This is a genomic window from Burkholderia sp. Bp9004 (assembly GCF_003858025.1).
Lineage (GTDB): Bacteria > Pseudomonadota > Gammaproteobacteria > Burkholderiales > Burkholderiaceae > Burkholderia > Burkholderia diffusa.
This window is the reverse complement of sequence record NZ_QTQD01000004.1, coordinates 112,608-168,876: the sequence shown is the minus strand read 5'-3', so window position 1 is coordinate 168,876 and position 56,269 is coordinate 112,608. Positions and strand designations below refer to the sequence as shown.

At 66.5% G+C, this 56,269-nt stretch carries 51 protein-coding genes and 1 pseudogene; 35 read left to right on the top strand and 17 right to left on the bottom strand.

What is annotated here, in order from left to right:
- Positions 1 to 382 precede the first annotated feature (382 nt).
- Positions 383 to 541 carry a hypothetical protein gene (locus DIE08_RS36055; protein ID WP_260436469.1) on the top strand — a complete coding sequence of 53 codons (159 nt, stop codon included), beginning with the start codon at positions 383 to 385 and terminating at the stop codon, positions 539 to 541.
- A gap of 204 nt (positions 542 to 745) precedes the next feature.
- Here the strand turns inward: DIE08_RS36055 and DIE08_RS06820 are convergent.
- Positions 746 to 1,036 (bottom strand): annotated as a pseudogene (locus tag DIE08_RS06820) (porin); the annotation flags it as partial.
- 99 nt (positions 1,037 to 1,135) lie between these two features.
- Between DIE08_RS06820 and DIE08_RS06815 the strand changes: the two are divergent.
- Both DIE08_RS06815 and DIE08_RS06810 read left to right on the top strand, forming a co-directional pair.
- Complete coding sequence (locus DIE08_RS06815) at positions 1,136 to 1,480, top strand: DUF4148 domain-containing protein (protein ID WP_260436474.1); 345 nt, start codon at positions 1,136 to 1,138, stop codon at positions 1,478 to 1,480.
- A gap of 34 nt (positions 1,481 to 1,514) precedes the next feature.
- Positions 1,515 to 2,012, top strand: a complete 498-nt coding sequence (locus tag DIE08_RS06810) for a hypothetical protein (protein WP_260436468.1) — start codon at positions 1,515 to 1,517, stop codon at positions 2,010 to 2,012.
- A 10-nt stretch (positions 2,013 to 2,022) separates the two neighbouring features.
- Here DIE08_RS06810 and DIE08_RS06805 read toward each other — a convergent pair whose 3' ends face one another.
- Together DIE08_RS06805 and DIE08_RS06800 are read right to left on the bottom strand one after the other, a co-directional pair.
- Positions 2,023 to 2,748, bottom strand: coding sequence for a ZIP family metal transporter (locus DIE08_RS06805; RefSeq protein WP_124901386.1), 726 nt, complete (start codon positions 2,746 to 2,748; stop codon positions 2,023 to 2,025).
- 154 nt (positions 2,749 to 2,902) lie between these two features.
- Positions 2,903 to 4,198 (bottom strand): O-acetylhomoserine aminocarboxypropyltransferase/cysteine synthase family protein, encoded by a 1,296-nt coding sequence (locus DIE08_RS06800; RefSeq protein ID WP_059450495.1) that lies wholly within the window; start codon positions 4,196 to 4,198, stop codon positions 2,903 to 2,905.
- Positions 4,199 to 4,331: 133 nt separating this feature from the next.
- Here DIE08_RS06800 and DIE08_RS06795 point away from each other — a divergent pair, with 133 nt between their 5' ends.
- Complete coding sequence (locus DIE08_RS06795) at positions 4,332 to 5,000, top strand: O-methyltransferase (RefSeq protein WP_124901385.1); 669 nt, start codon at positions 4,332 to 4,334, stop codon at positions 4,998 to 5,000.
- A gap of 108 nt (positions 5,001 to 5,108) precedes the next feature.
- Here DIE08_RS06795 and DIE08_RS06790 read toward each other — a convergent pair whose 3' ends face one another.
- The 3 genes from DIE08_RS06790 to DIE08_RS06780 all read right to left on the bottom strand — a co-directional run bounded on the left by DIE08_RS06790 (position 5,109) and on the right by DIE08_RS06780 (position 8,406).
- On the bottom strand, positions 5,109 to 5,924 hold the full coding sequence (locus tag DIE08_RS06790; RefSeq protein WP_124901384.1) for a nucleotidyltransferase domain-containing protein: 816 nt from the start codon (positions 5,922 to 5,924) through the stop codon (positions 5,109 to 5,111).
- Positions 5,925 to 5,980: 56 nt separating this feature from the next.
- Entirely contained in the window at positions 5,981 to 7,204 is a 1,224-nt protein-coding gene (locus DIE08_RS06785; RefSeq protein ID WP_124901383.1) for an RtcB family protein, read from the bottom strand.
- Positions 7,205 to 7,266: 62 nt separating this feature from the next.
- A complete protein-coding gene (locus DIE08_RS06780) occupies positions 7,267 to 8,406 on the bottom strand; it encodes a slipin family protein (RefSeq protein WP_124901382.1) in 1,140 nt (379 codons plus the stop codon).
- Positions 8,407 to 9,074: 668 nt separating this feature from the next.
- Between DIE08_RS06780 and rtcR the strand changes: the two genes are divergently transcribed.
- Positions 9,075 to 10,691 carry an RNA repair transcriptional activator RtcR gene (gene rtcR / locus DIE08_RS06775; RefSeq protein WP_124901381.1) on the top strand — a complete coding sequence of 539 codons (1,617 nt, stop codon included), beginning with the start codon at positions 9,075 to 9,077 and terminating at the stop codon, positions 10,689 to 10,691.
- An 84-nt stretch (positions 10,692 to 10,775) separates the two neighbouring features.
- Here rtcR and DIE08_RS06770 read toward each other — a convergent pair whose 3' ends face one another.
- Positions 10,776 to 11,402: a LysE family translocator gene (locus tag DIE08_RS06770; protein ID WP_059531846.1), complete on the bottom strand. Its 627-nt coding sequence runs from the start codon at positions 11,400 to 11,402 to the stop codon at positions 10,776 to 10,778.
- A gap of 128 nt (positions 11,403 to 11,530) precedes the next feature.
- Entirely contained in the window at positions 11,531 to 12,439 is a 909-nt protein-coding gene (locus DIE08_RS06765; protein WP_124620967.1) for a LysR substrate-binding domain-containing protein, read from the bottom strand.
- A gap of 108 nt (positions 12,440 to 12,547) precedes the next feature.
- On the opposite strand from DIE08_RS06765, the gene DIE08_RS06760 reads away from it, so the two are divergent.
- The 3 genes from DIE08_RS06760 to DIE08_RS06750 all read left to right on the top strand — a co-directional run bounded on the left by DIE08_RS06760 (position 12,548) and on the right by DIE08_RS06750 (position 15,611).
- Positions 12,548 to 13,630, top strand: a complete 1,083-nt coding sequence (locus DIE08_RS06760) for a tartrate dehydrogenase (RefSeq protein WP_124901380.1) — start codon at positions 12,548 to 12,550, stop codon at positions 13,628 to 13,630.
- 195 nt (positions 13,631 to 13,825) lie between these two features.
- Positions 13,826 to 15,136, top strand: coding sequence for an MFS transporter (locus DIE08_RS06755; protein WP_124901379.1), 1,311 nt, complete (start codon positions 13,826 to 13,828; stop codon positions 15,134 to 15,136).
- A 109-nt stretch (positions 15,137 to 15,245) separates the two neighbouring features.
- Positions 15,246 to 15,611: a nuclear transport factor 2 family protein gene (locus tag DIE08_RS06750; RefSeq protein ID WP_059601423.1), complete on the top strand. Its 366-nt coding sequence runs from the start codon at positions 15,246 to 15,248 to the stop codon at positions 15,609 to 15,611.
- Between the two features lie 36 nt (positions 15,612 to 15,647).
- On the opposite strand, the gene DIE08_RS06745 is transcribed toward DIE08_RS06750, so the two are convergent.
- Positions 15,648 to 16,160: a shikimate kinase gene (locus tag DIE08_RS06745; protein ID WP_124901378.1), complete on the bottom strand. Its 513-nt coding sequence runs from the start codon at positions 16,158 to 16,160 to the stop codon at positions 15,648 to 15,650.
- A 325-nt stretch (positions 16,161 to 16,485) separates the two neighbouring features.
- On the opposite strand from DIE08_RS06745, the gene DIE08_RS06740 reads away from it, so the two are divergent.
- Entirely contained in the window at positions 16,486 to 17,280 is a 795-nt protein-coding gene (locus DIE08_RS06740) for a hypothetical protein (RefSeq protein WP_124901377.1), read from the top strand.
- 131 nt (positions 17,281 to 17,411) lie between these two features.
- Here the strand turns inward: DIE08_RS06740 and argG are convergent, their stop codons facing one another.
- The 3 genes from argG to DIE08_RS06725 all read right to left on the bottom strand — a co-directional run bounded on the left by argG (position 17,412) and on the right by DIE08_RS06725 (position 21,833).
- Positions 17,412 to 18,749: an argininosuccinate synthase gene (gene argG / locus DIE08_RS06735; RefSeq protein WP_059601426.1), complete on the bottom strand. Its 1,338-nt coding sequence runs from the start codon at positions 18,747 to 18,749 to the stop codon at positions 17,412 to 17,414.
- A gap of 329 nt (positions 18,750 to 19,078) precedes the next feature.
- Positions 19,079 to 20,149, bottom strand: a complete 1,071-nt coding sequence (locus DIE08_RS06730; RefSeq protein ID WP_124901376.1) for an FUSC family protein — start codon at positions 20,147 to 20,149, stop codon at positions 19,079 to 19,081.
- A 151-nt stretch (positions 20,150 to 20,300) separates the two neighbouring features.
- The gene (locus DIE08_RS06725) at positions 20,301 to 21,833 is read right to left on the bottom strand and encodes a sensor domain-containing diguanylate cyclase (protein ID WP_124901375.1); all 1,533 of its coding nucleotides are present in this window, start codon (positions 21,831 to 21,833) and stop codon (positions 20,301 to 20,303) included.
- A 597-nt stretch (positions 21,834 to 22,430) separates the two neighbouring features.
- Here DIE08_RS06725 and DIE08_RS06720 point away from each other — a divergent pair.
- The 4 genes from DIE08_RS06720 to DIE08_RS06705 all read left to right on the top strand — a co-directional run bounded on the left by DIE08_RS06720 (position 22,431) and on the right by DIE08_RS06705 (position 26,604).
- The gene (locus tag DIE08_RS06720) at positions 22,431 to 23,966 is read left to right on the top strand and encodes an amino acid permease (RefSeq protein WP_059601434.1); all 1,536 of its coding nucleotides are present in this window, start codon (positions 22,431 to 22,433) and stop codon (positions 23,964 to 23,966) included.
- Between the two features lie 264 nt (positions 23,967 to 24,230).
- The gene (locus tag DIE08_RS06715) at positions 24,231 to 24,476 is read left to right on the top strand and encodes a DUF3717 domain-containing protein (RefSeq protein WP_006761486.1); all 246 of its coding nucleotides are present in this window, start codon (positions 24,231 to 24,233) and stop codon (positions 24,474 to 24,476) included.
- A 240-nt stretch (positions 24,477 to 24,716) separates the two neighbouring features.
- Entirely contained in the window at positions 24,717 to 25,634 is a 918-nt protein-coding gene (locus DIE08_RS06710; RefSeq protein ID WP_124901374.1) for a LysR family transcriptional regulator, read from the top strand.
- A gap of 112 nt (positions 25,635 to 25,746) precedes the next feature.
- A complete protein-coding gene (locus tag DIE08_RS06705; RefSeq protein WP_124901373.1) occupies positions 25,747 to 26,604 on the top strand; it encodes an alpha/beta fold hydrolase in 858 nt (285 codons plus the stop codon).
- Between the two features lie 51 nt (positions 26,605 to 26,655).
- Here the strand turns inward: DIE08_RS06705 and DIE08_RS06700 are convergent, their stop codons facing one another.
- Positions 26,656 to 27,009, bottom strand: coding sequence for a hypothetical protein (locus DIE08_RS06700; RefSeq protein WP_059601439.1), 354 nt, complete (start codon positions 27,007 to 27,009; stop codon positions 26,656 to 26,658).
- A gap of 321 nt (positions 27,010 to 27,330) precedes the next feature.
- Positions 27,331 to 27,951, bottom strand: a complete 621-nt coding sequence (locus DIE08_RS06695; protein WP_124901372.1) for a TetR/AcrR family transcriptional regulator — start codon at positions 27,949 to 27,951, stop codon at positions 27,331 to 27,333.
- A 94-nt stretch (positions 27,952 to 28,045) separates the two neighbouring features.
- Here DIE08_RS06695 and DIE08_RS06690 point away from each other — a divergent pair, with 94 nt between their 5' ends.
- Positions 28,046 to 29,287, top strand: a complete 1,242-nt coding sequence (locus tag DIE08_RS06690) for a glycosyltransferase (protein WP_124901371.1) — start codon at positions 28,046 to 28,048, stop codon at positions 29,285 to 29,287.
- 16 nt (positions 29,288 to 29,303) lie between these two features.
- Here the strand turns inward: DIE08_RS06690 and hutC are convergent, their stop codons facing one another.
- Positions 29,304 to 29,999: a histidine utilization repressor gene (hutC, locus tag DIE08_RS06685; RefSeq protein ID WP_059466626.1), complete on the bottom strand. Its 696-nt coding sequence runs from the start codon at positions 29,997 to 29,999 to the stop codon at positions 29,304 to 29,306.
- A 496-nt stretch (positions 30,000 to 30,495) separates the two neighbouring features.
- Here hutC and DIE08_RS06680 point away from each other — a divergent pair, with 496 nt between their 5' ends.
- The 7 genes from DIE08_RS06680 (at position 30,496) to DIE08_RS06655 (ending at position 35,154) form a co-directional block, all read left to right on the top strand.
- Positions 30,496 to 31,269 (top strand): ABC transporter substrate-binding protein, encoded by a 774-nt coding sequence (locus DIE08_RS06680; RefSeq protein WP_124901370.1) that lies wholly within the window; start codon positions 30,496 to 30,498, stop codon positions 31,267 to 31,269.
- A 213-nt stretch (positions 31,270 to 31,482) separates the two neighbouring features.
- Positions 31,483 to 32,172: an ABC transporter permease gene (locus DIE08_RS06675; protein ID WP_059601448.1), complete on the top strand. Its 690-nt coding sequence runs from the start codon at positions 31,483 to 31,485 to the stop codon at positions 32,170 to 32,172.
- Positions 32,169 to 32,882 carry an ABC transporter permease gene (locus tag DIE08_RS06670; RefSeq protein ID WP_059601450.1) on the top strand — a complete coding sequence of 238 codons (714 nt, stop codon included), beginning with the start codon at positions 32,169 to 32,171 and terminating at the stop codon, positions 32,880 to 32,882. The genes DIE08_RS06675 and DIE08_RS06670 overlap by 4 nt, the downstream gene beginning before the upstream one ends.
- Before the next feature lie 33 nt (positions 32,883 to 32,915).
- On the top strand, positions 32,916 to 33,683 hold the full coding sequence (locus tag DIE08_RS06665; RefSeq protein ID WP_059511632.1) for an ABC transporter ATP-binding protein: 768 nt from the start codon (positions 32,916 to 32,918) through the stop codon (positions 33,681 to 33,683).
- 70 nt (positions 33,684 to 33,753) lie between these two features.
- Positions 33,754 to 34,188, top strand: coding sequence for a cupin domain-containing protein (locus DIE08_RS06660; protein WP_124901369.1), 435 nt, complete (start codon positions 33,754 to 33,756; stop codon positions 34,186 to 34,188).
- A 292-nt stretch (positions 34,189 to 34,480) separates the two neighbouring features.
- On the top strand, positions 34,481 to 34,618 hold the full coding sequence (locus DIE08_RS35525; protein WP_174908495.1) for an HHHH-motif protein: 138 nt from the start codon (positions 34,481 to 34,483) through the stop codon (positions 34,616 to 34,618).
- A gap of 68 nt (positions 34,619 to 34,686) precedes the next feature.
- The gene (locus DIE08_RS06655) at positions 34,687 to 35,154 is read left to right on the top strand and encodes a DUF3761 domain-containing protein (RefSeq protein ID WP_059503738.1); all 468 of its coding nucleotides are present in this window, start codon (positions 34,687 to 34,689) and stop codon (positions 35,152 to 35,154) included.
- 123 nt (positions 35,155 to 35,277) lie between these two features.
- Here the strand turns inward: DIE08_RS06655 and DIE08_RS06650 are convergent, their stop codons facing one another.
- Positions 35,278 to 36,636: a polyhydroxyalkanoate depolymerase gene (locus DIE08_RS06650; RefSeq protein ID WP_059601456.1), complete on the bottom strand. Its 1,359-nt coding sequence runs from the start codon at positions 36,634 to 36,636 to the stop codon at positions 35,278 to 35,280.
- A gap of 300 nt (positions 36,637 to 36,936) precedes the next feature.
- On the opposite strand from DIE08_RS06650, the gene DIE08_RS06645 reads away from it, so the two are divergent.
- The 6 genes from DIE08_RS06645 to DIE08_RS06620 all read left to right on the top strand — a co-directional run bounded on the left by DIE08_RS06645 (position 36,937) and on the right by DIE08_RS06620 (position 43,466).
- Entirely contained in the window at positions 36,937 to 37,599 is a 663-nt protein-coding gene (locus DIE08_RS06645) for a glutathione S-transferase family protein (protein WP_124901368.1), read from the top strand.
- A 235-nt stretch (positions 37,600 to 37,834) separates the two neighbouring features.
- Positions 37,835 to 39,082, top strand: a complete 1,248-nt coding sequence (locus DIE08_RS06640) for a Crp/Fnr family transcriptional regulator (RefSeq protein WP_124901367.1) — start codon at positions 37,835 to 37,837, stop codon at positions 39,080 to 39,082.
- 22 nt (positions 39,083 to 39,104) lie between these two features.
- Positions 39,105 to 39,869, top strand: coding sequence for a flagellar motor protein (locus tag DIE08_RS06635; protein ID WP_059531800.1), 765 nt, complete (start codon positions 39,105 to 39,107; stop codon positions 39,867 to 39,869).
- 18 nt (positions 39,870 to 39,887) lie between these two features.
- Positions 39,888 to 40,565 (top strand): OmpA family protein, encoded by a 678-nt coding sequence (locus DIE08_RS06630; protein WP_124901366.1) that lies wholly within the window; start codon positions 39,888 to 39,890, stop codon positions 40,563 to 40,565.
- A 149-nt stretch (positions 40,566 to 40,714) separates the two neighbouring features.
- A complete protein-coding gene (locus DIE08_RS06625; protein ID WP_124901365.1) occupies positions 40,715 to 42,577 on the top strand; it encodes a methyl-accepting chemotaxis protein in 1,863 nt (620 codons plus the stop codon).
- A gap of 100 nt (positions 42,578 to 42,677) precedes the next feature.
- Positions 42,678 to 43,466 (top strand): hypothetical protein, encoded by a 789-nt coding sequence (locus DIE08_RS06620; protein ID WP_124901364.1) that lies wholly within the window; start codon positions 42,678 to 42,680, stop codon positions 43,464 to 43,466.
- 126 nt (positions 43,467 to 43,592) lie between these two features.
- Here DIE08_RS06620 and wecB read toward each other — a convergent pair whose 3' ends face one another.
- Positions 43,593 to 44,810 (bottom strand): non-hydrolyzing UDP-N-acetylglucosamine 2-epimerase, encoded by a 1,218-nt coding sequence (wecB, locus tag DIE08_RS06615; RefSeq protein WP_124901363.1) that lies wholly within the window; start codon positions 44,808 to 44,810, stop codon positions 43,593 to 43,595.
- Positions 44,811 to 46,054: 1,244 nt separating this feature from the next.
- Between wecB and DIE08_RS06610 the strand changes: the two genes are divergently transcribed.
- The 8 genes from DIE08_RS06610 to DIE08_RS06575 all read left to right on the top strand — a co-directional run bounded on the left by DIE08_RS06610 (position 46,055) and on the right by DIE08_RS06575 (position 56,246).
- Positions 46,055 to 47,590: a glycosyltransferase family 2 protein gene (locus tag DIE08_RS06610; protein ID WP_124901362.1), complete on the top strand. Its 1,536-nt coding sequence runs from the start codon at positions 46,055 to 46,057 to the stop codon at positions 47,588 to 47,590.
- A 3-nt stretch (positions 47,591 to 47,593) separates the two neighbouring features.
- Positions 47,594 to 48,589, top strand: coding sequence for a polymer-forming cytoskeletal protein (locus DIE08_RS06605; RefSeq protein ID WP_124901361.1), 996 nt, complete (start codon positions 47,594 to 47,596; stop codon positions 48,587 to 48,589).
- Positions 48,590 to 48,600: 11 nt separating this feature from the next.
- Positions 48,601 to 49,617, top strand: a complete 1,017-nt coding sequence (locus tag DIE08_RS06600) for a YaiO family outer membrane beta-barrel protein (protein WP_124901360.1) — start codon at positions 48,601 to 48,603, stop codon at positions 49,615 to 49,617.
- A gap of 14 nt (positions 49,618 to 49,631) precedes the next feature.
- A complete protein-coding gene (locus DIE08_RS06595; protein ID WP_124901359.1) occupies positions 49,632 to 50,402 on the top strand; it encodes a hypothetical protein in 771 nt (256 codons plus the stop codon).
- 309 nt (positions 50,403 to 50,711) lie between these two features.
- Positions 50,712 to 52,865 carry a hypothetical protein gene (locus DIE08_RS06590; protein WP_124901358.1) on the top strand — a complete coding sequence of 718 codons (2,154 nt, stop codon included), beginning with the start codon at positions 50,712 to 50,714 and terminating at the stop codon, positions 52,863 to 52,865.
- Positions 52,866 to 52,956: 91 nt separating this feature from the next.
- A complete protein-coding gene (locus tag DIE08_RS06585; protein WP_124901357.1) occupies positions 52,957 to 54,045 on the top strand; it encodes a hypothetical protein in 1,089 nt (362 codons plus the stop codon).
- Positions 54,046 to 54,092: 47 nt separating this feature from the next.
- A complete protein-coding gene (gene glmS / locus DIE08_RS06580) occupies positions 54,093 to 55,910 on the top strand; it encodes a glutamine--fructose-6-phosphate transaminase (isomerizing) (RefSeq protein ID WP_124621016.1) in 1,818 nt (605 codons plus the stop codon).
- A 93-nt stretch (positions 55,911 to 56,003) separates the two neighbouring features.
- The gene (locus tag DIE08_RS06575; protein ID WP_124901356.1) at positions 56,004 to 56,246 is read left to right on the top strand and encodes a hypothetical protein; all 243 of its coding nucleotides are present in this window, start codon (positions 56,004 to 56,006) and stop codon (positions 56,244 to 56,246) included.
- The last annotated feature ends 23 nt before the right edge of the window (positions 56,247 to 56,269 follow it).

Here is a 56,269-nt window from a genome sequence, read left to right as displayed (position 1 = left end):
GAGTTCTCCTTGGTGGGGCCGCCGGGTGGCGATCCATGGACCCAGTATGCGAAAACAGCCGAGCGTGACCGTGATCGGCAGATGAAAAATCCGTCAGATTGCGTGGCGGCGTGTGCAACGTGCGGGCCGCGCCGACATGACGCAATCGTCATGTTCGGGTCATGCGTGCGATGAGCGGAAAGCGGAGCATGGCGCTTGCCGACGGCCGACGGTGTCGACGGCATGCGCACCGTTCGCCGCGCCGGCATGGAAGGCGGGCGGTCTCGTTTCGACTTTCGCTCCGGACCAGATCGTGGATCGCCTCGCCATTCGCCTGTCGTTGTTTGCCCTGCTGATTGCCCCGTTGGTCGCCGGTTGCGCTTCATCCCGTCCCGATACCGGAATGGCCGGATCGTCCGCACCGAAGGCCGCGCGCTATTCAGTGCCGACCGGCCTGATGCCCGGCGAGCAGATCGACTATGCGGGGCATCGCTGCGGCAATCCGAACTTCTACGTGAAGACCCATCCGTGCCTGTTCCCGAAGCGCAACGTCGCACGTTGATCCGTCACGCGTACGAAAAAAGGCCCGGCACACGCTGTGTCCGGGCCGAACGCGTAATCGTGCCGTGTGACAGCGATCCGCTTGCGTGGATTGCAACGGGCATCGCCCGTCGCGCATTCGATCGTAGCGACACGATCCATCGTGAACCTGATCGGAAGATGAAATTTTCGTCACGCGCGAGCCCGCGCGTTGCCGCTGCCCGGATCAGAAGCGATGGCGCAGCCCGAGATTGACGATCCATTGCGTGCACGTGCCGTCGTAGCCGTAGGAGCCGATCGACGCCTGCGCCGTCTGCGTGCCGTCGTCGAACGTGCGTTGCTCGACGTTCGCGCGTTGCCACGCGCCGAACGCATAGAGAGTGGCGCGTGTCGACAGCACGTAGTCCGCGCCAACCGACACCTGATGATAGGTAGCGCTCGTATCGCCACGGGCTTTCGTGTAGCTGTAGCCGATGCCGATGAGCTGGCTCGCGCTCGCCGGATAGTTGAAGATGCCGCTGTCGTCCGTGCGTCATGTGTACCGAAGCATCCCGTTGATTTGCTTCGCACTACGATCAACGGAGAAGCGCGATGACGAAATCGTCATCCTGTGTTCATGATCGCGCACCGCCGCCGGATCAATCTTGGAACTCACGTTACCCATTCCGGACAAGAAGCCAATTTCATGAACATGCGACGACCCCTGATTTCGATCGCCATTGCCACGCTGTCGATCGCCGCTTTCTCGCAGTCGGCCACCGCGCAATCCAGGACCCGGCAGGAAGTGCGCCAGGAAATGCTGCGCGCCCGCCACGACGGCATGATCCCGAGTCCGAAGCACGACTATCCGCCGAGCCCGGCCACCATCGCCCGCAATCAGGAAATCCATCGCTCGACGGTGCATCGCGGCGAATCGGCGCCGGTCGTCGATGCGCATGACGACAGCTTCGCGGTGCGTTGATATTTTTTGCGAGGAGGAATGGACGATGCGCAACATGATGAAAGCGATCCTACTGGCCGCGTGCCTGACGACGACGGGCGCGATGGCGGCCGGCTGGCCGGAACGCGCGCTGTCGCATGCGCCGGAGCACGACGTTGGCCGCCGCGCCAGCGAACGGATGCGCTGCGAGTTCGCGACCGTGCCGGCGGGCGAGTGGAGCGCGACGTTCGCGCGCGGGCAATGCGAAGTCGGGAACGGGCAGCTGACGTTGCTGCCCGCCGCTGCGGGCGCTGCGCCGGCACCGCTCGCCGAGCAGCGGATCGTGCTTCGCGAGGTCCGTACCGCGTCGCATCAGTCGCGCAAACTGAAGGAACAACTGCAACTCACCACGCGCGACGAAGTGATCGCGCTGAACGTGCTGACCGACGACGGCAGCCGCAAGTCGCGCGAACATGCGATCGACCTGTGGACCGCATTGCGCAACGAGGGCGTGACGCCCGTCAACGGCACGCGCATCGTCGATACGTATCCGACGGCCGCGACGACCTGGTGACGCTCGCGCTTCAGCCGGCCTTCACCGAACCTTCGATCAGGAAGAACACGATGAAGCCGATGAAGAATGCGGCGGTTGCAAATGGCGTCTCCGGCACTTCGTGTGCTTCGACCAGCAGTTCCTCGGTGACGAGGTAGAGCAGCGCGACCGTGCCGAGCCCGAGCAACGCCGCGTAGAGATTCGCCGGCAACCCCGCGAACACCGCATTGCCGGCGACGGCAGCGATACTCAGCAGCGCGGCCAGCGCAACGGGCACGACGATCGCGAGCAAGCGGCCGACGCCTGCCGACGCCAGCGCCGCACTGACCGACAGCGCGAGGAACAGCACTTCGAGCGTTAGCGCGATGGTCAGAATGATGCCGCTTTCGTCGCTCGCGGAGAACGCGATGCCGAGCACGAGGCCGTCGACGACGAGATCGATCGCGGTGACGAGGATCAGGCTGACCGGTAGCCGCGCGTCCTCGAATCGCGTTTCGACCGCGCCGGAAAGCGCACGGATCGCGAGCATCAGCGCGAGGCCGAACACGAAGCCGACGACGACCGGAAACAGCGCGTGCGCGCGGTCCTGCGGCAGCAACTCGAGCGCCGCCGCCGCGAACACGATGCCGCCGGTGAAATGCTGGATGACGCTCGACGTTTTCGGGCCCGGTGCGCGCCATGCGGCGGCGAGGGCGCCGAAGCAGGCCGCCAGCAGCGGCGGTAACGTGAGCAGCGCGAGCTTCGCGGTCGGTGTCATGGGGCCTCGGCAGTGGAGCGTGCCGCAGCGGGCGCTGCAGCGCACGGCGGTTTCGTGCCGGGCGTCGCCCCGGCATCAACCGGGGATTGGACACCTTGAAGCCGCTTCAAGGTCAAGACATTTGAAGCGGGCGTGTCGGCACGCCCGCGTCGGGTCACAGCTGCGCGAGCGCCTGGTCGAGATCGGCGAGCAGGTCATCGATGTGCTCGATGCCGATCGACAGCCGCACCGTTTCCTCCTTCACGCCGGCCTTCGCGAGTTCGGCCGGCGACAGTTGGCGGTGCGTCGTCGAGGCCGGATGCGTGGCGAGCGATTTCGTGTCGCCGATATTGACGAGCCGCGTGAACAGCTTCAGCGCGTCCTGGAACTTCGCGCCGCCGTCGCGGCCGCCCTTCACGCCGAACGTCAGGATGCCGGGCGCGCGGCCCGACAGGTAGCGCGCGACGAGCGGATGATCCGGATGATCGGGCAGCCCCGCGTAGTTCACCCACTCGACGTGTTCGTGGCGCGCGAGATGCTGTGCGATCTTCAGCGCGTTGTCGCTGATGCGCTCGACGCGCAGCGCGAGCGTCTCGATGCCCTGCAGGATCTGGAACGCGTTGAACGGCGAGATCGCCGCGCCCATGTTGCGCAGCGGCACGACCCGCGCGCGCCCGATATAGGCGGCCGGCCCGAACGCTTCCGTGTACACGACGCCGTGATAGCTGACGTCGGGCTCGTTGAGCCGCTTGAAGCGGTCCGCGTGCTGCGCCCACGGGAACTTGCCCGAATCGACGATCGCGCCGCCGAGGCTCGTGCCGTGGCCGCCGAGATACTTCGTCAACGAGTGCACGACGATGTCCGCACCGTGTTCGAACGGGCGCAGCAGGTACGGCGACGGCACCGTGTTGTCGACGATCAGCGGGATCCCGTGGCGATGCGCGACTTCCGCGAGCGCGGCGATATCGGTCACGTTGCCGAGCGGGTTGCCGACCGATTCCGCGAAGATCGCCTTCGTGCGCGCGTCGATCAGCGGCTCGAACGACGCCGGGTCGCGCGGATCGGCGAAGCGCGTCGTGATGCCGTATTGCGGCAGCGTATGCGCGAACAGGTTGTAGGTGCCGCCGTACAGCGAACTGGCGGACACGATGTTGTCGCCGGCTTCGGCGATCGTCTGGATCGCGTACGTGACGGCAGCCTGGCCCGACGCCAGCGCGAGCGCGCCGATGCCGCCCTCGAGCGCGGCGATCCGCTGCTCGAGCACGTCCGTCGTCGGGTTCATGATTCGCGTGTAGATGTTGCCCTGGACCTTCAGGTCGAACAGGTCCGCGCCGTGCTGCGTGTCGTCGAATGCGTACGCAACGGTCTGGTAGATCGGCACCGCGACCGCGCGCGTGGTCGGGTCGGGGCGATAGCCGCCGTGCACGGCGATGGTTTCGAGGCGCCAGTTCGAAGAGGCCTGATCGGTCATGGGTGCTCCGTCTGTTGTTGTCGTGGTCGAGCGATTATAGGAGCAGGTGCGCGGTTGCCTTTAGAACGAATGGTTGGTTGCTTATGGGGCCGTCGCGCATAGAATGCGTTTTTCCGCAGACGAAGGGTGCGCGATGGATCAGGATAAGTGGAACAGGGTGGATGCGTATTTCTCCGCGACGCTCGTGCCGTCCGACGACGTGCTCGACGCTGCGCTTGCGGCCAGCGACGCAGCCGGGCTGCCCGCGATCAACGTCGCGCCAAACCAGGGCAAGCTGCTGCAACTGCTCGCGACGATTCGCGGCGCGCGGCGCATCCTCGAAGTCGGCACGCTCGGCGGCTACAGCACGATCTGGCTCGCGCGCGCGTTGCCGCCGGGCGGCACGCTCGTGACGCTCGAACTGAACCCCGATCACGCGAAGGTCGCGACGCGGAACATCGCGCGAGCCGGGTTCGCGGACGTGGTGTCGGTGATCGTCGGCAGCGCGAAAGACAGCCTCGCGCGGCTCGTCGATGCGGGCGAGGCGCCGTTCGACTTCATCTTCATTGATGCGGACAAGGACAACAACGCCGTGTATCTCGACGCGGCGTTGAAGCTGTCGCGGCCGGGCACGGTGATCGTCGTCGACAATGTGGTGCGCGGCGGGCGCGTGGCCGATCCGGACAATCGCGAGCCCGATGCGGTCGGCGTGAGGGAAGGGTTCGCGCGTCTCGTGGCCGAGCCGAAGCTCACGACGACGGCCGTGCAGACGGTCGGGCAGAAGGGCTGGGACGGGTTCTCGATTTCGATCGTCGGCGCGTGAGGTGACGGCGGCGCGCTTGTGCGGCGCGCACATTGCTCACCGGCCGCGGCCGGGCGCGGCCCGATGCGGAAACGGCGCGATGCCTGCGGGCATCGCGCCGTTCGTTTTTCACCGACCGTCGACCACGTCGCGCAGGAACCTGTCGAGCATCGCGACGTCACCCCACGGTCGCTTGTATTCGCGATCGTGTTCGGCATCCGCGAGCATCGTCTCGACGAGCGCGTGGATCGCGGGTCGGCGTGGCCCGTATTCGCTTTCGTTCGCGCTCATCTTCAACGCGAGCAACGCATCGAGTTCCGCGCGCACCGCCGGTTCGTGCACGGTGCCGTCGACGAGCGCCGCGAAGCGCATCGGCGGCATGCCGAGCCCCATGTCGATCCAGCGCACCGCGAGCAGCGGCCGAAGCACGTACAGGTACTTCTTGTAACGCACCGTGTCGCCTTGCAGGTAGCCGCGAAAGTTCTTCTTCGCCATCGCGAGGTAGTGATGGCGCCCGCGCACCGGCGAGAAGAACGCCGACGCCAGCGACCTGAGCCGCGGCGCCCAGCGCGCGTCTTCGCGATACACGACAGGCGAGTCGAGCCATTCGAGCAGCGTCGGGTTCGACCGGCGCAGCAGTTGCAGCGCCTTGCGCAACTCCCAGCCGCTTACGTCGAGCTCGTCGTCGAGCGGCCGCTCGATCACGTCGCGTTGTGGTTCGACACTCAGGTACCAGTCGCGCCGGTGCACGTACACGAAGCGCACGTCGTAATCGCTGTCCGGCGATGCGAAGCCCCAGCCGCGGCTACCCGATTCGCATGCGAACAGCACGCTCACGTCGTGGCGGCGCTCGACTTCCGCGAGTTCCGCCATCACGCGCGCACGCACGGCCGGGTCGACCGGATGTGCGCTGCGCACGGTTGTCATTGCCTTTTCCGTTTTCATTCTTGTCGTTTCCCTTTCATTGCGCGCGGCCGCCCGGCCTTCGGCCGCGCGCCGCGCTATCCTTTCACGCACACCACCTGGCGCAGCGTGTGCACCACTTCGACGAGGCTGCGCTGTGCCGCCATCACCGCATCGATGTCCTTGTAGGCCATCGGAATCTCGTCGACGACACCCGCGTCCTTCCGGCATTCGACGCCGCGCGTCGCTCTCACCTGGTCGTCGACCGTGAAGCGGCGCTTCGCCTCGGTCCGGCTCATCGAGCGTCCGGCGCCGTGGCTGCACGAACAGAAGCTCTCCGGATTGCCGAGCCCGCGCACGATGAAGCTCTTTGCGCCCATCGAGCCCGGAATGATCCCGAGCTGCCCCTTCTGCGCGGACACCGCGCCCTTGCGGGTCACGAGCACGTCCTCGCCGAAGTGGCGTTCGCGCTGCACGTAGTTGTGGTGGCAGTTCACCGCGTGCTCGTCGACCGCGAACGGTTTCGCGATCACGCCGCGCGCCGCACCGATCACCGCTTCCATCATCGCCTGCCGGTTGCGGCGCGCGTAGTCCTGCGCCCAGCCGACCGCTTCGACGTAATCGTCGAAGTGGCGGCTGCCCTCGGTGAAATACGCGAGGTTGCGATCCGGCAGGTTCGCGACGTGCTGCCGCATGTCGGCCTGCGCGAGCTCGATGAACAGGCTGCCGATCGCGTTGCCGACGCCGCGCGAGCCGCTGTGCAGCATGAACCACACGCGATCGGCTTCGTCGATGCACACCTCGATGAAGTGATTGCCCGTGCCGAGCGTGCCCAGATGCGCATAGTGGTTCGTCTTCTCCAGCTTCGGATACTTGTCGACGATCCGCTGAAAGCCCGGCAGCAGCGACTTCCACGACTCGGTCACGGCGGCCGGCGTGCGATCGCCCCATGCACCCGGATCGCGGCGCCCCGGCACGCGGCCGTGCGGCACCGCGCGTTCGATCGCGCTGCGCAGCCCGCCGAGCGAGTCCGGCAGGTCGGACGCCGTGAGCGTCGTGCGCGCGGCCATCATCCCGCAGCCGATGTCGACGCCGACCGCGGCCGGAATGATCGCGCCTTTCGTCGGGATCACGCTGCCGATCGTCGAGCCCTTGCCGAGGTGGACGTCCGGCATCACCGCGACGTGCCTGAAGATGAACGGCATCTGCGCGGTGTTGCGCAATTGCGCGCGCGCGTCGTCCTCGACCGCGACGCCTTGCGTCCACATCTTCACCGGCTTGCCGTTCGCCAGTTCCATCACCTGATAATCCATGTCAGTCATTTGCTTCACCTGATTCATTCGTGCGGCGCGGCACCCATGCGCCGCGCCGTTTGCTTCGAGCATCACGCGCCCTTGATGCTGACGAGTCCGTTCAGCACCTGGTCGAGGCCGCCGAACACCGAGATGCGGTCGATCCGTTCCGCGACGCGCTCGAGCGTTTCCAGCTCCTTGAGCCGCAGCGCGGTCGGGTTTTCTTCCATCACCTTCGCGGTGTTCAGCAGCGAACGCGTCGCCGCCGTTTCCTCACGGCGTCGGATCACGTTCGCCTGCGCGGCCTTTTCGGCCTCGACCACCTGCGCGAGGATCGTCTTCATGTCGCCCGGCAGCACGATATCCTTCACGCCGACGCTGCGCACGTCCACGCCCGATTGCTCGAGCCGCGGGCGCACCTGGGCAATCACGATGTCGTCGATCGCCTGCTTGTCCTCCAGCAGCTCGTCGAGCGAGCGCGTGCCGACCGCCGCGCGCAGCGCGAACTGCAGTTCGCGATACAGATGTTCGACCGGCTTCTGCAACTGGCCGAACGCATGCAGCACGTCCGCATAGCGCCACGTTGCCGACAGGTTCAGCCGCAGCGCGACCTTGTCGCGCGTCAGGATTTCCTGGCCGGCGACTTCGAGCGCCTGCAGGCGCAGGTCGACGAGCTCGACCGCGACATCGCGGTTGAAGCGCCAGAACGCTGCGACACCCGCATCCAGCAGCCGCTCGATCTTGCCGTCGATCTTCAGCACACCGACGTGATACGCCGGCACCTGCGCCAGCAGCACGCCCGTCAGGCCCGCCACGCCGCGAGCACGCAGCGCCGGTTGCGCGATGCGCTTCGCGAGCGCGGCCGGCAGCATGCTGTCCTGCGCGAGGTCGACGCGCTCCAGCCGATGGGCGATGAGGCCGCGCCAGTACAGCCGGCGCGTGCCGGGCGGCATGATCTCGACGAGCACGTCGTCTTCGTAACGCAGGCCCGCTTCGTCGTCGGCCAGATCCATCGCGACGAAGTGTTGCGCGAGCACGTCCTGTGCGTCGTGACGCAGGTAGTCGGCCAATGCCGCGTCGGCGAGCGGCGCGTCGAGACGCGCGGTCTGCACCGACAGACGCTTGAACGGATCGAAGGCCTTGAACACGCCCGGTTCCAGCACCTTCACGAAATCGCCCTCATTCATCAGCAGCGCGCGTTCGTTCTTTTTCACCACATGACGCTTCCACATATTCTTGTCCTTTTCTTCAATGGCCGCCGGGCGACACGCATCGCACGGATCGGGGTGCGACGCGATCGGGCGGGCGGCGCGTGGGTCCGGCGCGGCTGCACGCGGCGACGCATCCTGCATCGCGTCGTCGAGCGCATTCGCGCGGGCCGTCCGGCCGCCCGGCCGATCGCGCGGAACCGCAACCGGTCCGACGCGCGGCGGGCCTGTCGGCCCGCACCGGCGGGTACTGCTTCTATCGACAGACCGTCCTTGCGGACGGGGTTCGGACGGGATTCGAACCCGCCACACACCGGCTCGCGCCGGCTGCTCCACCTGAATGAGCTTCCGAACAGTGGGCGCTCCGGGATTCGAACCCGGACAAGGCTGCCTCGCGCGCCCCTTTGCCTTCGTCTGTCCATGGCGGCATGCGCTGCCGCGACGAACCACGTTCGGCGGCGGCGCACCAGCAGGGCTTTGTGAACCCTGGCTCGCGGGCCAGCGGGACATCCGGCGTCTTCTATTTAGCGAGGAGCGTGCCAGCGGGCGGGGCAGGCCGCGGGGAAGGCGATCAAGCCTTTGAAGAGAAAGGACAATTCATGATTTCCGATGATTGCGGAGGGAAGGCCGCCGTATCGCGTCGTCGCTGAGTTCCGATACAATCAGATCGTTTTTTATCCCATGAGATAAACATGCGCAAGACCGTCGCCATCGGCTTTCTCGGCACCGTGCTCGACCAGGGCGGCCGTGCGCCGCGCCGCTACCGCAAGTGGCGGCCGACGGTGTCGCTCTGCATGCAGCCGGACTTCGCGATCGACCGGCTCGAGTTGCTGCATCCGCCTGGCTACGCGCGCCTCGCCAATCAGGTGCGCGACGATCTTGCGAACCTGTCGCCGCATACCGAGGTGCGGCTCACGCCGGTCACGATCCACGACCCGTGGGATTTCGAGGAGGTCTACGCGACGCTGCACGACTTTGCGCGCGCCTACCCGTTCGACCTCGACCGCGAGGACTACCTGGTCCACATCACGACCGGCACGCACGTCGCGCAGATCTGCTGGTTCCTGCTGGCGGAAGCGCGCTACCTGCCCGCGCGCCTCGTGCAGACGGGGCCGCCGAAGCAGACCGACGAGGGGCCGAGCGGGCCGGGCACGGTGTCGGTGATCGATCTCGACCTGTCGCGCTACAACCGCATCGCACAGCGCTTCACGCGCGAGCGCGACGAGACGGTGTCGTTCCTGAAGGCGGGCATCGCGACGCGCAACGCGCGCTTCAACGCGCTGATCGAGCAACTGGAGCGCGTGGCCGTGCGCTCACGCGCGCCGATGCTGCTCGTCGGTCCGACGGGCGCCGGCAAGTCGTTTCTCGCGAAACGGGTGTACGAACTGAAGCGCGGCCGCCATCGGCTCGCGGGGCCGTTCATCGAGATCAACTGCGCGACGCTGCGCGGCGACGCGGCGATGTCGACGCTGTTCGGTCACGTGAAGGGCGCGTTCACCGGCGCGCAGTCCGCACGTGCGGGCTTGCTGCGCGCGGCGGACGGCGGCCTGCTGTTTCTCGACGAAATCGGCGAACTCGGGCTCGACGAGCAGGCGATGCTACTGAAGGCGATCGAGGAGAAGCGCTTCCTGCCGGTCGGCGCGGACGTCGAGGTGGCCAGCGATTTCGAGCTGATCGCCGGCACGCACCGCGATTTGCGGCAGATGGTGGCGGCCGGCACGTTCCGCGAGGATCTGTATGCGCGGATCAATCTGTGGACGTACGACTTGCCGGGGTTGGCGCAACGGCGCGAGGACATCGAGCCGAACCTCGAATTCGAGCTCGATCGCTTCGGCCGCGAGCAGGGCGAGCAGGTGCGGTTCAACGTGGAAGCGAAGCGGCGCTATCTCGCGTTCGCGGCATCGCCGCGCGCGGCATGGGCCGGCAACTTCCGCGAGTTGTCCGCATCGGTCACGCGGATGGCGACGCTCGCCGATGCGGGGCGGATTACCGAGACGATTGCCGAGCAGGAGGTCGAGCGACTGACGCGCACGTGGTCGCAGCCGGGCGGCGCAAGTGCGTCGGACGGATGCGTCGACGCGGTATTCGGCGCGCGTGCGGCGGAACTCGACCTGTTCGACCGCGCGCAGCTCGACCGCGTGCTCGACGTGTGCCGTGCATCGGCGAGCTTGTCGGAGGCCGGCCGCGCGCTGTTCGCGGTGTCGCGGCAGAACAAGAAGCAGCCGAACGACGCGGACCGGTTGCGCAAGTATCTGGCGCGGTTCGGGCTCGATTGGGACGGCGTGCGGGACGCGCTGGGCGCGCGGTAGTCAGGCGGGCGCCGCATTCAACCGCTCACGCGCGGCAGGCCGTCGAGATCGCACGCGAGCCAGCCGGCCGCGCCGGCGCGCGCGTCAGCGCTGCTGGACCGCGACGCGCAGCCCGAGCGCGATGAAGATCGAGCCGATGATCTTCCCCTGCCAGCGCGTGAGCCACGCAAGCCGCTTCACGAGGCGGCCGAGCGGGCGGATCGAGCACGCGATCAGCGTCGTGTAGAGCGAGCTGAGCACGACGAAGATCAGCCCGAGCACCGCGAACTGCACGAACGTCGAGCCGCGTTCCGGATGCACGAACTGCGGCATGAACGCGAGGAAGAACAGCGCGGTCTTCGGGTTCAGGACTTCGGCGGGAATCGCCTGCAGGTACGCCTTCAGCGGCGTGACGGGCGACACCTTCGGCAGCGACGGATCGGACGGCCTGTCGAGCAGCGCGCGCACGCCGAGGTAGATCAGGTACGCGGCGCCGACCAGCTTCACGACGTTGAACGCGAGCGCCGACGTCATCAGCAGCGCCGACAGCCCGACCGCCGCGAACAGCGTATGCACGAAGTCGCCGCTCGCGACGCCGAGCCCGGTCAGGATGCCGGTCTTGCGGCCGCCCTGCACGGTGCGGCTCAGCACGAGCAGCACGGCGGGGCCGGGAATCAGGAACAGACCCAGTACGACGGCGGTGAAGGTGGTCAGCGTGGTCAGGTCGAACATGGCGGCTCCGGCAAGGTTGGCGCAGCGGCGAGGGATGATGCGGCGGCGCAAATTTCCCGATCATTCAGTGGTCGATTCGCCAGAATATCAGCGTTTCCGGCACCCATGCCCGCTCCGCCCGCCGCCCGTCACCCGCCAAGCTCCTCCGCCAGAAAATCCACAAAGGCCCGTATCCGCGCGGACATCTGATGCCGCTGCGCATACACCGCATAGATATCCGCGCTCGGTGTCTCGTAGTCCGGCAGCACGACGACGAGACGCCCGTCGGCCAGATAGTCGCGAATATCCCACTCGGCGCGCATCAGGATCCCGTGTCCGTCGAGCGCCCACTTCACCGCGATCTCGCCGTCGTTCGTCGTCAGGTTGCCGTTGATCCGCACGGCTTCCGTGTTGCGCGCCGCGCCGCGTCCGCTCGTCAGCCGCCAGACCCCGTAGCCTTCGTCGCCCTGCCGGATGCCGATGCAGTTGTGCCGCGTCAGCTCGTGCGGCGTGCCCGGTGTCCCGTGTCGCGCGATATACGCGGGCGCCGCGCACAGCAGCCGCCGGTTCGGCGCGAGCCGTCGCGCGACGACGCGCGTGTCGGGCGGCTCGCCGAAGCGGATGCACACGTCGAACGCGTCGTCGGTGAGCGGCGGCGGCATCACCGACAGCTGCAGCTGCACCGACACCTCCGGATAGCGCGCGACGAAGCGCGAGATCGCCGGGCCGACGTGGCTGCGTCCGAAGCCGAGCGTCGCGTTCACGCGCAGCAGCCCCTTCGGCCGCTGCTTCGCGCTGCCGAGCAGTTCGCCCAGCTCGTCCATCTGATCGAGGATCCGGCGCGCGTAGTCGAGATACACGTCGCCCTCGGGGGTCAGCATCATGCGCCGCGTCGTGCGGTTGACGAGCGTCACGCCCGCGCGCCGTTCCATCTGCGTGAGCCGCTTGCTGACGGCCGCCGCCGTCAATCCGAGTTCGCGCGCGGCCGCGCTCAGGCTGCCCGACGCGGCCAGCGTCGAGAAGAAGGCGAGATCGGCCGGCTGGACGGTATCCGTCATGACGGGATTCGTGAATTGAAGTTAAAGATGCTTTGAGTCTAGCACCGGTTCCCGCACTTCCAGTTGGGTAAAGTGCGTTCACGCTCACGATCAATCGAGGATGTTGGCATGAAGACCTACCGTATCGCGACCATTCCCGGCGACGGCATCGGCAAGGAAGTGGTGCCGGCCGGCAAGCAGGTGCTGGAAGCGCTGGCTCGCGGCAGCGACCGCTTTGCGTTCGAGTTCGAGGATTTCGACTGGGGCGCCGATTACTACCGCCGGCACGGCGCGATGATGCCGGCTGACGGCCTCGATGCGCTGCGCGGCAAGGACGCGATCCTGTTCGGCTCGGCGGGCGACCCCGACGTGCCCGATCACGTGACGCTGTGGGGCCTGCGCCTGAAGATCTGCCAGGGCTTCGACCAGTACGCGAACGTGCGCCCGACGCGCATCCTGCCCGGCATCGATGCGCCGCTGAAGCGCTGCGGGCCGGACGACCTGAACTGGGTGATCGTGCGCGAGAACTCGGAGGGCGAATACGCGGGCGTTGGCGGCCGCGTGCATCAGGGGCATCCGATCGAGGCCGCGACCGACGTGTCGATCCTCACGCGTGCCGGCGTCGAACGCATCATGCGCTTCGCATTCCGGCTTGCGCAGTTACGTCCGCGCAAGCTGCTGACCGTCATCACGAAGAGCAACGCGCAGCGTCACGCGATGGTGATGTGGGACGAGATCGCGAAGCAGGTCGCGCAGGAATTCCCCGACGTCACGTGGGACAAGGAACTCGTCGATGCCGCGACCGCGCGCATGGTGAACCGCCCGGCGTCGCTCGACACGATCGTCGCGACCAACCTGCACGCCGACATCCTCAGCGATCTCGCCGCCGCGCTGGCCGGGAGCCTCGGCATCGCGCCGACCGGCAACATCGATCCCGAGCGTCGCTATCCATCGATGTTCGAGCCGATCCACGGCTCCGCGTTCGACATCATGGGCAAGGGCCTCGCGAATCCGGTCGGCACGTTCTGGTCGGTCGTGATGCTGCTCGAGCATCTCGGTGAAACGGAAGGCGCGGCGCGCGTGATGCAGGCGATCGAGGCGGTGACGGCCGATCCGTCGCTGCATACGCGCGATCTCGGCGGCAGCGCGACGACCGCGCAGGTGACGGCGGCCGTCTGCGAGCGCGTCGCGCACGCGGCGGTCGCAGCCTGACGGCAGCACGGACTGCGCCGGCAGCGCGCGTGCGCAGCCGGCCGCCTTCCGTTCACCGCTCACCGGATTTTCCTGCCCGCGACTCGCGCATTCGACGTGAGCCGGGCGCCGGCGCACACGATTCGTCGTGACGCCGGCAAGCACCCACGGGGCTCGTGCGGACAGCGCGCGGCCCGACCTCGAAGGAGGAGACACATGCAAGCGGATCTGGAAACCCGCGTCGCGCGGAAACTGATGTGGCGCATCATTCCGTTCGTGATGCTGCTTTACTTCGTCAGCTTTCTCGATCGCGTCAACGTCGGCTTCGCGGCGATGACGATGAACAAGGCGATCGGCCTGTCGCCCACCGCGTTCGGACTCGGCGGCGGCCTGTTCTTCATCGGCTACTTTCTCTTCGAAGTGCCGAGCAACCTGATTCTCCATCGTGTCGGCGCCCGCATCTGGATCGCGCGCGTGATGATCACGTGGGGCATCGTGTCGGCGGTGTCCGCGTTCGCGGCCGGGCCGACGAGCTTCTACGTGCTGCGCTTCCTGCTCGGCGTTGCGGAAGCCGGTTTCTTTCCCGGCATCATCCTGTACCTGAGCCTGTGGTTTCCCGCGAAGCAGCGCGCAGTGGCCGCCGCGTGGTTCATGGCGGCCGCGCCGATCTCGACCGCGATCGGCTCGCCGCTGTCGGGCGCGATCATGCAGATGCCACCGATGTTCGGCCTCGCCGACTGGCAGATGCTCTACATCGTCGAGGCGCTGCCCGCGGTCGCGCTCGGCTTCGTCGTGCTGAAGTGCCTGACCGATGCGCCGTCGAAGGCCGCGTGGCTGGAGCCGGACGAGCGCGACTGGCTGATCGCGAAGCTGAAGTCCGAGGCCGACGCGCGGCACACGCATGCCGGACACACGGCCGGCGCGTGGCAGGCGCTGCGCGACCCGCGCGTGCTGGCGCTCGCGCTGATCTACTTCGGCACGTCGGCGGGCCTCTATACGCTCGGCCTGTGGGCGCCGCTGATGGTCAAGCAGTTCGGCTTCACCGCGTTGCAGACGGGCTTGCTGACCGGCATCCCGAGCATTGCCGCGGTGGTCGCGATGATCGGATGGGCACGACATTCGGATCGCACCGGCGAGCGCACCTGGCACGTCGTGATTCCGTGCGTGCTTGCCTGTATCGGCTTCGTGTTCGCGGGTCAGGCGAACACCGCGCTCCTGACCGTGCTCGCGCTGGTCGTCGTCAACATCGGGATCAGCGCCGCGAAGGCGCCGCTGTGGGCGATGCCGAGCGCGTTCCTGTCAGGCGCCGGCGCGGCCGCGGGGATCGCGATGATCAACTCGATCGGCAACCTCGGCGGGTTCGTCGGGCCGTTCGCGATCGGCTGGCTCAAGCAGTTGACGGGCGGGTATGCGGCCGGGCTATACGTGGTGGCGGGCACGCTCGCGGTGTCGGCGGTCGTCACGCTGCTGCTGAGTCGCAAGGGGGCGCGCGAGCAGGTTGTGTCGGGGGTGCGGCAGCAACATTGAGCGCGCGCATGCGAGCCGCGGCGAGTGCGCGGAAGCCGTGCGGCCGCTGATACACTGGGGCGCACGGGCCGGCATTCACGCCGCGCCCGATATGGAGACGACGAGCCGCATGGAACCCATCACCGACGCATTCGCGCGGCACTTCGCGCAGGAATGGATCGACGCATGGAACGCGCACGATCTCGACCGCATCCTGTCGCACTACGATGACGCCTTCGTCATGCATTCGCCGATGATCGTGCGGATCGCAGGCGAGCCGAGCGGATGCCTGCATGGCAAGGCGGCGGTGCGCGCGTACTGGGCGAAGGCGCTGCAACTCATTCCGGACCTGCGTTTCGAGTTCATTGCGGTGCTGGCGGGCGTGGACAGCGTCGCCATTCACTATCGCGGCGCAAACGGACGCGGCGCGGTCGAGGTGTTCCGCTTCGGAGCCGGCAATCGCGTGAACGAGGCATTCGCCCACTACGCGGCGTGAGGCGGTGGTCGCGAATCGTTCGCCGGGGCGTTGCCGCTATGCGTGCGACGCGCGGACGCGTTGCGCAATCTCTCGCGCGCATGCATTCACCGATGCCTTCGACGTATCGATCACGCAATCGCTGAATGCGCGCGCCGCATACCCTTCCCGATACATCTCGGCGATACGTTGCCGCTCCCATTCCGTCAGCACCCGCGTGCCGCGATCCGACGCCGCGATCGCCTCGGGCGGCGCGAGCGTGACGACGATCAACCGTGCATCACGCGCATCGCAGGCCGCGCGCAGCCGTGCGAATTCGGCTTCGCCGATCGGATAGGCGATCACCAGATGACGTTCTCCGGCCTGCGCGATCTGCGTGACGAGGCGCTCCAGCGCGATCGCCCACTGCACGTCGAACGGTGCGTCTTCGGGGGCAGCGTGATCGTCGCCGTCGATGAAGCGCGCATCCGGCAGCACGCGGGCGAGCGCGCGACCGATCGTCGTCTTCCCGCTGTTGATCGGGCCGTTCAGGTGAATGACGGTGAGAGGCGGGTTTGCTCGAGGAATCATGAAGGCGTGCTGGATCGGAACGCCTGCATTGTGCCTCGACATGCAATCTGTTTGTAATACCGAAGCGATTAGAAAAATTATTCGACGAAGCGCCCTAAAGAAACCTTGACCCCCGCCGTTACCCTTTCTCGGTAGCTGACCAAAGTATCACTCGAGCCGCACGACAATTGCCGGGCGGCGCTGCGCGCGTCCGATTACAGCTTCGACGCCTACGGTCAGGTCATCAAACAACAAACATACGGCCGACTCGCGCGCAGCACCTTCACGCGCCACGTGCGACGGCTCGGCGAAAACGTTCCGTCAACAACAAAAAGCCACTCACTGCATGAAGAACTCATCCAAAGCCACCCTGTTCGGTTGCGGCCTGCTCGTGACGCTGCTGTCCGGCTGCGTCACGTTGCCAAACACCGACATGAAGCCCGAAGCACGTCAGAAGCTGCATTCGATCGCGATCCTCGAAGTCAACGAGCCGAAGCGTGTCGCGGTCGTCAATATCGGCGGCGCGGCGGGCGGGTTCGGCCTGATCGGCGCGCTCGCGCAAAGCGCCGTCAACGCGAGCCATACGAGCACCTATACGGATCACGTGGCGGCCGGCAAGATCGTGTTCGCGCCGGACATCGTGGACGGCGTCACGGGCCGCCTTACCAGCAACGGCTATCAGGTCGTGAAGCTGGACGGTCAGAAAGCGAAGCTCGCCGACGACGGCAAGTCGGACGACTACTCCGCGATCCAGACCGACGCGGATGCCATCATGAACGTATGGTTCACGTCGTTCGGCTATATCTCGCCGCCCAACCAGCCCGATTACATTCCGTGGGTGGTCGTCCGCGCGCGCATTCTCGACGCGAAGACGAAGCAGGACATCTATTTCAAGACGTTCGCGTGCGGCTACGACATCAAGTCGAACAGCGTCCACATCGACAGCGATTTCGCCTATACGTACGGCAGCTTCAGCGATCTCGAGAAGAATTTCGACAAGTCGGTGGAAGGGATCAAGTCGTGCGAGAAGTCGGTCGCGGACACGATCGGTCAGGATCTGGCACGCACGCCGGCGGCTGCGGCTGCGACGACGACTGCGGTTGCGACGACTGCGACCGGGACGGCCACGGCATCGAAATGATCCTGATGCGACTGCAGGATCGTCGTGATGCGCGTTCCGAATCCGGCAGTGCCTGAAGAAAGGCGGGAGGGGAGTGCTGCATGCGGCCGGGCGGTTCTTACGCCGCCCGGCCGCTCGCGAAAACGGCTTGCTTACTCGCCGCTATCGCCCTTGATCTGCGGCAGCGCCGACGATTCACCCGGCGTGAGCAAACCGACCTGCGTATAAACGCGCAGCTTGTCGCGCGTATCGGTGATGTCGAGGTTGCGCATCGTCAGCTGGCCGATCCGGTCGCGCGGCGAGAACGTCGACGCCACCTTCTCCATCGACAGGCGTTCCGGCTGATACGTGAGGTTCGGCGACTTCGTGCTCAGGATCGAGTAGTCGTTGCCGCGGCGCAGTTCGATCTTCACTTCGCCGGTGATCGCGCGCGCGACCCAGCGCTGCGCCGTTTCGCGCAGCATGATCGCCTGCGGGTCGAACCAGCGGCCCTGGTACAGCAGGCGGCCGAGACGGCGGCCGTTCTCGCGATACTGCTCGATCGTGTCTTCGTTGTGGATGCCGGTGACGAGACGCTCGTACGCGATGTACAGCAGCGCGAGGCCCGGGGCTTCATAGATGCCGCGGCTCTTCGCCTCGATGATGCGGTTCTCGATCTGGTCGCTCATGCCGAGGCCGTGGCGGCCGCCGATGCGGTTCGCTTCCAGCAGCAGTTCGACCGGGTCCTTGAACTCGACGCCGTTCAGCGCGACCGGCTGGCCTGCTTCGAAGCGCACCGTCACTTCCTCGGCGGCGATCTTCACGTCGTCGCGCCAGAACGCGACACCCATGATCGGGTTCACGATCTTGATGCCGCTCTCGAGGCTTTCCAGATCCTTCGCCTCGTGCGTCGCGCCGAGCAGGTTCGAGTCGGTCGAATACGCCTTCTCGGCCGACATCTTGTACGCGAAGCCGGCCTGGTTCATGAATTCGGACATTTCGGCGCGGCCGCCGAGTTCGTCGATGAACGTCTGGTCGAGCCACGGCTTGTAGATCTTCAGATCCGGGTTCACGAGCAGGCCGTAGCGGTAGAAACGCTCGATGTCGTTGCCCTTGTACGTGCTGCCGTCACCCCAGATGTTGACGCCGTCTTCCTTCATCGCGGCGACGAGCATCGTGCCCGTCACGGCGCGGCCGATCGGCGTCGTGTTGAAGTACGTGACGCCGGCCGTCGTGATGTGGAATGCGCCGCTTTGCAGCGCGGCGATGCCTTCGGCGACGAGCTGCGCGCGGCAGTCGATCAGGCGGGCGCCGGCTGCGCCGTATTCGATCGCGCGTTTCGGGATCGCGTCGTAATCGTCTTCGTCGGGCTGGCCGAGGTTCGCCGTATATGCGTACGGGACGGCGCCCTTCAGTTTCATCCAGTGCAGCGCGGCGCTGGTGTCCAGGCCGCCGGAGAAGGCGATACCGACCTTCTGGCCGGTCGGGAGGCTTTCGAGAATCGTGCTCATAGGAATTACCGTGGATTGAAGCCGGTGGGATCGTATTTCGCGGAATATGCGAGTATCGGCTGTCCGGGAAGTTGGGGCAAGACCTGATTTTCGCGCCAATACGTTGTCGAGCCTGTCGCGGCGGGCCCGGCGGGCGGCGAATCAGGCGGAGAACGCCGCGCAAACCGGCGCCGAGCGGCGGCCGAAACGGTCGCGGCCGAGCGCCGTCGCGGGCCGTGCTTCCGGGGCCGGATCGGCTGAAGGGCGGGGCAGCCGCCGTCGGGATGCGAGCCCGCCGCGCCGAAAGGATTATGAAAGATTTTGGCGTGAAGCCCGGCGTCCCGCGACCTTCAGATATTCCACGCCTGCGTGGTATCGAGCAGTTTCTCCCGCAACTGATCCACTTCGCCGGCCAGCTTGGCCGTGATCGACACGTAGCCCGACAACTGCGGCGGAGGCATGTCGTGCGGCGGCTCGGCCGGCCGGCGGCGTGCCGCGAGCCGGCTCGGCGTGCCGACCTTGAGCGCGCGGCTCGCGCCGACGAGCGTGTCGCGGATGCGCCGGTTTACGGCCTTCATTTCGTAGCGCATGTATTCGCGGGCAGTTATGTCGTCGCGGTCCGGCACCGTGCTCGACAGGATCTCCAGGTAGCCGATGCACAGGCGCAGGCTGCGCTGGATCGCTTCGAGGTGCGTGACCGAGATCTCGCATTCCTTCGACACCGACGGCATCAGCGAACGCAGCTGCACCAGCAGCGCGCTCAGCGCGGCCATTTCCTTCAGGTGCGCGTCGTCGCTCACGCGGCGGTCGCCCGCGAGCCGCGTATGCACGGCCGCGCACGCGCGCAGCGCATCGGCGAGCTTGTAGCGCCACGAGTAGGTCGCGTAGAGCGGCAGCGCGAACGAGAACGCCAGCGCGATCGCGATGCCGGTCAGGACGTTTACCGCGCGCCACAGGCCGTCGACGATCTCGTTGTCGCCATGCCCGGCGACGATCACCATCGTGATCGCCGACAGCAGCGCGATGTAGCCGGCCTTGCCGATCGCGTGATACGCGCAGAATCCGCACGCGATCGCCATCAGCAAGTAGATCGCGAACGGCGCGTGCAGCACGGAGTAGAGCAGGATCAGCCCGAGCCCCGCGAGCGCGCCGATCGACGTGCCGAGCGCGCGCTCGGCCGCCTTCTTGCGGATGTTCCCGTGGTGCTGCAGCCCGCCGACGACGATCAGCACGGTGATCGTCGACCATTCGCCGTGCGGCACGCGCAGCCCGGTGGACAAGGCGATCGACACGAGGATCGCGAGCGCGACGCGCGCCGCATGGATCAGCTTCGCGTGCCGGTAGCGGCGGTAAGGGTCCAGCAGGGGACGGAGGGCGTGGCGCAGGAGCGGCGGCAGTCGGGCAGGAAGCTGGGCGTTCATGACGGAGCGGAGATGGCCGGCGGGGTGGCCGGAATACGCGCGGGCGGCTCGCGCGGGCCGGCGCCGCGCCGCACGCGCAGCTGACGTAACGCTAGCCGAACGCGCGCGGGCTGTCCACGGCGACGCGGTGCGGGCGCCGCCGGCCGCCGCGTCACGCGTCGGCGGTGTTTGCCTCGGCGTTCGACACGCGATTGCGTCCGCCGGACTTCGCGCGGTACAGCGCCTCGTCGGCCTGCCGCAGCAGCGTCGCGGCGTCGATGCGCCCGCCGGCGGTGGTCGCGGCGCCGATGCTCGCCGTCACGTGCCCGTACGGGCTGCGGCCGTGCGCGATGTCGAGCCCGGCGATCGCGCGGCGGATCCCTTCGGCGACGGTCGCCGCGCCCCGCGCATCGGTGTCCGGCAGCGTGACGACGAATTCCTCGCCGCCGTAGCGCGCGACGTGGTCGCTGTCGCGGCGCAGGCAGCGCGACGCCGATTGCGCGACGCGGCGCAGCACATCGTCGCCGGCGAGGTGGCCGTAGTAGTCGTTGAACGCCTTGAAATGATCGACGTCGACGAACAGCACCGACAGCGGGCGGCCGCTGCGCGACGCGCGCAGCGCTTCCTTCGCGAGCACCGTGTCGAACGTGCCGCGGTTGTCGAGCCCGGTCAGTGAATCGGTGTGCGCGAGCCGGTACAGCTTCGACTCGGCGATCTGCCGGCGCTTGAGTTCGCGCGACAGCGCGAGCGAGCCCCACGCGATGAACACGGTAAACAGGGCCATCAGCACGGCGGTCCAGATCGTGCGATGGCGCCACGACGCGTAGATGTCGATCTCGGCGGGCGCGACGTCGACGACCAGCGGCAGATTCGCGAGATGCTTGTAAACATAGATGCGCCGCACGCCGTCGATCGCGCCGACGCCCGTCAACGCGCCTTCGCTGCTGCGCTGCGCCTCGATGAAGAGCGGGGCGTTGTGAAGGTCGAGGCCGACCACGCGCGCATCGAACGGCAGGCGGGACACGAGCGCGCCGTTGTCCTCGACGATCGCCGCGCTGCCGTGCTTGCCGACCGCGAGACCGTCGAGCAGCGCGCGGAAGTAGTCGATGCTGAGCGTGCCGACGACGATCCCTCCGAAGCGGCCATCGGCCAGCGTGATCCGTCGGCTGAGCGCGATCGTCAATGCGCCGCCGCGCAGCCGGGACGCATAGGGCCGGCTGATGAAGAGGCCCTGCGCGAGCCGGTCGCGATGCACGGCGAAATATTCGCGGTCGGCGAAATTGCCTTGTCGCGGCGGCGATTCGGCCGAATCGATCACGATATTGCCGTGCGGATCCATCACGAAAATGGCGCCGAGATACGCGCCGCTCGCGGCGCGGTCGAACAGCAGCCGGTGACGCTGGTGCGGCGGCAAAGCCATCAGTTCCGGATCGGCGAGGCCGTCGACGACGTTTTGCAGCGACAGATCATACAGTTCGATATTGCGGGAAATATCGCGCTCGATCAGCAGCATCAGGTTGCGCGCATTTTCGACCGCATGATCGTATGCGTCGTGGCGTGCCTCGATTAAAAGCGACGTCGAGAGTCCCCAGCTGAACAGGAGCAGCATGATGCCCGCGACGAGTACGCCGCGGGGCGACAGAATGCGTGCCACGGCCGACGCGGTATGACGGCGCGCCGTGGCGAGCGGCGTGTGTGGCTTCATCCTCGGGGGTGGGCGGCGGAAATTTGCGTCGTAGACGATTCCGCGCGGTGATTAATTCGCATTAATCGGCATTATCTCGCGAATCCCGGAATTTCGCCGCGCGATGCAAAACATGCATGCGCCGATCGCGATTCGGAACGATTACACGCCATTACTGTGAGCCGGATGTCGGTTTGATTTGAATCAATTGTGAGTGGCCGGTATTTTGTCTGATTATTAGCGGCGCTTGCGGATCGATTTGTCGTTTTAATACAGGATCGGGCGATTGCGCCGGGACGATTACGCCTTGCGCGGTTCGCCATCGCGGATGACCACTCGAATGGCATGACCTGTACCGCGCAACCCGCAGCCATGCCGCCGTCTCGTCGCCCCGCCGTGTCCAACTTGTTGATTCTGCTGCGTCTGCATGCGGCGGCGGGGCGTTCGGCGCTCAGCTGCCGTCGTGGCGAATCAGGTAGAATCCGCGCTTCGCCGCAGGCGCCCGGCGCGCAACGCGTATCGGGGCCGCATCGAATGCATCGCAGCAGGCGGCGCGCCGCGCCCCGATCCCGCATGCGCCGGCTCCGGATGCCGGCCCGCTCAACGTTCGTCTCGTTTATGTCCGCAATTCCGAATTCCGACCAACCCGGTTCGTCCGCGAACCCACCCAAGCTTCATCGCGCGCTGAAGGCGCGCCATCTGACGATGATCGCCATCGGCGGCTCGATCGGTACGGGCCTGTTCGTCGCGTCCGGCGCGTCGATCTCGCAGGCCGGCCCTGGCGGCGCGATGGTCGCTTACATGCTGATCGGCCTGATGGTCTACTTCCTGATGACGAGCCTTGGCGAAATGGCTGCGTTCATGCCGGTGTCGGGCTCGTTCGCGACCTACGGCGCGAAATACGTCGACGAAGGCTTCGGCTTCGCGCTCGGCTGGAATTACTGGTACAACTGGGCCGTGACGATCGCGGTCGAACTCGTCGCCGCGCAGCTCGTGATGCACTACTGGTTCCCGGACGTGCCGGGCGTCTGGTGGAGTGCCGCGTTCCTCGGCGTGATGTTCCTGCTCAATGCGCTGACCGTGCGTGGCTTCGGCGAAGCCGAATACTGGTTCGCGCTGATCAAGGTCGTCACCGTGGTTGCGTTCATCGGCGTCGGCCTGCTGATGATCTTCGGCATTCTGAAAGGCGCGCCGGGCAACGGCTGGGGCAACCTGACGATCGGCGACGCGCCGTTCGCGGGCGGCCTGCCGGCGCTGATGGGCGTCGCGATGATCGCGGGCTTCTCGTTCCAGGGCACCGAGCTGATCGGCGTCGCGGCCGGCGAATCGGAGAACCCGCGCACGACGATCCCGCGCGCCGTGCGTCAGGTGTTCTGGCGCATCCTGCTGTTCTACGTGCTGGCGATCTTCGTGATCGGCGTGCTGATTCCCTATACCGATCCGAACCTGCTGAAGAGCGACGTGACCGACATCGGCGTGAGTCCGTTTACGCTCGTGTTCCGCCACGCGGGCCTCGCGTTCGCGGCCGGCGTGATGAACGCGGTGATCCTGACGGCCGTGCTGTCGGCCGGCAACTCGGGCATGTACGCGTCGACGCGGATGCTCTACAACCTCGCGACGGAAGGCCGCGCGCCGAAGCTGTTCGCGAAGCTGTCGCCGGGCGGCGTGCCGCGCAACGCGCTGTACGCGACGACCGCCGTCGGCGCGCTGTGCTTCTTCACGTCGCTGTACGGCGACAAGACGGTGTACCTGTGGCTGCTGAACACGTCGGGGATGACAGGTTTCATCGCGTGGCTCGGCATCGCGATCAGCCACTACCGGTTCCGCAAGGGCTATGTGACGCAAGGCTACGCGGTCGACCAGCTGCCGTACCAGTCGAAGTGGTTCCCGTTCGGCCCGCTGTTCGCGTTCGTGCTGTGTCTCGTGATCGCGCTCGGCCAGGACTATCAGGCGTTTCTCGCGAACCGGATCGACTGGGCGGGTGTGGCCGCGACCTACGTCGGCATTCCGCTGTTCCTCGTCGTGTGGCTCGGCTACCGGCTCCTGAACAAGAGCCGCTTCGTGCGTTACGAGGACATGGAGATCGCACCGTGGGTCGCCGCGAGCCGCGGCGCGCAGCTGCAGCGCGTGGAGAACCGCGAAACCGCGGGCTGATGCCGGCGCGGCACGCGGCCGCGCGATGGCGCAACGAAACGGGAAGCCGCACGCTTCCCGTTTTTTTTGTCCGCTTTCCCCTGCACGGGGTCAAAGCCGGTTATATTGCCCGACCCTACCGGGCCACACGGCCCGGCCGGCGCGACGAGCGCGGCGCGGATCGGGCATCCGGCGCGTGCCTCTCGCGGCGGCCGGCGGCGCCCGGCGTTTCCATCGTTCCGCCGCGCCGGCACGGCCCGCGGAGCGCGCAACCCAGAGGAATCCATGAGTGCATCACCCGCCGAGCGGAAGGCCGGACCCGTTTCCATCGTGCGAATCGAAGCCGCGATCAACGCGTGGCGCGAAGTGTATCCGCCGGCGCCGGACGGCGAGGACGGCTACGCGCTCGACGCCGGCAGCAACTGCCTGGCCGAGCTGTACGGCGCGATGATCTGCTATCGGCTGCCGGACGTGCCGCTCGACTCGTTGAGCGACGCGCAGCGCGATGCGCTGTACGCGACCGAGGCGTGATGCGCGGTCGAGACGCTGCCGCGACGCGGCGTCGATGAAGAAACGGGAAGCCTGGCGGCTTCCCGTTTTGCTTTGCGCGGTGCCGGACGCGAGGGCGGCACGACGCTGCTCGCGCCGGTTTCGGCGCGGGCTGAGGTATCGTCATGGCATCGGGATCGGGCGATCACGGGACGACCGGCTCGGCACGCGTCTGCGCGCGGCCGAATGAACGTCCGTTGCCGGTCCGGGAGGGATCGAAAAATGGAGTTGAGACATCTCCGCTACTTCGTCGCGGTTGCCGAGGAGCGGAATTTCACGCGTGCGGCCGAGCGCCTGCACATCGCGCAGCCGCCGCTCAGCCGGCAGATCCAGCAGCTCGAGGAGGCGCTCGGCGTGCCGCTGTTCGAGCGCAACGCGCGGCCGCTGAAGCTGACCGACGCGGGGCGGTTCTTCTATTCGCACGCGGTGCAGCTGCTCGCGCAGACGACCGAGCTCGAATCGATGACGAAGCGGGTCGGCAAGATCGAGCGCAGCATGTCGGTCGGGTTCGTCGGTTCGACGCTGTACGGGATGCTGCCCAAGATCATCCGGCGCTTTCGCAGCGAGTATCCGGCCGTCGAGCTGAGCCTGCACGAGATGTCGACGATGGACCAGATCAAGGCGCTGAAGGAAGGGCGCATCGACGTCGGGTTCGGGCGCATCCGTCACGAGGATCCGAGCGTGCGGCGCGTCGTGCTGCGCGAGGAGCGGATGATCGTCGCGCTGCCGGTCGGTCACGTGCTCGACGGCGCGAAGCCCGTGCTGTCGCTGCACGATCTCGTGAACGACACGCTGATCATCTTCCCGAAGGCGCCGCGGCCGAGCTATGCGGACCAGGTGCTCGCCGCCTTTCACGATCGCGCGTTGCAGCCGCGCAAGATCTACGAGACGCGCGAACTGCAGATCGCGCTCGGACTCGTCGCGATGGGCGAGGGCGTGTCGGTCGTGCCGCACAGCGTGTACGGCCTGAAGCGCGACGATATCAGCTACAAGCCGCTCGACGATCCGAACCTCGTGTCGCCGATCATCATGAGCATGCGGATGCTCGACGAATCGGGGGACATCCGCGCGATGCAGGCGCTGATCTACCGGCTGTACGACGAAGCGCAGATGGAGTATCTGCCGCCGCAGCCCGAATGAGCGTGCGGGCGGTGGGGCCTTGCTTGACGCGGCGCGCGTCGCCGGGCCACCATCGTCGGCATTCGATGCGGCCCGCCCGCGTGCGGCCGCCTTCATGCAGACGACGACACACATGACTGAAATCGTGACCGAGGAGACCTGGGTCGAGACGCCGCAAGGGCGTCTCTTCGCGAAGCGCTGGCGCGGCGTGCCCGCGCGGGCACCGGCTGCACCTGCGCCGGTCGCACCTACGCCGGTCGCACCTGAGCCGGCCGCACCTACGCCGGTCGCACCGATCGTGCTGCTGCACGATTCGCTCGGCTGCGTCGAACTATGGCGCGACTTCCCCGCGCAACTCGCGCGCGCCACCCGGCGCGACGTGATCGCATACGACCGGCTGGGCTTCGGGCGGTCCGATCGTCATCCGGGGCAACTCGGCATGACGTTCGTGCGCGACGAGGCCGATCACGGATTCCATGCGCTGCTCGAGCGGTTCGGCATCGATGCGTTCGTGGCGTTCGGGCACAGCGTCGGCGGCGGCATGGCGGTCGGATGCGCGGCCGCGTATCCGGCGCGTTGCCGCGCACTGGTGACGGTCTCCGCGCAGGCGTTCGTCGAGGATCGCACGCGCGACGGCATTCGCGAGGCGGGGCAGCAGTTCGACGCGCCCGGCCAGCTCGACCGGCTCGCGCGTTATCACGGCGACAAGGCCGAATGGGTGCTGCGTGCGTGGGTCGACACGTGGTTGTCGCCGGCGTTTCGCGACTGGAGTCTCGACGACGAACTGCCGCGCGTGCGTTGCGCGACGCTCGCGATTCACGGCGAGCAGGACGAATACGGGTCGGACGTGCATCCGAAACGGATCGCCGCGCGCGTCGCGGGGCCGTCGTCGTTCCTGCTGCTCGACGGATGCGGACACATGCCGCATCGCGAGCGGACCGACGACGTACTCGCGGCCGTGGCGACGTTCCTGCGCGACGCGCTCGCCTGAACGCCCGGGCGCGGGCGTGCGATGCAACCGGCGGGCCCGACCCGCCGGTGCTCAGAACGACAGCTGGATTGCGAGGTCGACGGCGAGAATCGCGATCGAGCAGCCAATGCCGAGAACCACGTTCGGCAGCCGGTGTTCGAAGTCGCGATTGTCACGGCGCATCGCGGCACCGAGCAGGAAGACCGCCTCGACGACGATCTGCAGCCCGACGAACAGCAGCATCAGCAGATACTCGTAACCCATCTGCTTGAACACGGCGAATTGCATCCCGTGATCGCGGATCCATTGACCGACGCGCAGCAGTTCGTAGACGAACAGCAAGGCAGGAAACAGGTAGCTGATGAAATACGTCGGCGCGGTGGCGTGCCGTAGTTCGAGGTGGAAGTGCGGATGCGTGGTAGCCATCAAGAAGCCCTCCTTGCAACGCATGATTGCGGTCGCGACGGCGGCGCGACGACGTGCGGACTAAGGGATTGCCCGAGGCATCGTGCGCGGTCGTACGGCACCAGCATACTGCTGCGCGGGAAATTTGGCATCCCGTCCGTGCGATCGTTGTAAAAATCCCTCCGCATCACGCGATGCCTTCAACGGTCGCCGCTCGCGGTGCGCGGTGTGTCCGCCGGCTGCGTGTCGCCGGCAGTGCCGGGCACCTGCCGTTCCCGATGGCGTTCCGGATCGCCGGCCGGCGCGCAGTGCGCTCGACGTGCGCGCGAATGGCGTGAGCGCTCACGCTTTCGCGTGCGCGCCTTCGACGAACAGCCTCGCGACCGACTGGAATTCCCGCTTCAGCGACAACCCCGGCACGGTCAGCCAGCGCAGCATCGCCGCGAGATACAGGTGATGGAACCACGTGGCGAGCTGGTCGGCGGCTAGCGCCGGGTTCAGTTCGCCCGCCTGCTGTCCGGCTGCGATCAGCTGCTGCCACACGAGCGCGATGTCGCCGCCGCCATCCTCGCCGCTTTCCGCTTGCGCCACTCCGATGCTCAGGAACCGATGCCGCAGGTATGCGAGCAGATACACCGGATGCTGTTCGCACCATGCGGCCGACGCGGCGAGCACGCAGGCGATCCGCGACGCGAAGGTCTTCCGTCGCGCGACGTCGCGCTGCAGGTGCGCGAGGTCGCGCGCGAGTTCGCCTTCGAGCCAGTGCGCGAGCACGGCCTCCTTCGTCGGAAAGTGGTTGTACAGCGTACGTTTCGCGACATCGGCCTGCGCGGCGATCTGTTCCATCGTCACTGCGTCGTAGCCGTGCGCATCGAACAGGCGTGCGCCGGTGTCGGCGAGATGCGCGAGCATCTGGATGCGCTTGCGTGCGCGGCGGCCCGGATCGTCGGTCGTCGTTGGCATGGTTCGGTATCGACTTAAAGTGCACGAATTGCATTAGTATACGACGTGCACTTTTATGAATCCACTCGCCTGCATCATGCAGGAGGAGCCACGCATGAAGCTCGTCATCGCCACTTACGGCACCGAAGGCGACACGCGCCCGCTCGCGGCGCTCGGCCGCGCGCTGCTGGATGCCGGCCATGAGGTCCGGTTGCTGGCCGACGTCGCGACGCTCGGTTCGGCTGCCGCGCTCGGCGTGCCTTGCGAGCCGCTGTCCGGCGACATCCGCTCGGCGATCGCGCCGGATGGTGCGTTGTCCGAAGCGGTGCGCGGGCGCGGCGGTTTCAACGACACGTCGAAGGCGCTCGCGGCGATCGCGAATGCGAACACGGCTGCATGGATGCGCGAAGTCGCCGCCGCATCGGCCGGTTGCGATGCGATCCTGGTGTCGGGGCTGGCGTCGTTCGTCGGGCTATCGGTTGCCGAGTATCGCGGCGTGCCGGCGATCGGTACGGGGATGATCCCGATCACGCCGACCGCGACGTTCGCGTCGCCGTTTCTGCCACCCGGCAAGGTGCCGCGCTGGCTGAATCGCGCGAGCCACCGGTTCGTGAACGCGCTGCTGTGGCACGCGTTCAGGCGGGCGACCAATGCGGCGCGCGCCAGCGTGTGCGGACTGCCGCCGCGCCGGGCCGTATGGACCGATCATCCGATGCTGTACGGCGTGTCGCCCGCGCTGCTGGCCGATCCGGCCGACTGGCCGTCGCATGTGCTGGCATGCGGTCAGTGGCGCGTCGGCGCGCCCGCGTGGACGCCGCCGCCCGCGCTGTCGAGCTTTCTCGACGCGGGCGATCCGCCCGTGTATATCGGCTTCGGCAGCATGGCCGGGTTCGACCGGGCCGCGATGGTCGACGCGCTGTTGCAGGCGCTCGACGGCCGGCGCGCGTTGTTTTATCCGGGCTGGAGCGGCATCGATGTGTCGATGCTGCCGGCGCACGTGTGCGTGATCGGCGAGACGCCGCACGACCGGTTGTTTCCGCATGTATCGATGGCGATCCATCACGGCGGATCGGGTACCACGCATTCGGCCGCGCGGGCGGGCATTCCGTCGGTCGTCGTGCCGTTCGCGGGCGATCAGTTCTTCTGGGCGAGCCGGCTGCAACGCGCCGGTGTGGCCGATGCGCCGGTGGCGGGGCGGCGTGTGGACGCCGCGGCGCTTGCACGCGCGATCGCGTTCGCTGCACGAGCCGACACGCAAGCGCGTGCCGCCGAACTCGGTGCGCGGATCGCGCGGGAGGACGGGGTGGGGCTGGCGGTTGGCGCGATCGAGCGCTGGGGGCGCCCCGGCGTGCGCTGAACGCGTTCGCCCCGCGTCAGAAATGCCCGGTGAACCGGTAGCGACTGCCCGGATGCCACAGATTGGCCACCGACGCGACCATCCCTTGCGACCACGTGCGCCGATGCAGCAGCAGGCACGGCTCGCGTTCGTCCGTCGTCAGGTGCCGGCGCGTTGCCGCATCGGGCATCGCAGCCTCGATCCGGTATTCGACCCGCTGCAGCGGCGCGACGCGCGTCAGGTACTGGTTCGGCGTCGTCGTCGTGAAGTCCTGCAGCGCGTATTCGGGTGCGCAGGCCGGGTTGACCCAGCGCTCCTCGAGCTGAACGGGCGTGTCGTTCTCGAAGTGCAGCACGCGCGAATGGAAGATCGGGCTGCCGGTGTCGAGCTGCAACTCGTCGGCGAGCTTCGCGTCGGCGACGGCCGCGCCGACCTCCAGCACCTGCGCACGATACGCATGGCCGCGCGCGGCGACTTCATCCGAGATGCTGCGGATCGCGACCAGTGTCGATTCGTATTTCGGCGACGCGACATACGTGCCCGAGCCGCGCGTGCGCGTGAGCACCTGTTCGGCCGTCAGCTCGCGCAGCGCGCGGTTGACCGTCATCCGCGCGACGTTGAATTCGCGCGCGAGCTCGTTCTCCGACGGCACCTGGTCGCCTTCCGCCCACTCGCCCGCATGAATGCGCGCGAGGATGAAGTCCTTGATTTCCTGATAGATCGGTGTGGTCATTGCATTGCTGTTCAAGAGACGGCGGCCGCGTGCCGTCGCGGGCCGGCCTTCGTGCGGTGTTCGGGCGGAGTGTACCGGGATCGACGCGGTGCGGGCCCGACTGTGGGCCCGGGATTCGGGTTATTCCGGCCTGCATCCGGAGCGCCCATCGGGGGGCCGGCAGAGGTCGTACGGATCGCGACCACCGCGTCGGCGAGCGCGACAGGCGGAAAAGTATAGACAAATGCAGACGCGACGACGACATGCCGAAGCCGCACAGAAAGCTGGATTTCATCTGCATGTAATCTGTAGCGAATTGAAATATAAGGGAAATTCGCTCATGGAAACAATCCGCCGACAATTAGAGATAAACACGGATTGCTGGCGGTGACCTGAAAAAGGCAAAGTTGTATGTACAACTTCGGAAGTCACCGGACGGGTGGCTTCCGGGTTGGAACGGTTCGCGGCGGCGACGCCCGACCGGACCCGTGCCCAGTTCGCCTATGACAGGAACGCCATGAAGAAACTCGCGCTCAGTATTGCCCTTGCCTGCCTCGCGGTCGGTGCCCACGCCAAGGATTGGTCGACGATCCGGTTTGGCGTAGACGCCAGCTACCCGCCGTTCGAATCGAAGGACGCAAGCGGCAAGGTCGTCGGCTTCGACGTCGATCTCGGCAACGAGATCTGCGCACGGCTGAAGGCGAAATGCGTGTGGATCGAGAACGACTTCGACGGGATGATCCCGGCGCTGAAGGCGAAGAAGTTCGACGGCGTGCTGTCGTCGATGTCGATGACGCCGGCGCGCGCCGAGCAGATCGCGTTCTCCGACAAGCTGTTCAACACACCGACGCGCCTGGTCGCGAAGAAAGGCGCGAACCTGCAGCCGACGGCCGAATCGCTGAAGGGCAAGTCGGTCGGCGTCGAGCAGGGCACGATCCAGGAAACCTACGCGAAGGCCTACTGGGCGCCGAAGGGCGTGCAGGTCGTGCCTTACCAGAACCAGGACGGCGTGTACCAGGACCTGATGTCCGGCCGCCTCGACGCCGCGCTGCAGGACGCGGTGCAGGCCGACCTCGGTTTCCTGAAGACGCCGCGCGGCGCGAACTTCGATTTCGCCGGCAAGGACATCGACGATCCGAAGACGCTCGGCAACGGCGCCGGCATCGGGCTGCGCAAGGACGACGCCGACCTGAAGGCGAAAATCGACCACGCGATCGCCGACATGATCAAGGACGGCACGTACAAGAAGCTCGAGAAGAAGTACTTCGCATTCGACGTCTACGGCGGCTGACCGTCGATGCGGCGCGCCTCCGCTGCGGCGCGCCGTGTCGTGTCGTGTCGTGTCGTGTCGTGTCGTGTCGTGTCGTGTCAGTTCCCGGGTGCCGCTTGCTTCGCATGACGCGTCCGGCTTGATGAGCGGACGACATCAGGTAATGCGCAGATATCGTTTGATGCGCGCGTAATGGCTATTGACAATCCAGCCACATCGTTCTGGATCCCAAACATGATCTTCCAAGGATTTGGCCCGCTGTTGTGGGCCGGCACGGTCGAGACCGTGAAGCTCGCGGTGCTGTCGCTCGCCGCGTCGCTCATACTGGGCCTCGCGGGCGCGGGCGCGAAACTGTCGACCAACCGCGTGCTCAGGTCGGTCGGCACGTTCTATACGACGCTGATCCGTGCGGTGCCCGATCTCGTGCTGATGCTGCTGCTGTTCTACGGGATCCAGATCCTGCTGAACGACGCGACCGACCTGCTCGGCTGGGACCAGATCGACATCGATCCGTTCGTGGCCGGCGTCGTGACGCTCGGCTTCATCTACGGCGCGTACTTCACCGAAACGTTCCGCGGCGCGTTCCTCGCGGTGCCGCGCGGCCAGCTCGAAGCCGGCTTCGCATACGGGATGAGCGGCTGGCGGGTGTTCCACCGGATCATGTTCCCGCAAATGATGCGCTTCGCGTTGCCGGGCATCGGCAACAACTGGCAGGTGCTCGTGAAGGCCACCGCGCTCGTGTCGATCATCGGCCTCGCCGATGTCGTGAAGGCGTCGCAGGACGCCGGCAAGAGCACGCTCGACTTCTTCTTCTTCACGCTCGCGGCGGGTGCGATCTACCTCGCGATCACGACTGTGTCGAACGTCGTGCTGCACCACCTCGAGAAGCGTTATTCCGTGGGCGTCCGGAGGCTTGCACTGTGATCGAACTCATCAGCCAGTACTGGCAAAGCTATCTCTACACCGACGGCTACCGCTTCAGCGGCCTGGCGATCACGCTGTGGCTGCTGGTCGTGTCGATCGCGCTCGGCTTCGCGCTGGCCGTGCCGCTCGCGATCGCGCGCGCGTCGTCGAACCGCTGGATTTCCGGCCCGGTGTGGCTCTATACGTACGTGTTCCGCGGCACGCCGCTCTACGTGCAGCTGCTGATGTGCTACACCGGCATCTACAGCCTGCAGGTCGTGCACAACCACGTGCTGCTCGACACGTTCTTCCGCAACGCGATGAACTGCACGCTGCTCGCGTTCGTGTTGAACGAATGCGCGTATGCGACCGAGATCTTCGCGGGCGCGATCAAGGCGACGTCGGCCGGCGAGATCGAGGCCGGGATGGCCTATGGGATGTCGCGCTTCAAGCTCTATACGCGCATCATCCTGCCGTCCGCGCTGCGCCGTTCGCTGCCGAGCTACAGCAACGAAGTGATCCTGATGCTGCACGCGACGACGCTCGCGTTCACCGCGACCGTGCCCGACATCCTGAAGGTCACGCGCGATGTCAACTCCGCCACGTACATGTCGTTCCAGGCCTACGGCATCGCGGCCGTGCTGTACGCCATCGTCGTGTTCGCGCTCATCTGGGCGTTCCGCAAGCTCGAGACGCGCTGGCTCGCGTACCTGTCGCCGCGCGGCCATTAACGCATTCGCAAGATTCGCAAGGAAGGACCAAGCATGTACAAGCTCACCGTTGACAACCTGCACAAGAAATTCGGCGACAACGAGGTGTTGAAGGGCGTGTCGATGAAGGCGAAGGCCGGCGACGTGATCAGCATCATCGGCTCGAGCGGCTCCGGCAAGAGCACGTTCCTGCGCTGCATCAACTTCCTCGAGCAGCCGTGCTCGGGGCAGATCACGATCGGCAGCGAGCCGATCGAGACCACGCGCGACCGCAACGGCTCGCTGCGCGTGGCCGACCAGAAGCAGCTGCAGCGCATGCGCACGAAGCTGTCGATGGTGTTCCAGCACTTCAACCTGTGGGCGCACATGACGGTGCTCGAGAACGTGATCGAGGCGCCGATGGCCGTGCTCGGGATCGGCAAGGAAGAGGCCGTCGCGCGGGCGCGCAAGTATCTGGAGAAGGTCGGCCTCGCGCCGCGCGTCGAAGGCATGTATCCGTCGCACCTGTCGGGCGGACAGCAGCAGCGTGTCGCGATCGCGCGTGCGCTCGCGATGGAACCGGAGGTGATGCTGTTCGACGAACCCACGTCGGCGCTCGACCCGGAACTCGTCGGCGAAGTGCTGAAGGTGATGCAGAAGCTGGCCGAGGAGGGCCGCACGATGGTCGTCGTCACGCACGAGATGGGCTTCGCGCGCAACGTGTCGAACCACGTGATCTTCCTGCACCAGGGGAAGATCGAGGAAGAGGGCGATCCGCGGGAGATTCTCGTCAATCCGAAGAGCGAGCGGCTCGGGCAGTTCCTGTCGGGGCGGCTCAAGTAAGCGGGCGCTGCTGCGGCCTGGAACGCTAAATGCTTGTCCCGGATGACTCTTTCGATCGAGGAGCACCGCGATGAGCACGCCGACCCCTACCGCGTTTTCCCACGTGAGGCCGCAGGACACCGCGTATCAAGGCGAAGGCCTGCGCGACTTCTTCCTGTATCGCGATCTCGGCATCGCGGCCGCGACGAACGGCAAGGTCGTCGCGCAACTCGTCAGGGCGAATCATGCACCGGCGGCGGGCACCGGCTGGCACCGTCACGAGGCCGAGTTCCACATCGTCGTCATGCTGAAGGGCTGGGCGCGCTTCATGTACGGCGACCGCGAGACGCTGGTGAACGCCGGCGACTGCGTGCACCAGGCACCGGGAATCGTGCATTACCTGTTCGACTATTCGCCCGACATGGAGTATCTGGAGATCGTCGGGCCGGCCGATTTCAAGTCGATCGACGTCGACGGGCCATGCGAAGTGCCTGCGCCGACGCCGTGGGGCGACGCGGGCGCGTAGCCTCCGTTGTTTCGCACGCGAGGCATCCACGTGCCTGTGAAAGACCGCCTTCGGGCGGTTTTTTTATTGATCTTGTCCGGACACCTCGTCCTGCTTCGGTCATTCGATATCCAAAGCATTCGCCATGTAATGAAATGGAAAGAACTGACGGTTGTTTGTCAGTCACGCGTGACGTTTCGTTACACGCTGTCAAAGATCGTCAATTCGACACGGGTGCGGTGCACGGCGCATCGGTGGCCGGCGTTAAGGGGATAACAGCCGGAGCGCCGGCTGGCTTACCCAGGAGAATGTCATGACCCGCATCGCGAAGATCCTGACCGTGACGGCCGTCGCCTGCGCCGTGCTCGTGCCGGCGCTGGCCGAAGCCCATTCGCACCGCGTGTGCCATTTCGATCACCACCATCACCGCGTGTGCCGCTGGGTCCGTTGACCCGCGGCGCGGTATTCCCCGCATCGCGTCGGGACGTTTTTCCCATTCAGGCAAATCAGGAGAGGACTATGAAAAAGACGATGTTGATCGCCGCGCTCGTCGCGGGCATGGGCATGTCGATCGGTGCGTTCGCACAGGTTCCGGCCAGCGCGCCGGCCGGCACGACCGGGCTGTGCAAGGACGGTTCGTTCTATTCGGGCGCGTCGAAGAAGGGCGCATGCGCCGGTCACAAGGGCGTGAAGACGTGGTACGGCGCATCGTCGGCAGCCGCGGCCAGCGCACCGGCCGCAGCCCCCGCGACCGCGGCTTCCGCTTCCGCCGCATCGGGCGCGGCACCGGCGAAGAGCGCGCCCGCGACGACCGCGGCAGCGGCGCCCGGCGGCGGCGCGGGCAAGGTGTGGGCCAACGACAGCACGAAGGTCTACCACTGCTCGACCGACAAGTACTACGGCAAGACGAAGCACGGCAGCTACATGTCGGAAGCCGATGCGAAGGCGAAGGGCTACCACGCATCGCACGGCAAGGCCTGTTCGTAATATCGACGGCGTGCGCGAGCCTTGCCGCTCGCGCACTGACCGACATCGCGCCCCGCCATCCGTGCGGGGCGATTCGTTTGCAGCGCCGATGTGCCGCGTACATCGCTGCCGTACCGCGCGCGTTCAGTGCACGCGATCGGATTGCGTCGCGGTCGCCGCCGCATCGTGATCGGCCGCGCGCGCGTCGAGCAATGACCGCAGCGTCACGTAGTGCGCGCCGCTCGCTCCGCCGTCCGTATCGGCGCTGCGATCGTACGGTTCGTTGTCATGGATCGTCGCACGTACGATCGGATAGATCTGCGTTTCCCAACGGCTGCCGTTGAACACGCCATAGTGACCCACGCCCGTCTGCACGTGGTGCGTTTTCAGGTAAGGCGGCAATCCGGAACACAGCTCCTGCGCGGCCACCGTCTGGCCCACGGCGCAGATGTCGTCCTTCTCGCCCTCGATCGTCAGCAGCGCGGTGCGGTGGATCGCCGCCGGTTCCACCAGCCGGTCGCCGACCATCAGTTCGCCGCGCGCGAGCGCGTATTGCTGGAATACTTTCTCGACCGTTTCCAGATAGAACTCCGCGGTGAGATCGGCCGTCGCGAAGTATTCGTCGTAGAAGTGGCGCAGCGTGTCGGCTTTCGCCAAGTCGCCTTTCGCACGCTCGTAGTAGAGGTCGGCAAACGAAGCGGCATGGCGATCGGGATTCATCGACATGAACGCGCCGACCTGCACGAAGCCCGGATACACGCAACGCTGCGCGCCGACGAAGCCCGGCGGCACGACACTGATCAGGTTGCGCGCGAACCATTCGATCGGCCGGCTCGTGGCGAGCGCATTGACTTTCGTCGGATTCACGCGGCAGTCGATCGGCCCCGCCATCAGCGTCAGGCTCGCGGGTTGGGTCGGATCTCCGCCGGCGGCCATCAGCGCGACTGCCGACAGCGCGGCGACGGTCGGCTGGCAGATCGCGAGCACGTGCGCGTCCGGGCCGATCTGGTGAATGAAATCGATTACGTGCCCGACGTATTCGTCGAAGCCGAAACGCCCGGCCGAAAGCGGGATGTCTCGCGGGTTGTGCCAGTCGGTGATGTACACGTCGTGATCGGCCAGCATCGTGTCGACGGTGCCGCGCAGCAGCGTCGCGAAATGCCCGGACATCGGCGCGACGATCAGCACGCGTGGCTGGCGCGCAACCGGCCGCGCCTTGCGGAAATGCAGCAGCGTGCCGAACGGCGTGGCCGCCGCGGCTTCCTCGACGATCGGCACCGATTCGCCGTCGACGACCACCGACGCGATGCCGAACGGCGGGCGCCGGTGCGAGAACGCGCAGCATTCGAGCAGTTCGCACAGCGCGTCGACCATGCGGCCCGTCGGCGTCGACGTGGCGGGCGGCCACATCGACATCGTCGCGCGTGTGGCGGCCGCCCATGCGCGCGCCGGACGCAGGCATTCGGCAGACCATTGGTAGAACGGATAGGCAAGCAGGTTCATGGTCTTCGCTCGTTGCGTCACGTTGCATGGAGCGAGGCAAGCCGTATGCCAGCATGCGGCTGGCACGCGCGTTGCACGCGGTTTGCGAATACGGCGACGGACACGGCGACACATGTGGCTCGGTGCAGCCGGACGGCCGAACGCCACGCGCAACGGCAGCGGTTCGGGGTAACGGCCGTGTCGCGCCACTGTGCGGCAATGCGCCAGTTCGGCGAACGCGCCGCACTGGCGTGGTGCGGTTCGCGTGACGCGGCGCGCTTTCGGTGCAGGGGCACGAACGGCAATCAGCAGGAGAGCGACATGGAAGCTACCGGACAGACGACGTTGACCATCAGCAGCCGCAACTACTCGTCGTGGTCGATGCGCGGCTGGCTGCTCGCAAGGTTGAGCGGGCTCGCGTTCGAGACCGTCAGCGCGCCGATCGACGCGGCATCGCGCGCGGAACTGCTGCTGCTGTCGCCGTCGATCCTCGTGCCGTGCCTGACGCACGACGGCAGCAGGGTGTGGGACACGCTCGCGATCGCCGAATATCTGAACGAGATCCGGCCGCAGGCGCAACTGTTGCCCGACGACCGGCATGCACGCGCGCATTGCCGGTCGATCTGCGGCGAGATGCATTCCGGTTTCAGCGCGCTGCGCTCCGCGCTGCCGATGAACCTGCGCGCGCATTTTCCCGGTTTCCGGATCTGGTCGCGTGCGCAGCACGACATCGAACGCATCGTGACGATCTGGCGCGATTGTCTGGCCGCATACGGCGGCCCCTGGCTGTTCGGCGAGCGGATCGGTGTCGCCGATGCGATGTACGCGCCGGTCGTCACGCGATTCCTGACCTACGACGTGAAACTCGAACCCGATATCGCCGAGTACTGCATGCGCATCCTCGCGCATCCGTTCGTCGCGGAGTGGATCGATGCCGCGAAAGCAGAGCAGGAGGACATCGACGAACTGGACATGGAGTTCTGACGCGCGACGCACCTTCGTGCCCTGAATCGGACGCAGGCACGTCCATCGAAACGAATCACCGCTGCGGCCGTGCAGCTCGCAAACGTTTCACGTTGATTTTCGCTGGAAACGAGCACGAATTCCCTAAAGGATGCCGGTCCGGATGACGTTAAGCGGGCACGGGGACGACTGTCGATCGCATGCATGTGACATGCGACGCGCAGTCCGCAACAACCAGCGCAGCAGGGGAACCAACTTGAATCGTCAGCAATCTTGGACGCGTACGGCCGCGCCCGGCGAGATCATCTACTCGGAGGGCTTCGCCGGCGAGCCCGTCATCTTTCTGATCGCCGACGGCAAGGTCGAGCTGTCGACGCGCTGCGAAGACAAGCGTGTCGTCGTCGCGACGCTCGGGCGCGGCGAGTTCTTCGGCGAATCCGCGCTGCTCTCATCCGAGCCGCGCGCGCATACGGCGAAGGCGCTGTCGTTCTGTCAGCTCACGGTCGTGCCGGCCGCGCTGCTCGACGAGGAAATCGAGCACGTGTCGGCGCTGCTCCGTCATGTCGTGCGCACGATGATCCGGCGCGTGAAGCGCAAGGACGACCAGCTCGCGACCTATACGCACGCGGACTTCATGCCGGGCGTGCTGTCGTATGCGCACGTGCTGTCGCTGATGGCGGGTGCCGACACGCGCGGATCGGACGACGCGTGGTCGCGGCGGCCGATGCAGGCGCAAGCGGCCGAGGCATCGGTGCCGCTCGCGGACGTGATTCGCCGCTGTCGGGCGATCGCCGGCCATTCGCGCCCGCACGTGCTTGCGATGCTGCGCCGCATGGAGAAGCTCAATCTCGTCACGATCGAAGCCGCGCAGGCCGACCATGCCGGCGGCGCGGTCGATTACTCGGCGTCTTCGGATGCGCGCCAGGTCGTCACGTTCGATGCCGCGCGCGTGGTCGATCGCGCGCAGCAGGTCGCCGATCACGATCTCGACCTGTCGATCAACAGCGAGCTTGAACTGATCGAACTGGCCGATCTCGAGGCGCTGATCGGCGTTGACCGGAAGTTGCTGCTCAACAAGCTGTCGCACGGCGAGATCGCCGACGAGGTGTTCGCGTTCCGCAAGTCGAAAGTGCTCGGTTACGTCGAGCAGAAAGGCGTTGCGTATTTCTCGCGGCGCAGCCCGCGCGCCGGCGGCGACGTGCGTGCGCTCGAGGATATCGTGTGGGTCGATCAGCGAACGCTGTTCGACGTGATCAGCGCATTCGATACCTACGATCTCGCAAAGCTGATCGCGAGCCTCGACGATCGCGCGGTGGCCGACAAGTTGTTCTCCGTGATGACGGAAGCGCGGCGCAATGAGGTGTCGTGGGTGATGCGCCGTGAGCTGAAGCTCGACCCGATCGAGATCGAGGAGATCGAACGGCGCGTGCTCGATGCCGTGCGCGCGGCCAAGGCGCCGGCGGCAGGTGCGGCACCCATGCCGCTGGCTTCATCCGACGCGTGACGCGCGACCGACGGAGACACCTATGGACTTGTTGACCCTGGCCGGCGTGCTGCTCGGCGGCGCGGCCATCGTGTTCGGCTTCGCCCTGGAAGGCGGACATTTTTCGACGCTGTTCCAGTTCGAGGCGCTCGTGATCGTGCTCGGCGGTACGCTCGGCGCGGTGATGATCCAGAACACGTGGGCGCGGTTCTTCGATGCGGTGAAACAGTTGCGACTCGCGTTCGTGCGTGCGCAGGAAGTCGACCGCAAGCACCTGACCGACCTGCTGGAGTGGGGCGATCGCGCGAAGCTCGACGGGTTGCTCGCCTTCGAATCGATGGACGTGAGCGGCATCCATCCGTTCGCGCGACGCGGGCTCGAACTGCTCGCGAACGGCGTGTCGACCGCCGTGCTCGAGGACGCGCTGCACCGCGAGCTCGACGCATACGAGCGCAGCCGGCTCGCGGCCGCGCGCGTGTGGCAGCAGGCCGGCGGCTATGCGCCGACATTCGGCATTCTCGGCTCGGTGCTCGGGCTGGTCCAGGTGACGAGCCACATTCTCGAACCGGCGCAGCTCGGGCCGGGCATCGCGGTCGCGTTCATCGCGACGCTCTACGGCCTCGCGTTTGCGAACCTCGTGTTTCTGCCGCTCTACGGCAAGCTGCGCGCGCAGATCGACAGCGAACTGCGTTTCCGCAAGCTCTATCTCGACGGGCTGCTCGCGATCTCGCGCAAGGAATCGCCGCATACGATCGAGACGCGGCTGACCGGCGACGTGCGCGGCCGCGCGGCGGAGTCCCTCGCATGACGCACCGGGAGCTTCGACATGACCGCTCGAACTGACGGCGCGCGGGCGGGCTCGGCCGCCGCCGATCGCGACGACGAAGCCGAAGGCACGCAGTCCGGACGCTGGCTGATTTCCTACGCGGATCTCATCACGACGCTGATGGTTCTGTTTCTCGCGCTGTACGTGCTGCAGCTCGCGAAATACAACGCGCTCGACGCGCGCTATCAGACGCTCGCGCGGCACGACAGCGGGACCGCGAGCGTGCCGGGCGCAGCGATGCCCGAGCGTGCCCCCGCATGGCTGGCATCGCTCGACGTGCTGAAGTCGAACGGGCGCATCTCGCTTGTGCGCGCGCCGCACGGCATCGAGATCGGCATCGACGCGAAGGTCCTGTTCAACGTCGGCGATGCACGTTTGCTGTCCGATGCGACGCCGGTGCTGAGCCAGATCGCGCGGGCGCTGAGCGAGCATGCGACCGGCGACATTCTCGTCGAAGGGCACACCGACAGCGTGCCGATCGCGAATGCGAAATACGAATCGAACTGGGAGCTGTCGTCCGCGCGGGCGGGCAGCGTGGTGCGCTATCTGGCCGATCGCGGCGTCGCACCTCACCGGCTCGCCGCGATCGGGCGGGCCGATACGCAGCCGCTCGTCGCGGGCGACGATGCGGCCGCGCGGGCGCGCAACCGGCGCGTGACGATCTTCGTCGCGTATTGAGCGTGCGAGCCTCGACAGGCGCGCGACGGTCATCCGTCAACGACATATCGGATCCCGCATGACGAACATGTGAACCCGGCGATGCGATTCCGCGCGCGCCTGCCGATAACCCAAGCTGGCTCAGACCGAGCGGTTATCGAGGGTTCCCCATGCATTTCTGGCGCACGCTGTCCATTCAGAACAAGCTGGTTCTCAGCATGACGAGCTGCCTGCTCGTGTTCGTCGCGATCTCGAGCGGGTTGAGTGTCCGCCTGATCGGCAACGCCGTGCGCGATCGCGTCGTCCGCGAAGAGCTGCCGACGGCCGTGAGCGGCATCCGCGCCGACGTGCAGCGGCAGATGGCCGGGCCGATCGCCGCGTCGCGCGTCCTCGCGCGCGATGCGTTCCTGCTGCAATGGGAAGCCGACGGCGAGCCCGACGCCGGCACGCGCAGCTGGACCGAGCTGGCGAGGAACGTGAAGGACGAGCAGAAGGCGGCGTCCGTGCAGTGGGTGTCGGTGAAGAGCGGCAACTACTACAACGAGGCCGGCCTGCAGCGGAAGGTCACCGACAACGATCGGTGGCTCGCGACCTTCCTCGCGTCGGGCAAGACCTACGAAGTGAACATGGATCGCGAGGTCACGGCCGGCGGCTACATGATGTTCATCAACAGCCGCGTGGAACTCGACGGCACGCCGGTCGGCGCGACCGGCATGAGCCTGTCCGTCGATGCGCTCGCGAAGGGGATCGCCGCGTACCGGATCGGCGATACCGGGTTCGCGTTCCTCGTACGGCCCGACGGCGCGATCATGATGCATCGCGATACGTCGCTGATCGACGGCAAGCACTTCCTGAAGGACGAACCGGGGCTGCCCGGTGATGCGTCGTCGACGCTGCTGGCCGGCAAGCCGTATGCGTACCTGAGCTACGACGGCGACGGCGGTGCGCGCTTCATCGCGACGTCGTTCATTCCGGAGCTGAATGCGTATGTGGTCGTCGAAGTGCCGCAGGCCGAACTGCTCGGCCCGGTGACGCGTGCGATTCGCAGCGCGGCGCTGGTCGCCGCGGTCGCGGGCCTCGCTGTCGCGCTGATCGTGATCTGGCTGGTCGGACGCGCGATCGCCGCGCCGATCCGCCGCGCGGCGACGCTGCTGTCGGAGATCGCGAGCGGCCAGGGCGACCTGACGCGCCGGATGACGGTCGAGAGCGAGGACGAGATCGGCCAGCTGTCGGACGCGTTCAACCGCTTCGTGTCGTCGTTGTCGACGCTCGTCCACCGCATTCGCGCTGCGTCCGCGTCGATCGCGACCGGATCCGCGCAGATCGCGTCGGGCAATGCGGACCTCAGCGAGCGGACCGAAGGGCAGTCGAGCAACCTCGAGCGGACGGCTTCATCGATGGAGGAAATCACGGCGGTCGTGCGCAACAACACCGAAACCGCGACGACGGCCGCGAAGCTGATCACCGGCGCATCCGATACGGCGACGCGCGGCGGGCACGTCGTGAGTGAAGTCGTGACGACGATGGAGCAGATCAGCGATGCGTCGCAGCGGATCTCCGAGATCATCGTGATGATCGACAGCATCTCGTTCCAGACCAACATCCTCGCGCTGAATGCGGCGGTCGAGGCCGCACGCGCCGGCGAGCAGGGACGCGGGTTCGCGGTCGTTGCGTCGGAAGTGCGCAACCTCGCGCAGCGCAGCGCGCAGGCGGCGAAGGAGATCAAGGCGCTGATCGAGCACAGCGCGGGGACGGTGAACGCCGGGTCGCGGCTCGTCAGCGAGGCCGGGAAGGTGATGAGCGACGTCGTATCGCAGGTGCAGGGCGTCAGCGCGATGATGAGCGAGATCGCCGAGGCGAGCCTTGAACAGAGCGCCGGCATCGACCAGATCGGCGACGCGGTGCAGTCGCTCGATCAGATGACGCAGCAGAATGCGGCGCTGGTGGAGGAAAGCGCAGCGGCAGCGGAAAGCCTGAAGCAGCAGGCGGCGGAACTGACGCGGCTGGTATCGGCATTCAAGGTTGATGAATGAAGCGCGCACGACGTTAGAATGATGTGCTTCTCAGGGACGTCGGCCGCGGGATCACGGCAGACGTTTTCGCTGTCGGCGCGGGATTCGGTACGTCATAAAAATGAAGCGCATTTCAAGACTGAAGGTCGGGGTAGGGGCGGTGGTGGTCGCGGCGGTGCTCGCCGCAGTCGGGGCGAAGGTGATCGCATCACCGGCGGATTCGTATCTTGCTTATCGGAAGAATGCCGCGGCGGCCGTGGCGGCGGCGCGAACGGAAGATCGGCCGAGTGTCGACCGACAGTACACGGCCGACGTGAATGCACGGCTCGCCCGGCTCATCGGCACGGTGCGGGCGAAAGGGTTTGCCGCGAAGGCGGCGGGCACGGTGCAGAGTGTCGGCCCCGTCGACGGGGTGCCGCCGGGGCCGGACGGGCTGGCCTTCAAGTCGGCCGACGGCAAGACGAATCTCGTCGTGACGACGGTTCCGCTGCTGAAGGCGTGGGCGAGCACGGCGGATGCGGGCATCAAGCCGACGGACGACGTGGCCGCGATTCTCGACAATGACACGCTTTACACGAACGTATTCAGCGACGACGCCGCTGCGTTTCGCTTCGCCGAGTTGCCCGTCAAGCGGCAGCCGGCCGACGGCGTGGTGAAGGCATGGCTGCTGGGTGAAAGCCAGGACGGCGTGCCGGAGGGGCCGAACACGCTGGCCGTGTCGGTCCGGCAGGGCGAACGGGTTTATATCCAGTGGAAGAGCGTGACGCTGCGCCCGATCGTGGCGTGCAGCGTGGGGCGCGTGCCCGAGGACGCGCGGCAGGCGTGTTTCGCCAGGCAGGTGGTGTCACAGCGGATCTACCCGCGGCTCGTCGCACTGGCGCAATCGATGGCCGATGCCGTGGTCCGGTAGCGGACGGCAGCGGTCGGCGTTCGCACGGCGCGATTCGACGGCGAGGGACGTCGGTTCGCATCCGACCAACGACGGGTGGCGACAGCGCGCGTCGTCGCCCGTCGGCATATCGTCCGATGACCGGATTCAAGGCGACCGCAACGCCTGCAACCCCAGCGTGAGCGCGTTGAACGGCATCTCGGCGGCCCCCAGCGAAAAGCTCGTCGCCTTCGCAGTCGCGCCCGGCGAATGCATCAGCGCGTGAACGATCCGCTCGCTCGCATGGCCGTCGCCATACGGATTGCTCGCGCGCGCCATTTCCTCGTACGCGCTTTCGCTGTCGAACAGCCGCGACGCCTCCCAGACGATTCGCTCCTGGTCCGTGCCGACGAGCCGCGCGGTACCGGCCTGGATCGCTTCGGGCCGCTCGGTCGTCTCGCGCGTGACGAGCACCGGCTTGCCGAGCGCGGGCCCTTCCTCCTGGATGCCGCCTGAATCGGTGATGATGAAATACGCGCGAGACATCAGGAATACGAACGAAAGGTATTCCTGCGGCTCGATCAGGTAAATATTCGGCACGCTGCCGAGCAGCGCACGCGCCGGCTCGCGCACGTGCGGATTCAGGTGCAGCGGATAGACGAACTGCGCATCGCGATAGCGGTTGGCGAGCGTGCAGAGTGCCTCGCAGAAATGCCGGAATGGCTCCCCGAAGCTCTCGCGGCGATGGCCGGTGATCAGCACGACGCGGCGGGACGGATCGAGAAAAGGAAAGTGCGCGGCGACCTTGTCGTTGAGCACGGAATCGTGGTCGAGCATGCGTTTGACGTCGTGCAGCGCATCGATCACGGTGTTGCCCGTCATCACGACCGCGCCGACCGGCACGCCTTCGCTGAACAGGTTGTCGCGTGCCTGGCCGGTCGGCGCGAAATGCCATGACGACACCGCATCGGTTACGCGGCGATTCAATTCCTCCGGCCACGGCGACCAGATGTCGCCGCTGCGCAGTCCCGCTTCCACGTGTCCGACCGGCAGATAGCGGTAGAACGCCGCGAGACTGACGGCCAGCGTCGTCGTCGTGTCGCCGTGCACCAGGACGACGTCGGGGCGAAAGTCGTCGAAGACGATCCCGATCGCCTGAAGAATGCCGGTCGTCACGTCGGTCAGCGTCTGGCTCTGGCGCATCAGATTGAGATCGTAGTCTGGCTTGATGTCGAACAAGGTGAGGACCTGATCCAGCATTTCCCGATGCTGGGCGGTAACGCACACACGGGCGTCGACATCCTTGCGCGACTTCAGCGCGCGGACGAGCGGCGCCATCTTGATGGCTTCCGGCCGGGTCCCGAATACAAGCAAGATCTTCTTCATCGTTTTCCTCGTTGAGCATCTTCGCGCCGGAAGCCCCGGCATCTGGCGCCAAGCTTGGTTGCAGGCGACCCATCCCGTCCCCGCATGCGGCCACGCCGGCCGGCATCGGCCGCGCGACATTCAGCGATGTGGCGGGGCGAGCGCACCGTTCTTGTCCGCGCGGTCTCCGCCACGCAATCGTCGGACTACGGAGGCCCCCTTGCACCTCGTCAATCACGTCATGAGCGTTCCTCACTGTGTCGATCGCCACGTCCTTCCGTCACACGATTCGCGTTGCCGCGCGCCGACGCGCCGGTAAGGTGATCCCGCTTTCCATACAGCAATATTCAAACCAGCGGCCCCTGCGTCCGGTTCCAATTCGCGCGGCACGCGCGGTTCGTTACGGAACGTTTCACAACTGCTACGGAGGTCACATCGGTGGACGGCGACGGTGCAGATAAACGGGCGACCGCGCGCGCGAGCGGTCCGGTCGCGTCATTCGAAGAATGGCGGCGTGGCTCGAGCGTCGACTGCCGCTCGAACGGCACCCGTCTTTCGAAGCGCATTGAATCGATTCGATCTGCGAATTTTGTCTGGGCAATGAAAGGCGCGACGCGGATCATCCGGATCGGGGCATGGACCAATGACTTGCCCGTCGCGCCGCATCGCTCGCGCTGCCCGAGTCGACAGGCGCGAAATGTTGCGTATCTGTAACGCGTGGCCGGAATGCGGCTGGCGTGCCCGCATGACGGCCTTCCGGCGCGCGCGCCGGTGGTAGCGCGCACGTTTACCGGCCGGGGGCCGTGCGCCGGCGCTTCGCGACTGACCGCGTCGCGAAGCGGCATCGTTCGAGGCGATGCACGTGCGATGAACAGACAATTCGCCGCGCAACGCGAACGGATCGCGATGCCGACCGCACGTGCCGTGCCAAAAGCTGATTCGCCGGTGAATCAAAAACACTCGGCCGCCGCCCCGGCCGCGCCCGCTGCCTGATCGCCGGTCCTTGCCGCACGGGGCCCGGCGGCCGATGGCTCGCCGCTTGCTTGTTCTGGGCGGACAGGTGCGTTCCGACGTGTTCCAACGACAGCAGACGGACAGGGACGCCAAAGCAACGAATCCGGAAAGCGGCACGACACTTTCGTCCGGCGCGGAAGACGCCCGCGCTTGCACGACGAACGTGCGGCCGCTTCCCATTGACATCCGCGCGATTCACGGCCCGGGCGCAAGCGCTCGGCTGCCGCCGTCGCCGGCACGGGGGCCAGGACATGAAGAACCGTCGGACGGTGTCGCTCTGCGTCGAAGGCATCCTGCTGCTGATCGTGCTGGCCTGCTCGCAGGTCGTGCACGACACCGCATCGCGGCCGTTCGTCGACCGGGTGCGCATCGGCATGCCAGCCGCAGGCGCGGCAGAGCGCAGCACCGCCTATGTCGGTGCCGCGCCGTTCGCGGTGCGCGCGTCGACCGACGCGGACGCGTTGCTCGAACCGGCGCCAGCCCATACCGAGCCGGTCACGTTCGATCCCGACTGGCTATTGATCCCCGGTGTCGCCTACCTGTGGCTGTTCACGCTTCTGACCTGCGTCTACGCGGCGCGGCATTACGTGTTCAGTCTCGACCGTCTGTTCAAGCCGCAGCACGCACCTTATCAGGCGGTGACCCACGGCGAATGGCCGCGGCTCACCGTGTTCGTCGCCGCGCACAACGAAGAAGCCGTCGTCGTCGATTGCCTGATGGCGCTGCTCGCGACGACCTATCCGCACGACCGGCTGACGATCATTCCGGTCAACGACCGCTCGACCGACAACACGCGCGCGCTGATCGACGAGGTGCAGGCGCTGGCGCCCGAGCTCATCAAGCCGTTTCACCGCGAGAGCGGCAAGCCGGGCAAGGCGGCCGCGCTGAAGGACGCGCTGCGCTTCATCCGCGGCGACATCATGGTGGTGTTCGATGCCGATTACCTGCCGCGTCCCGGGTTGTTGAAGGAACTCGTCGCGCCGTTCTTCGATCCGGAAGTCGGCGCGGTAATGGGCCGCGTCGTGCCGCAGAACGCCGACAGCAACCTGCTCGCGCGGCTGCTCGATCTCGAGCGCGCGGGCGGCTATCAGGTCAACCAGCAGGCGCGCAACAACCTGAACCTGGTGCCGCAGTACGGCGGCACGGTCGGCGGCATCCGCAAGGGCGCGCTCGATGCGGTCGGCGGATGGTGCGACGACATGCTCGCCGAGGATACCGACATGACCTATCGCCTGTTGCTGAGCGACTGGCGCACGGTCTACCTGAATCACGCCGAATGCTATGAGGAAGTGCCCGAGCGCTGGGCAGTGCGCGCGCGGCAACTGACGCGCTGGGCGAAGGGGCACAACCAGACGCTGCTGCGCTATTTCGGTCCGGTGTTGCGCAATCCGCTGATCTCGCGGCGCTGCCGGCTGGACGGCGCGCTGCTGCTCGGCGTGTTCCTGATGCCCGCGCTGCTCGCGATCGCGTGGGGCACCGCGATCACGCTTTATCTGCTCAATGGCGTCAACTCGACCGCGCTCGGCCTGCTCGTGTCGTTGTTCGCGCTGTTCGCGTTCAGCACCTTCGGCAACTTCGGCGTGTTCTTCGAGATCGTCGTCGCCGCGCGGCTCGACGGTCGCGCGACGCGCCTGCGGCTCGTGCCGGTCAACGTGGTCGGTTTTTGCGTGACGATCGCGGCCGTGGTCTCCGCGCTATGGGGGCTCGTGCTCGACGCCGCGTTGCGGCGCGAACTGAAATGGGACAAGACCGAGCGTTTTCGCCGGCAATTGAAACCGGGGCGGTGAACGATGACGACCTTCAATGTGATGGTGCCGGTGGCAGGCGTGCTGAGCCTGCCGTTCCTGCCGCTGCTGCACGAGCTGATCCGGCGCAGCGACGTGGCGGCACTGCCGATCGGCGACGGGCCGTTCGTCGATCAGGCGCTGCTCGCCGCGCGCTGGCGCGATGCGCTGCGCGTGCATGTGGGCGGTGCGCGGCCGGCCGATTCGTCCGCGACGGCGCCGTGGCACGCGCTCGGGCTCCTGGTCCGGCATGACGACGAGATCCGCGTCGTGCACGACGAGCATTGCGAGGACGTGCTCTACGCCGATCGCGCGATCACGCTCGACCGCGGCGCGCGGGCCACGTATGCGTTCGCCGAGCAGCGCATCGACGTTCATGCCGGCGCGACGATCGGCATGCTCGCACACGCGCCGCATATCGACGTCGATAGCGCGGTGCTGCGCGGCGTCGTGGTGGGCGGGACGGTATACCTGCATGGTGCCGGCGGCTTCGCGTGCCTGTACGGCGAGCCGATCGTCTTCGGCAAGGTGCCGGTGCTACCGGCCGACGATATGGCCGTCGCGCCGCGCCGTGCGGTCTCGCTGACGCGCCACTTTTCCAGGCTGCCGCATCGCTACGTGCACGGCCGCTACCTGCTCTCCTGCGACGTGCGTCTGCCCGCACATACGGTCGTGCAGGGCAACCTCGTCGTGGACGGCACGCTGGTGCTCGGTGACGGCTGCGTGCTGCGCGGCAGCGTCAAGGCGCATCGCGTCGAGCTCGAGCGCCATGCATTCCTGCACGGCTCGGTGTTCGCGCGGGACGACGTACTGCTCGCCAGCGGCAGCTGCATCGACGGCGTCGTGTCGGCTGGTGGGCTGCTGCGTCTGACCGGCGCGCGCATCGGCGTCACCGGTCATCCTGTCAGCGCCTGTGCGCGCGACGTCTCGGTCGTCGGCCATGCATGCGTGCACGGCGATCTCGTCGCATGCCGCAGCGGCTGGTTCCATGCATCCCGTTAAGGAGCACCTCCATGTCCGATCGATCCCGCCGTCGCCGCTCGCGCGCACCGGTCGCCGCACTGGCGGTGCTGTGCGGCGTTGCCGTCGGCCCGCTGCCGGTGCTCGCGGCGCAGCCGGATGATGCCGGCGCGCCGGCACCCGCGCAGTCGCCCGACGCCGCCGTGCCCGTCATCGTGCCGCGCATGCTCGACACGCCCGCGTTCGTGCGCGTGTCCGCCGATGGCCTGCCGGACGGCACGTCGCTCGCGGAATTCTCGCCTGACGATACGAACCGGCCGCCGTTGCCAGACGCCGTGATCGCGCACGTGCAGGCGCCGAGCGAACGGCATGCCGAGATGTCGCTCGGCGTGTCCAGCGCACACCTGACGCACGGGTATGGCGACTGGTACGGCGTGCACGTGCGCGGCGTCTATCAGGACGGTGGTCGCACGATACTCGGCGAGCTGGCGCAGTTGCATCGCTTCGGCGAGAGCACGCAGCTGGGCGCATTGACGTATGTGCAGGACCTGGGACCGGACTGGTTCGGCGGCATCGGTTTTTCCGGCACCACGTCCGGGACGATCCTGCCGAGCGCGCGCGTCGACCTCTCGATCAACCGCAAGCTGCTGTCCAACCGGTCGCTGATCGTGTCGCTGGGCGCGGGCTATGCATGGAACCGCAGCGGCCACAGGGATCAGCTGTATCACGCGGGCCTGATCTGGTATGCGCTGCCGAAGTGGATCTTCGAGGCGGGTACCAACTACACGGTCGATTCGCCGGGGTCGGTGAAGGCGCCGCAATACTACGGCGCGGTCACCTACGGCGAGGTCGGCAAGAGCGTGATCACGCTGCGTGGCGGGTTCGGGCGCGAGGCGTACCAGGTCACCGGATCCGGTTCGCAGATCGCCGATTTCCGCAGTCATGAAATGAGCGCGAAATGGCGCTACTGGTTCACGCGCAAGTGGGGTACGCAAGTCGAGTTCGACTACTACCATAACCCCTACTATTCACGGATCGGCGGCGAGCTGAGCGTGTTCTATCGCTGGTAGCGGGAGCGGACGCCATGCAGACGCATCCCGTCCGTCCTTCCGTCGACCGTTCGCTGCGGATCCACCCGCATCCGCAGCGCTGGCTGATGTCGATCGTGCTGCTGACCCCGACGCTCTATGCGTTGCTGTGGCTCGGTCTGCCGCTCGCGTGGCGCTACTGGCGCGCGGTCATGACGTGGGGGGCGCACGAGATCGATCCGGCATTGCACGTGATCGTGATCGGCTACCCGCCCGATGCGCCGCGCGTACTGCTGCTGTCGATCGATCTCGCCGCGCGAATGCCGAGCGGCACGCAGCTTGCCGTGACCGCCGTGCTATGCGCGATCGGCTTCGGCGCGTCGTTCTTCCGGCGTGCGAACTGGTTGCCCGTTGCATATCTGTTACGTATCGCGAGCTTCACGCAGCTGCTGATCTGCGCGTATTTCTGGTTCGCACCGGGCGCGTTTCCGTATGTGCCGATGCTGCATCTGCGTGACATGTTCGTGCTGCACGGCGCGGCGATCACGCTGATTCCGCTGGTGATGGCGGCGCTGTACTATCCGCTCGATTTCACGCCGCTGCAGAAGATCGCCGCGTCGCTTCTCGTGGTCGGCTACTTCGTGTTTGCGCTGCCGTTCGTGATGCTGCTGCACGCGGTCGTCATCCACCATGGCTCGTTGCTGTTCCTGCCGTTCTGCTATTTCCTCCTCGGCGGCCCGCTGCTGATCGGCCTGCTCGTCACGCTCTACACCTACTGCGCGAGCTGGCCCGGCTCGCTGACGAATCCGTCCGATGATTCGCGCTGATGGGGCGTGAAAACGCCGCCGTATCAGTGGTGAAACGAATCGGCCGCGTTTTTTGCCGCACCGCACGGCACGCGACGCACGGAGCGAGCACGACAGGGCTTCCGGAGCCAATGGCACGTTGTTCGCTTCTCTTCCTGCGTCGCATCGATTCGTTTCCAACGGAAAAGACGGCTCGGCCGCCGATGGCCGACGTCTCTCGATGTTCGACGAACTGGGCAACCGCACACATCTACCGGGCAAGGTGGGCCGAGCTGGCGGCACGCTCATCGCTGCTGTGGCGCCACCCATTCCTTGAGCGAGGAGCACACCATGTTGGCAAAGTCAGGCAAGTTCTTGCGGATACTATTCGCGCTGTTCGCGCTGGCGTTCGCGTTCAGTCCGGGCGGCGTTCGGGCGGCCACCAACCAGCTTCTCCTGTTGGTGCCCGACACGCTGACGCTGCCTGATCCTCGCGTGTCCGCGTGGCTCGATACCGCGCAGGAGGAAGGGTTGCAGATCAAGGTGATGACCGACAGCCAGTTCATGGCCGCCGGGTCGTCGCTGTCTCAGTATCCCGGCCTGATCCTGCCGGACCAGATTCATACGACGGCCGACGACACGCTCGTGACGGCGATCCAGAACTACGCGCTGAACGGCGGCAAGGTGATGCTCGTCTACGATTTCGGCGTACTGAATTCGGCCGGATTCTACGTGAGCCCGAAGTCTCGTTTCAGCAACATGGCCGGCGTCGACTACGTGTTGTATGACCAATACGGCGGCAACATGATCGGCCTCGGCAACGTGACCGGCATGAGCAGCTGGCTGCGCACGCTGCAGGTGCCCCCCGGCAAGTCGATGGCATGGACGACGACGACTTCGGCGACCACGGCCGCCAGCCCCACGACTTCGTTCGCGTCGACGAGCAGCTCCGGCTCGTCGAAGACGTCTGCGTCGACGTCGGGCACCAACGCGCTGTTCCTGGCCGCCAGCCCGTCGAACCCGGGCGGCCTCGCCAATTACAACCACCAGGCTTGGTTCCAGTACACGACGCCGCCCACCGGCAGCGGCGTGCTGACCCAGACGCTGCCGAAGCTGACCGGCACCGTGACCGGCAAGCTGAAGAAGACCACCACGTATAGCGCCGGTTCGCTGCTGAGCACCTCGACCAGCAAGACCACGACCGCGCTTGCGTCCACGCTGGCCACCACCGACACGCTCGAAGGCATCTCCGGCTACGTGTACGGCTTTCTGACCTATCCGAGCTTCGTGACGCAGGGCACGTATTCGGGCACGACGATCCTGACGTCGCCGAACTTCGGGCTGGTGTCCGGCTACAACCCGTACGGCAACGGCGGCGTGCTGTTCGTCAACCTGCCGCTCGCCTACCTCGACGGCCAGACCGACGGGATGCTGATCCACGGTTACCTGCATTATTTCGGCACGCAGATGCTGAACCTGCCGTCGCTGTCGCCGCTGCCGAAGGCGCAGGCCGGGCTCGTGTTCAACTGGCACTTCTGTGCGGGCGACCAGATCCAGCCGGCGCTTTATCTGAAGAGCCTCGGCGTGTGGAACAACGGACCGTTCTCGATCGTGGTCACTGCCGGGCCCGACGAAGCGACTTTCGGCGACGGCGACGGCATCAATCTCGCCAACAACCCGACGGCGCAGAATCTCCTCAAGTACTTCACCAGCAGGGGGCATCGCGTCGGCAGCCACGGCGGCTGGATTCACGACTACTGGGGGGCGAATGCGAGCGAAACGAACGCGAGCACGTTCACGCAGTACCTCGTGATGAACCACCAGGCCGTTCAGGCTGCGACGGGCCTGCCCGACGTCGAATACGCGGCGCCGGAAGGCAACACGCCGACCTGGTCGGTGAACTGGCTCGAAAGCAATGGCTCCAACGGGTACTACTTCACCGGTCACACCGGCTCGGCACCGACCCGCGCATATCGCAACGGTGCGCTGCTGAACCCGGGCCTGTGGGCTTACCCCGTGACGCCGTTCGGCAAGTACGCGACGTTCGAGGAATTCCAGCAGTACGCGGTGCCGACGACCGACGTGAACAACTGGTACGCCGCGCTGATGAACTTCGTCGTCGCGAATCGCACGAGCCGGCTGATCTATGCGCACCCGTACGGCGCGTCGTTCTACCCGTCGACGTTGTCCGCGATCTTCACGCAAGCCAATATGCTGAAGCTCGCGGGACAGTTCCGCTGGTACACGATGAGCGACATCACGATCTTCGACCGGGCGCGCCTGAACGTCACGTGGTCGGCCACCGACACGGGCAGCGGCTGGGCATTCTCGGCCAGCCACCCGACGAGCCTGACGAACATGACGTGGCTGCTGCCGAAGGCTGCGTATGCGTTGCCGATCATCACGCAAGGCAGCGGCAGCGTGAATATCACCGACTCGACGTACTGGCTCGTGACGGCGAATAGCGGCACCAGCCTCAAGTTCACCAGCGCCAAGGTGCACTGAGCCGCAACATCGATACACTCGCCGGCGCGCGACGCGGCCAACGCCGCGCCCGGCGAATTGCGCAGGACTACCGCGCAGGAGCCCCCCCATCATGAACCGGCCCGCGCTTTTCCCGGCCGCACGCGCGTGCGTGGCGGCCTTCGTCAGGCAGTGCCATGCGTGGCGCGTTGCCTGTTGCGTCGCCGCGTGCTGCTCCGTGCTGCACGCCGGCGCCGCCGAACTTCAGCTGAACGGGCTGTATCAACGCCCGGACGGTGCGATCACCGTGCGCCTGAACGGCGCCGGCATCGATCCATATTTCGCGGCGAAGGCGCTGCTTGCCGCCGCCGACACCCGCATGGATGCCCGCCAGGCGGCACTCGCATGGATCGCATGGGTGTTGCCACGCCAGCGTCTGGACGGGGGATTCGACCGCTTCTGCGTGAAGAGCGGACTGACCAGCCCGTGCGCGGAAGCCGACGCGGACGACGCGATGATGGCGACCTGGATCGAGCTGCTCGCGCGCTTTGCGCCGCCCGACGGGATGCCGGCGACCTGGGAACTCAGCCTGAACCGCGCGGGCGCGCACCTGGACACGCTGCTCGACAAGGCGAGCGGCGTCTATCAGATTTCGTCGTCGCTGCATGTCGCGCTGCTGATGGATAACGTCGAGGTGCACAGCGCGTTCCAGGCACTCGCCGCGTATTACGTGCGCCGCGCCGATTACGTGCATGCGGGGCCGTGGAGCCAGCGTGCCGACCGGCTGTCGTCCGCGATCGTCAAGGTGTTCTGGCGCGGCACGCAATCCGGCTTTCGCGCGAGCACGCAGAAGATCAGCGACACGAGCTTCTATCCGGCGAAAGTCGCGCAGATCTTTCCGATCCTGTCCGGCATCCAGGTGCCTGACCAGTCGAACGAGACGATCTATGCGCAGTGGATGCAGAAGTACGGCAAGACCTGGATGCAACTCGCCGGCTCCGATTTTCCGTGGGGGCTGATCGCGCTGGTCGCCTACAAGATGAACGACTGGAGCACCGTCGCCTGCTGGTATGCGCGTTCGGGCCCGTACCGTCATGGCGCGCACTGGAACGTACTGGAGGAGGCGCTGTACCTGGCATTCGAAAGCCGGATGACCGATCCGCTCGCACCCGCCAAATGCGGGTTCACGACGGCGGAGGTAACGGTGACCGGATCGCGCTGACACGACGGCGCACGGTCGATGAACGGAAACAGGGAAGGAGACGTGTCATGTGTGGCATCGTCGGCGCGGTCGCGCAACGGAACATCGTTCCGATTCTGATTGAAGGTTTGCGCCGCCTCGAATATCGCGGCTACGATTCATGCGGCGTGGCGACCGTCGTCGACGGGCAGGCGCGCCGAGAGCGCAGCGTGTCGCGCGTCGCCGATCTCGACGCGCACGTGCGCAGCGCCGGGCTGTCCGGCAGCACCGGCATCGCGCACACCCGCTGGGCGACGCATGGCGCGCCCGCGACCTGCAATGCGCATCCGATCTTCTCGCGCGACGAAATCGCGCTCGTGCACAACGGCATCATCGAGAATCATGAAACGTTGCGCAGGCAACTGTCTGACGAGAACTACCAGTTCGATGGTCAGACCGATACGGAGGTCGTTGCCCATCTGATCCACAGCAAGTATCGCGGCGATCTGCTCGCCGCCGTGCGCGATGCGACGTCGCAGCTGCACGGCGCCTACGCGATCGCGGTGTTCAGCAAGCATGAGCCGCAGCGGCTGATCGGCGCGCGGGTGGGATCGCCGCTCGTCGTCGGTTTGAAGGATGACGAATGCTTTCTCGCGTCCGACGCGCTCGCGCTCGCCGGCATCACCGATCGCTTCATCTTTCTCGAGGAAGGCGACATCGTCGAACTGACGCCGGGCGGTGTGCGAATCCTCGAGCGCGGCGGCACGCCGGTCGATCGCCCGATCCAGACCGTCTCGTCGGCGCAGGCCGCGGTCGAGCTCGGGCCGTACCGGCATTTCATGCAGAAGGAGATTTTCGAGCAACCTCAGGCCGTGGCCGCGACGATTCCCGATGCGGGGCTGTTCGATCCGGCGATATTCGGCCCGGATGCCGCGCGCGCGTTCGAACAGATCGACAACGTGCTGATTCTCGCGTGCGGCACGAGTCACTATTCCGGCCTGACCGCGCGCCGCTGGCTCGAGACGATCGCGCGGCTGCCCGCGCAGGTCGAGATCGCGAGCGAATACCGTTACAGCGACGCGCTCGCGCTGCCGAATACGCTGGTGGTCAGCGTGTCGCAATCCGGCGAGACTGCCGACACGCTCGCCGCGCTCAAGTATGCGCAGGCGCTCGGCCACATCGATACGCTGGCGATCTGCAACGTGCCGACCAGCGCGATGATGCGTCAGACCGGCCTGCGGTTCCTGACGCGCGCGGGCCCGGAAATCGGCGTCGCGTCGACCAAGGCGTTCACGACGCAGCTCGTCGCGCTGTTCATACTCGCGGTGACGCTCGGCCGGCTGCGCGGCTACGTCGACGATGCGCAACTCGCACGTTATACGACGCAGTTGCGACGGCTGCCGAGCGCGCTCGAGGATGTGCTCACGCTCGAACAGCAGATCGAGCGCTGGGCCGCGGAGTTCTCGCGGCACGAGAACGCGTTGTTCCTCGGGCGCGGGCTGCATTACCCGATCGCGCTCGAAGGGGCGCTGAAGTTGAAGGAGATTTCGTACATCCACGCGGAAGCGTATCCGGCCGGCGAGCTGAAGCACGGGCCGCTTGCGCTCGTGACGCACGCAATGCCGGTCGCGACGATTGCGCCGAACGACGCGCTGCTCGAGAAGCTCAAGTCGAACATGCAGGAAGTGCGGGCGAGGGGCGGGCAGCTTTACGTATTCGCCGATGCCGATACGCGGATCGATAACAGCGAAGGCGTGTCGGTGCTGCGAATGCCGGATTACTACGGGCTGCTGTCGCCGATCCTGCACGTCGTGCCGCTTCAACTGCTCGCGTATCACGCCGCTTGCCTGCGCGGCGCGGATATCGACAAGCCGAGGAACCTGGCGAAATCGGTGACGGTGGAGTAGCGGGTGGTGCGACGTCGACGAGACTGCCGAGTTGCATCAATTTCGGTTACGGGGCCTCGTTTCGGTTTCGGTTACAGAGGCTCCTGCCTGGCGATGAGCGTTGCCCGACAAGGCGTAACCAGAATTAATGTCAACGGGTTAGCCAGCGACGTCGCTGGCGAAGGCCCAACCGTCAAGGTGCGGTTCACAAAGAAACAAGGCGCTCCCATACGCTTTGTTTCTGGCGATGATCCCGATGCGGCGGCAGCCATTCGCGAAGGCGACTTTCAGAAGAAGTACTACCTAAGTCATCAACACGTGGCAGAGAAGCTAAAGCTTGCCGCCCCAAAAGTGTAAGGCTCTACGGGACTACGTCGATG

Bases quoted from the DNA above. Each gene is read 5' to 3' on its own strand.
- DIE08_RS06815 (WP_260436474.1), top strand. From the start codon at position 1,136: ATGATCGCGCACCGCCGCCGGATCAATCTTGGAACTCACGTTACCCAT.
- DIE08_RS06745 (WP_124901378.1), bottom strand. From the start codon at position 16,160: ATGATTCCTCGAGCAAACCCGCCTCTCACCGTCATTCACCTGAACGGC.
- DIE08_RS06785 (WP_124901383.1), bottom strand. From the start codon at position 7,204: ATGACTGACATGGATTATCAGGTGATGGAACTGGCGAACGGCAAGCCG.
- DIE08_RS06610 (WP_124901362.1), top strand. From the start codon at position 46,055: ATGAAGAACCGTCGGACGGTGTCGCTCTGCGTCGAAGGCATCCTGCTG.
- DIE08_RS06750 (WP_059601423.1), top strand. From the start codon at position 15,246: ATGGAACCCATCACCGACGCATTCGCGCGGCACTTCGCGCAGGAATGG.
- DIE08_RS06755 (WP_124901379.1), top strand. From the start codon at position 13,826: ATGCAAGCGGATCTGGAAACCCGCGTCGCGCGGAAACTGATGTGGCGC.
- DIE08_RS06620 (WP_124901364.1), top strand. From the start codon at position 42,678: ATGAAGCGCATTTCAAGACTGAAGGTCGGGGTAGGGGCGGTGGTGGTC.
- wecB (WP_124901363.1), bottom strand. From the start codon at position 44,810: ATGAAGAAGATCTTGCTTGTATTCGGGACCCGGCCGGAAGCCATCAAG.
- DIE08_RS06710 (WP_124901374.1), top strand. From the start codon at position 24,717: ATGGAGTTGAGACATCTCCGCTACTTCGTCGCGGTTGCCGAGGAGCGG.
- DIE08_RS06645 (WP_124901368.1), top strand. From the start codon at position 36,937: ATGGAAGCTACCGGACAGACGACGTTGACCATCAGCAGCCGCAACTAC.
- DIE08_RS06715 (WP_006761486.1), top strand. From the start codon at position 24,231: ATGAGTGCATCACCCGCCGAGCGGAAGGCCGGACCCGTTTCCATCGTG.
- DIE08_RS06780 (WP_124901382.1), bottom strand. From the start codon at position 8,406: ATGTGGAAGCGTCATGTGGTGAAAAAGAACGAACGCGCGCTGCTGATG.
- DIE08_RS06595 (WP_124901359.1), top strand. From the start codon at position 49,632: ATGCAGACGCATCCCGTCCGTCCTTCCGTCGACCGTTCGCTGCGGATC.
- DIE08_RS06665 (WP_059511632.1), top strand. From the start codon at position 32,916: ATGTACAAGCTCACCGTTGACAACCTGCACAAGAAATTCGGCGACAAC.
- glmS (WP_124621016.1), top strand. From the start codon at position 54,093: ATGTGTGGCATCGTCGGCGCGGTCGCGCAACGGAACATCGTTCCGATT.
- DIE08_RS06630 (WP_124901366.1), top strand. From the start codon at position 39,888: ATGACCGCTCGAACTGACGGCGCGCGGGCGGGCTCGGCCGCCGCCGAT.
- DIE08_RS06740 (WP_124901377.1), top strand. From the start codon at position 16,486: ATGAAGAACTCATCCAAAGCCACCCTGTTCGGTTGCGGCCTGCTCGTG.
- DIE08_RS06795 (WP_124901385.1), top strand. From the start codon at position 4,332: ATGGATCAGGATAAGTGGAACAGGGTGGATGCGTATTTCTCCGCGACG.
- DIE08_RS06805 (WP_124901386.1), bottom strand. From the start codon at position 2,748: ATGACACCGACCGCGAAGCTCGCGCTGCTCACGTTACCGCCGCTGCTG.
- DIE08_RS06760 (WP_124901380.1), top strand. From the start codon at position 12,548: ATGAAGACCTACCGTATCGCGACCATTCCCGGCGACGGCATCGGCAAG.
- DIE08_RS06810 (WP_260436468.1), top strand. From the start codon at position 1,515: ATGATGAAAGCGATCCTACTGGCCGCGTGCCTGACGACGACGGGCGCG.
- DIE08_RS06585 (WP_124901357.1), top strand. From the start codon at position 52,957: ATGAACCGGCCCGCGCTTTTCCCGGCCGCACGCGCGTGCGTGGCGGCC.
- DIE08_RS06790 (WP_124901384.1), bottom strand. From the start codon at position 5,924: ATGAAAACGGAAAAGGCAATGACAACCGTGCGCAGCGCACATCCGGTC.
- DIE08_RS06800 (WP_059450495.1), bottom strand. From the start codon at position 4,198: ATGACCGATCAGGCCTCTTCGAACTGGCGCCTCGAAACCATCGCCGTG.
- DIE08_RS06625 (WP_124901365.1), top strand. From the start codon at position 40,715: ATGCATTTCTGGCGCACGCTGTCCATTCAGAACAAGCTGGTTCTCAGC.
- DIE08_RS06690 (WP_124901371.1), top strand. From the start codon at position 28,046: ATGAAGCTCGTCATCGCCACTTACGGCACCGAAGGCGACACGCGCCCG.
- DIE08_RS06725 (WP_124901375.1), bottom strand. From the start codon at position 21,833: ATGAAGCCACACACGCCGCTCGCCACGGCGCGCCGTCATACCGCGTCG.
- DIE08_RS35525 (WP_174908495.1), top strand. From the start codon at position 34,481: ATGACCCGCATCGCGAAGATCCTGACCGTGACGGCCGTCGCCTGCGCC.
- DIE08_RS06770 (WP_059531846.1), bottom strand. From the start codon at position 11,402: ATGTTCGACCTGACCACGCTGACCACCTTCACCGCCGTCGTACTGGGT.
- DIE08_RS36055 (WP_260436469.1), top strand. From the start codon at position 383: ATGGCCGGATCGTCCGCACCGAAGGCCGCGCGCTATTCAGTGCCGACC.
- DIE08_RS06730 (WP_124901376.1), bottom strand. From the start codon at position 20,149: ATGAACGCCCAGCTTCCTGCCCGACTGCCGCCGCTCCTGCGCCACGCC.
- DIE08_RS06700 (WP_059601439.1), bottom strand. From the start codon at position 27,009: ATGGCTACCACGCATCCGCACTTCCACCTCGAACTACGGCACGCCACC.
- DIE08_RS06605 (WP_124901361.1), top strand. From the start codon at position 47,594: ATGACGACCTTCAATGTGATGGTGCCGGTGGCAGGCGTGCTGAGCCTG.
- DIE08_RS06695 (WP_124901372.1), bottom strand. From the start codon at position 27,951: ATGCCAACGACGACCGACGATCCGGGCCGCCGCGCACGCAAGCGCATC.
- DIE08_RS06660 (WP_124901369.1), top strand. From the start codon at position 33,754: ATGAGCACGCCGACCCCTACCGCGTTTTCCCACGTGAGGCCGCAGGAC.
- hutC (WP_059466626.1), bottom strand. From the start codon at position 29,999: ATGACCACACCGATCTATCAGGAAATCAAGGACTTCATCCTCGCGCGC.
- DIE08_RS06650 (WP_059601456.1), bottom strand. From the start codon at position 36,636: ATGAACCTGCTTGCCTATCCGTTCTACCAATGGTCTGCCGAATGCCTG.
- DIE08_RS06655 (WP_059503738.1), top strand. From the start codon at position 34,687: ATGAAAAAGACGATGTTGATCGCCGCGCTCGTCGCGGGCATGGGCATG.
- DIE08_RS06680 (WP_124901370.1), top strand. From the start codon at position 30,496: ATGAAGAAACTCGCGCTCAGTATTGCCCTTGCCTGCCTCGCGGTCGGT.
- DIE08_RS06575 (WP_124901356.1), top strand. From the start codon at position 56,004: ATGAGCGTTGCCCGACAAGGCGTAACCAGAATTAATGTCAACGGGTTA.
- DIE08_RS06705 (WP_124901373.1), top strand. From the start codon at position 25,747: ATGACTGAAATCGTGACCGAGGAGACCTGGGTCGAGACGCCGCAAGGG.
- DIE08_RS06590 (WP_124901358.1), top strand. From the start codon at position 50,712: ATGTTGGCAAAGTCAGGCAAGTTCTTGCGGATACTATTCGCGCTGTTC.
- DIE08_RS06675 (WP_059601448.1), top strand. From the start codon at position 31,483: ATGATCTTCCAAGGATTTGGCCCGCTGTTGTGGGCCGGCACGGTCGAG.
- rtcR (WP_124901381.1), top strand. From the start codon at position 9,075: ATGCGCAAGACCGTCGCCATCGGCTTTCTCGGCACCGTGCTCGACCAG.
- DIE08_RS06635 (WP_059531800.1), top strand. From the start codon at position 39,105: ATGGACTTGTTGACCCTGGCCGGCGTGCTGCTCGGCGGCGCGGCCATC.
- DIE08_RS06600 (WP_124901360.1), top strand. From the start codon at position 48,601: ATGTCCGATCGATCCCGCCGTCGCCGCTCGCGCGCACCGGTCGCCGCA.
- DIE08_RS06765 (WP_124620967.1), bottom strand. From the start codon at position 12,439: ATGACGGATACCGTCCAGCCGGCCGATCTCGCCTTCTTCTCGACGCTG.
- argG (WP_059601426.1), bottom strand. From the start codon at position 18,749: ATGAGCACGATTCTCGAAAGCCTCCCGACCGGCCAGAAGGTCGGTATC.
- DIE08_RS06720 (WP_059601434.1), top strand. From the start codon at position 22,431: ATGTCCGCAATTCCGAATTCCGACCAACCCGGTTCGTCCGCGAACCCA.